Genomic DNA, 57,671 nt, shown 5'->3' on the forward strand with positions numbered 1-57,671 from the left:
GATCTTCGTCTAATACCGTTTTGGCTTTATCTAGATTAATAGACACTTTGGTCGTCGCATTCCACGGCGTATCTAAGATCCACTCAATATAGTTGCGTACGACTGATGACTCGCTGGACGCAGGTGGCATCATTTTGAGCTTTTTAAACTCTTGCTCTGCTTTTTTGCGTACATCGTCTGGTAGATCAGCATCTTCGAGACGTTGCTCTAGCTCAGCCACGTCATCTTCACCATCGAACGCACCGTCATTCATATCTGACAGCTCATTTTTGATGGCTTTCATCTTCTCGTTCAAGAAGTATTCGCGCTGATTGTCTTCCATCTGCTGACGAACCGCATCTTGAATGTCTTGTTCGATGTTTTGCTCAGCACTTTGCTTGACCAGATATTCCGTCAAAGTGTTGATGTGTGTTTTGATATCGTTTTCTTCTAAGAACGACTGCTTGATATCAAGATCCATCGACACGCGAGTTGAGATGAAATACACCAGCTCAAGCAAGTCATCAATACGCTTGGCAACGCGAGTCAGCTCACGAGCATTACGCAAACGCGCATCTGCATAGCTTTCAAACAGTGTGGTCAACGCTTGGATGGTATTTTTCTGTTGGCTCTCATCCATGCTGATATCAAGATCGGCACGCTCAAATCTTGCCATCAATAACTCGTCATGGCCCTCTATGTTGTCGACACGGGCGCGATATTGACCTTCGATCAGTACTTTAATGCAGTTCTCATCGCTATCGTGCGGCATAGTGCTGACGATGCGGCACACCGTACCGTATTGATACAAGTTGTCTTGATCAATGTCTTCGGTCAGTGAGTCTTTTTGGGCGACGACCAGTACCTTATTGCCATACTCAGCTTGTGCCAGCTCAACAGCTTTTACAGACGGTGCGCGTCCTACAAACAAGGCAATCTGCATGTGCGGATAGACGACGACATCGCGTAATGCCAGTAGTGGCAGATAGCTTTCGTCTTGATCATCGTTTGCTTTTTTGTTGTCAGTATCAGTAAGCGTACTGCCATCAAGATCAGTATCTTTGGCATCAGTCGTTGCTGCTTCTTGCGTATCAGTTGACGAGGTATCTGCCTCGTTGTTTTCTACGTCAGTTGTTGAAACGTCAACATCAATGTCGATATTGTCTTGGGTTATTTTATGTTCACTCATATATTCTTCCTCGTTCCCCAGACTTGTAAAGTCAAGTTCGTGGTTCATGTCTAGATAAATGGTGTCCACATATAAAATTGCAAGGCTTGGTGGCAAAGTCGTCTGCTTATCTTTGTTAAATAATCATTATGTGTTGATGTCTACTTGGTTCTATACGTGGGCTTTGCACCCAAAATAAGGTAAACTGGCGCGCGTCTAAAAACACGTCTAAAAAAGCACTAATACGGAAGCATTTTGGACGGCATAGCGCTATTCATCAGTTGCAATATTCATAGGTCTAAATAAGACCAAAGTACAAAAAACAAGGGGCAATACATGGCCATCAATGCGGTACTGCTGGCAGTTATCATTATGCTAGGGCTGTCACTGTCGCGAGTGCACGTAGTGCTCAGTTTATTAATCGGGGCATTGGCAGGTGGGCTATTGGCGGGTCTTGGTATCACCGATACGTTAGACGCCTTTCAAGAAGGGATTCGTAATGGCGCACAGATTGCGCTATCGTATGCTTTGCTGGGAGCTTTTGCAGTAGCGATTGCGCATTCAGGCTTGCCGCAGTCGTTGGCAGGGGCGGTGATTAGACGCATTGATGCTGCTGGTACGAGTGGCATGATTAAGTATATGCTGTTTGCAGGTCTTATCACCATGAGCTGCTTTAGCCAAAACTTAATCCCTATTCATATTGCCTTCATTCCGCTACTGGTACCGCCATTACTACTGGCGTTCAACCGTATGCACATTGATAGACGCCTGATTGCCTGTTTGATTACGTTTGGACTGGTTACCACCTATATGTTTATCCCTTATGGATTTGGTGATATTTACCTCAATCAGATTATGCTAAAAAACGTGGGTGAAGCGGGTATTGATGTTGGTAATATCTCTGTGGTGAAGGCCATGGCGATTCCTGCGCTCGGCATGCTACTTGGTCTGCTAGTCGCTGTATTCTTTAGCTACCGTAAGCCGCGCGAGTATCAGCAGATAGCGATAGACAAACAAGCGCATGATGCGGCTGTCGAAGGGGATGCCCTAAGCAAAACCGCAGCTGACGCTCAGTCACAAAGTAAGCTAAAAACGCTAGTCGCACTGGCTGCTATTGTTACTGCTTTTGTGGTGCAGCTTTATACCGACTCGCTACTGCTCGGCTCGATGTTTGGCTTTGGTGTATTTATGGCGACGGGCGTGGTGAAATGGCATGAGGCTGATGGCGTCTTTAATGACGGTATCAAGCTGATGGCGATGATTGGCTTTATTATGATTACGGCGCAGGGCTTCGCTGAAGTGATGAAAGCCACTGAGCAGATTCAGCCACTCGTTGATGGGGCGGCGTCACTGTTCGGTGGTAACAAAGCGATGGCGGCGTTTATCATGCTCCTCATTGGTCTGATTGTGACCATGGGTATCGGCTCGTCCTTCTCGACCATTCCTATTTTGGCCGCGATTTATGTGCCGCTATGTATCTCTTTGGGGTTCTCGCCACTCGCAACCGTTGCGATTATTGGTACGGCTGGTGCGCTGGGTGATGCCGGTTCGCCTGCGTCAGATTCGACATTGGGACCAACCTCTGGTCTTAATATTGATGGACAGCATGACCATATCAAAGACAGTGTAGTGCCGACATTCTTGCACTATAACATTCCGCTACTGGCATTTGGTTGGATTGCGGCGATGGTGTTGTAATAAATGATTTGAATGGTTATGTTTGATAAGAAGGGTGGGTATGGCAACTATCACGAATAGCAGCTATGCTCGCCCTTTTTCTATCTCTACTAATCGCTCAATCGATGCGTTTTCTAATAATCTTCATCAAAATCCTTAATCTCACCATTCAAACTACCCAAAAACGCATCACTGTCCGCCAGCAACGCATTTAAGCGTTCTTCACTAACGAGCCGTGCCATCTCATCAGCGCTAAAGGGTTGCTCTTGACTGTAGTAACGTTGCACCCTAGCGTCCTCATTGCCTAATGTTTGCAAATACTCATCCACACTGTCTGCACTGGAATCAGCAGCGCTAGAGTCTTTTTTATCAGACTGTTTATTGTTATCACTCATCAAAACCACCTTATGCTGCTTGGCGTAATTAAGCCATCTAACGGCACATCCCACGGCTGACGTTGTAACGCTTCAACCACCTGAAAATCATAACACCAGCCAATTTTAAGCGGTCTTGACGCCCCTGAGCGATAGCTTTTGCCAAGTGTCGTATCATAAAAACCGCCACCCATGCCCATGCGGTTGCCGTGATTATCTACCGCGACTAACGGACAGATAATAACGTCTAATTCGTGCGCCCACAGCAAACGACGATGATGATTTTGCTTCATACCCAAACGATGAATACGGGTTGGTACGTTGACGAGTTTTGAATGATAAACAGGCACAAAACGCAATCGTTTATCATCACTGCCGAGCGAACCAACTACAGGTAAATGAGGTAAATAGCCTAAGCGCCCGCACCAATCCAGCAGTGGCTGAGTGGGTAGCTCGCAAAATCCATCATAATATATTCCGATACGTGCATGTGCTGGCAAGCGCTGCTGTAACTTAGACAAATGCAAGCTTGCAGATAAAGCATATTGTCGCCGTGCAACATCCGTTAATTGACGACGCTGGCGGGTAAAGTGTCGTCTAGGTGGGTTACTTAACGCCGTTTCTTGTGAGTTAAGCGTTTTTGGCTCAGCGAGTATTGTTTCAGAGTGCATAAGTAGACTATCCAATGAGATATCAGATTGATAAAGGGCATTTTTAGACATTCGTTTTTAGGCGTTGACCGAGGCGATTTGTGAATATTCAACACGTCCTAGTCATGCTATCATAACGCCACTTTATATCGTATTCTCCTTTATGTGCAGCAGATGTTGCATTTTTTAGAGCAGTCATAAAACAACAAACCAGTAAAGAGGGTAGTTATGTCGACACAGAATCAGGCAACTCGTACCGAAAAAGACACCATGGGTAACGTAGAAGTCCCAGCTGATGCTTATTGGGGTGCGCAAACCCAGCGTAGCCGCGAAAACTTCAAAATTGGCGGCGAAACATTGCCGCGTCCGATGATTGAAGCGATGGCACTGGTCAAAAAAGCCGCTGCGATTACCAATGCAAGCCTAGAGCGTATCGAAGGCGACAAGCGTGATCTCATCGTACAAGCCGCTGATGAAATCATCAATGGTGGTCTGGTCGATCAGTTCCCACTCGTCGTATGGCAGACAGGTTCTGGCACCCAGTCAAACATGAACATGAACGAAGTACTGGCCAACCGTGCCAACGAAATCGCGGGTTCTGAGCGTGGCAGCTATACGCCAATTCACCCAAATGATCATGTCAACCATGCACAGTCTACCAACGACAGCTTCCCAACAGCGATTCGTGTGGCGGCTGCTCGTCAGATCAATAGCTTGTTGATCCCAGCGGTACAAGCACTGCGTGATACTTTGGATAAAAAAGCCAAAGAATTCGATAGCATCGTAAAAATCGGTCGTACGCATTTGCAAGACGCGACGCCATTGACCCTAGGCCAAGAGTTCAGCGGCTATGTGAGCCAACTTGACCACGCGTTAACTCGTATCGACAATGCGCTACAAGGTCTATATGAATTGCCACTAGGCGGTACTGCGGTAGGTACTGGTCTAAACGCCCATCCTGACTATGCAGTAAAATCAGCTGAGCAGCTATCAACCTTGACTGGCTTACCGTTTGTTACTTCACCAAACAAATTTGAAGCGCTAGCCGCTCGTGATGCCGAAGTATTTGCGTCAGGCGCTCTAAAAACGCTAGCAGGCAGTTTAAATAAAATCGCTAACGACGTACGTTGGTTGGCATCAGGTCCTCGTTGTGGTCTAGGTGAGTTGACGATTCCTGAAAATGAGCCAGGCTCTTCTATTATGCCGGGTAAAGTAAACCCAACACAGTCGGAAGCAATGACCATGGTTGTTGCTCAGGTCATGGGTAACGACACAACTATCAGCATGGCTGGTGCATCAGGTAACTTCGAGCTAAACGTTTATAAGCCAGTGATCGCGTTTAACTTGTTGCAGTCTATCAAACTGCTTGGTGATGCTTGCAACAGCTTCAACGAAAACTGTGCCGTTGGTATCGAGCCAGTAAAAGACAAAATTGATGACTTCTTGCACAACTCATTGATGCTAGTAACGTCATTGAACCGTCATGTTGGCTATGAAAATGCAGCAAAAATCGCTAAAACGGCGTATAAAGAAAACAAAACCTTGAAGCAAGTGGCGGTTGAGCTAGAGCTATTAACTGAAGCGCAATTTGATGAGTGGGTCATTCCTGCTGATATGGTACATCCTAAGTAAGCAGTAGACCAAATAGTGACCTGCTACGGCGTCAGACTCGCTTAATGTACGATAAGTACCATTTGCACTCGTCTTTCTGGTAGCAGCATCGTATTTGTGCCACTGAGAGCTTAGAAATCAAAAAGACCTTGTCGTGTGACAAGGTCTTTTTTTATAGTTAACGTACTGTGCATATAGCAAGCATCCTAGTTTATTTGCAAATATTTAAAGGATGTTAAGGTTTTTATTTTTAACCTCTTATTTAGAAAAATCGTCTTAAGAACAGCTTGAGCCAGCTTTTTGGCATCAAGTCTTTTTCAGTTCTATACTGTACGGCCATAAGCAATTTTTCTAACTTATTTGCCTGTATGGTTAAGTGGTACTTATTCGCAGCTTTTAGCGCAGTATCGAGCCCAACGTATGAGAGGTCGTATTTAATTTTTCTTAACCATTTGTACGCTATATTAAAAGCCTTGATACCGAACGCAGTGTTGTCAGCCAATAAACTAAATTCAAAAATTTTCTCGATAGTCATACGACCCAACCCTACGTTTTTCCAGTCGCTAAATTCTTCTAATTCTTTATCGATACAATCAACTGTTTTTGAGGCATTTTCTGATTGCTCTGTTTTAATATAAAAGTCCAATAAATCTCTATAGCAGCTAATGCTATCCCAATGTGAGTCACTGGCTGCCAGCTCCTCTTTTAGTAGTTCGATGACTTTTAAGTATTCTTTTAATTCAGTATAGGCATGCTTTAAGGTATTCTGTTTATTGACCGAGTCAGGGGTCGTCTCGTTCCATGCTTCAAGATATTTTTTGGCGAGCTCGTAGTTATCTAAATATAAATGGCGCTGATACAAAGTATATAAGTGCTCATCAGCCTCTTGTTTGGGGTAGTTACTCGATAGTTGCGTCCACCATTCTTCTAACGCACTAGCACAACTGTATTGAGAATATAATTCTTGTAAATCATCATAAATCTCTGGGAAGTTATTTTTGATGAATCTCCCTGTTTTATCTTCTAACGCATAAAACATAAACTCGTTATCGATGACAAAACTGGCATCAAAATTTGAATGCTTAGCGTTGTAGAACAAAGGGATGTCGTCTGGATTTTTAAAGCTGGCGAGCAAGTAAGCATTTAAAACAAGAGCATCACTCACACCCCATATTGAACCCTCCTGATGATTCAAAATATCTTGCGTGAATAGATATCTGACCAGCGCTTCATCCTGCGCTTGTAAGTCATATTGCAGCTCGATTAATAAGGCATAACGCGCTTTTGCCTGCTTATCATAACTGACGTCGTAACCATCATCAGACATGAACGTTGACGGTGAGTAGGCGAGCTGTTGCCACAGCGTTTTATCACGACGATATAAAGGTAGTTGCTGCATTTTTCATATTCCAGTTTAAATATGATTGAATCATAAGTCATTTTATCTATTATCAATAAAACTCATTGCTTATCAGATGTTATTTTTCGTTTGCATATATCTTGTGAGTACTCGAAATAACACCTTCTAATTTAGCTCATTCTAAACCAGAAAAAGGCCGAGCAAACCGCTCAGCCTTCTCCACATCAAACATCAAATCTCAATTAAAACTTATAAAGCAGACCAAGTGTCGTTGCCGCTTCAGTACGTGAGTCGACCATTGGGCTATCGTACTGCTCATTGGGTACATAGCTCACACTTTGATTGGCAAATCCCGCCCATTTATCACTGAAGTCATAGTTAGCACTCACGCTGACATACGGATTCAAGCTTGAGTTTGATTTATAAGCGGCAACGCCCGTTTCTGCTGACTCTTCTTCACTGACGCCATAGTAGTATTCGTTATAGTCAGCATCGTGATACTCAAAGCCAATGCTTGGATAGACGGTGAGCTTGCCTTTGCTGATTCTAGCAAGGTAGGTCAAACGACCAGAGTTACCGCCACTACGGTCCAACACATCAGTGTCAAACTGAGCACGTATACCGCCAATAGGGGTGCGGCGCAGATAGCTCAGACCAGCAGCTGCTGAGAGTTTGCGCTCATCGAGACCTTGCAAGTCACCATTGGCGTCGTCAGGATCAAAGCTATTGCCCGATGGCTGCGCATAGATAGACAGCTCATTGGTACCATCATTGACTAAGTACGCGCCAGCTTGGGCACCGCGCGCGTAGAACTTATTATTGTCATAAAAGATACCGGGCAGCACACGTACTTCCGTGCTGTCTTCTAGATCATAGGATGAGTTGACTGCCATCACATTGACCCCAACGCTCAGCTCAGCGTCTTGATCAGCAGGTAGGTTTTTGAACAGTGCGGCGTTAGAGAGGCTTGCTACGCTAAATAGCGCAGTAGCAGTCAACGCGCTAAGCATAGTGCGTGTCGAGATATGAGGTAGCGCTGCAAGTTTTGACATAATTGGGTCTCGTGAGTGAGTATAGATAACTGGGTAATAGCATCAGATAAAACGTGCTCGAAAACGTCAGTAAAAAAGCGTCAATAAAAAAGCAATAATCTAAATAAGTAGGCTATGCGTGAGAGCTATATAGCAATGATAGTTAAGTATGAGCATTTACTCAATGGATTTTAGTACTTGTAGTAACTGCTCATGAATATCTTGCCACCACCAGACAAATCCGATGCTGATCAGTAGCATCACAAGCCAAGGCAGTAGTTGCCAAATGATTGCAGGCTTTATAGGTTCTTTGGGTGGGGCTGTGGGCTGAGTAATATTATTGTGATCTGGGTGGTCAGGTGACGCGGTATGCCTAACTGTGCTGTGATTCATGTCATTGCTACGTATATCTCGCGTATTACTATTATAGCTGTCTATCTCGGAATCATATCGGTCTAGTGTAGGTTGACGGCTATCCAAACCAGCATTTTGATTGTTAAAATCAGTATCTAGGGGAGGTAAATGGGCATCATCATTGCTGTCATGACTATCCTGATTATTGAGTTGATCATTATATTGTGAATTGTACTTACTGTTGTACTGATCGCTATCTTGCTTCCCATAATGATGGGTGGTTTGATAAGGGTTAGCATTGCGCTGCTGCTGAAACGCTGCGTTTTGCAGTGCGACAGCCACTCGCTGACGATAACCAATCACAAAAGCTAAGGCAATGACCAGTCCGGTAATCGCGCCACCAATGTGACCAGCATTATCAATACCTGGTACGGCAAAACCGTAAACAAGGTTGATACCCATGATAAATACCAAGCTCTTAAGGTTCAGCACCATACCATTGACCAATATCTTAAATAGTGCCGCGATTAATAATGCCGCCCCAATACCCATAATACCGCCAGAGGCACCAGCTGATATGCCAGGTTGTCCTGTACCGTCTATAATACCCTGCCATGTGACATAGTTATTGAGCAAATTACCACCGATAGCCGCCAACAAAAACAACGCCAAAAACTTGGCTGAGCCAAACATAGGCTCGGCAATCTGTCCAAAGAAATACATGGCAAAGCCGTTAAATAGCAGATGCATGAGACCAATATGCAAAAACGCACTGCTGACCAATCGCCAGGGCTCGTCACTCATCGTAAAAGGTAGGGCGTTGGCACCCCATGAGAGCAATGCTTCAGTCGATGGGTTGTTGGCATCGACCCCTGTCACTATCTGCAAGACAAACAGCCCAATAAAGCTGGCTAATAGCAAGGTAGTGATAGGGGCTGTTTTTAATAATTGCAAAATGGTCATAAACGCGAGATATCATCAAAATATTGTATATATAGTATAAAGGGTATGCGCAAATAATGTTATGTATCCGCAAGTCATCATGGCACAAGTTTATATAGCTTTAATGGCTGATAGCTCTTAAAACTAGCTAGCTCTTAAGAAGAGACAGTTCTTAGAGATCGGAAGTTCTTAAAAATGGATAGCTCTAAAATTGACCAATTTTGAGATTCTCATAAGTGCCTTTTACCAAGATATCGTCCATTACTTTATTGATATCCGTATGACCGCAGAATGCCATTGAGATATCACATTCTTTATAGATGATCTCGAGAGCACGGCGTACACCATCTTCACCATAAGCGCCCAGTCCATAAAGGAAGGAGCGTCCGATCATTGTGCCTTTCGCACCTAATGCAATGGCTTTTAGCACATCTTGCCCAGAGCGGATACCACTGTCTAGCCAGATCTCGATATCGCTGTTTTCGGCTTGTACTGCCTGTACGATGTCTGCGAGGGCAGAGATAGAAGACAATGCACCATCCAATTGACGCCCGCCATGGTTTGAGACGACTAGGGCGTCCGCGCCACTACGAGCGGCCATGATGGCATCTTCAGGCTCCATGATACCTTTGATGATGAGCTTGCCGCCCCACATGTCTTTGATACGCGCCACATCATCCCAGCTCAAGCGTGGATCAAACTGCTCTTCTGTCCAAGCGCTCAGAGAGGACAAGTCTTCGACACCCTTAGCATGTCCCACGATGTTACCAAACGTGCGACGTTTGGTACCTAGCATATTCATACACCACTGCGGTTTGGTCATGAGATTCATGATATTGGTTAATGTGGGTTTGGGCGGTGCAGATAGCCCGTTTTTAATGTCTTTATGACGTTGTCCGAGCACTTGCAGGTCCGCTGTAAGAATCAGTGCCGAACAATTGGCTTCTTTTGCTCGCCGGATTAGATTGGCCACGTAGTCTTGATCACGCATGACATAGAGCTGAAACCAAAACGGCGCACTGGTATGACTGGCGACATCTTCGATAGAGCAAATACTCATGGTGGAGAGCGAGAAGGGCACGCCAAATTTTTCGGCGGCACGCGCAGCATGAATCTCGCCATCTGCCCACATCATACCAGTGAACCCAGTCGGAGCGATGGCAACGGGCATATTGACGGACTCGCCAATCATTTGTGTCGCTAGACTGCGATTGTCCATATCGACCAGCACCCGTTGGCGCAGCTTGATACGATCAAAGTCAGTCTCGTTACTACGATAAGTCGTCTCAGTCCATGAGCCGGAATCCACATAATCATAGAACATACGAGGTACTTTACGCTCGGCGACACGGCGTAAATCTTCGATTTCGGTTACCTTCTTTAAATCTTGCATCGTTTCTCACCACTCTATCATCGTAATACGGTGTCTTTACTATAAGACGACTGCTATCAAACAAGTAATTGCTGTAAATCCATCACCGAAAACGGATAGTTTAATCGTCTAGATGGCGTCAAAATGACGGGAATAGTTGTGGCAAAATCCATCATAAGTGCCTCATCAAAGTCTGCAATATCGACATTGTGGTAAGTGATTGGTTGTACGGCCTGAAACTGTAAGATTATTTGCTCAGCGATATCACATAAATGACAACCAGAGGTGCCCAGTAGCCACCATTTATGACTGTTTTCAGCAGTTCCAAGGCTAGGGTACTCTGCAATAACACGCGCTCGTAATATTTCTATACTATTATGTGAGTCGTTATGCGAGCTGTTGTGTGAGCTATTATGAGAATTGTTATTGTCGGACATGGTTATTCTCTTATCTTAATACTGGTTAAAAGGCGCCTACTCTTAGTACGTGCTGATAGCAAGCGCTGACAGTACCTGCTAGTAGTACGCGCTGAGCTAAAATTTAAAATACCCCAGTGATTATTACATCATAAAGAAGTGGGGTAAATAATGACAGCGATTGTGAGATTAGGTAAGATGACCTGCTATTGGTCATTATTGAAGACCAATAGCTGACTGCTAATGACTAAGAGCAAAGAGTAGATTGGTGACGATGGGCTCGTCGCTGTTTCTTGGTCATCAATAGAGCGTTCATTTATTACTTTTTTAATCACTCGGATATCGCACATGACAAGTTTTGGCACATTTATCAAACGACTGTTATTGGCAATCATGTTATTACTCGTCGCCTTTCATGTCTTGGTCGCTGGGCTGTTATTAATCTGGAAAACTCAGCCGATCAATAACAGCATGTTTATGCTGACTCATCGTCTCACGGGTGGCACGGTGACGCAGACATGGGCTGAGTATGATGCTATTGCCAAGTCTGCCAAGCAAGCGGCAATCGTGAGTGAGGACTCGACGTTCAGTCAGCACAATGGCTTTGATATAAAAGGTATCAAGGCGGCACAAAAGAAAAACGAAGAGACTGGCACGACGTCTGCTGGTGGCTCAACCATTACGCAGCAACTGGCAAAAAACCTATTTTTGACCTCGCATCGCTCCTATGTCCGTAAAGCGGAAGAGGCTGTCATCACCATCATGATTGAAACGCTATGGGATAAGCAGCGTATTATGACCGCTTATCTCAATGTGGCAGAGTTCGGCAACGGCATCTATGGTATCGACGCGGCGGCGCATCATTATTTTGATAAGTCAGCCGCCAATCTGAATCGAGATGAGTCAGCGCTACTGATTGCCATGCTCACTAACCCAAAGTATTACGAGGACAACCAAGGGGACAGACGTCTGCGCAATAAACAGGCAATTATCAAGAAGCGAATGAAAAACGCTGCATTGCCGCAAGCGTCTTAGAAGTAAATTAGGAATAAACAACCGTATTAACCGGACAGTCGTTACAGTCGTTTATATAGCAGTGTAAATCCATCGTAGGCAGAGTAAAGCAGTAAGGGTGACGAAAAATAAAAGAAATATCGGTCAAAAATACAACAACAGCTGATAATCTTTGAAAAAGCCATTGGTTAAGTCGTATTACGGGCGAGATGATTTTAGATAGACATAAGATGATGGCGTATCGATAACGCAAAAGGAGTAACAACGTGGTAGAGACAAACAACAATCAGGGTAGTGGTGATGCGAGCGAGATGATTGATGTCAATCATCACAGCGAAGATACGGGCGCAAATACAAATCAAGACATGAGTGTAAGCAGTCATCGTGAGGAACTAGCCGAAATAGAGTGGCAGCGCTCAGAAGATGGCAGCTATTCACCCAGCAGTTATATCAATCGAGATTTGTCTCTATTACAGTTCCATCTACGTGTGTTGGCACAGGCATCCAGTAGTCGCCACCCGTTGCTTGAGCGTTTGTTCTTTTTGATTATTTTTTCATCCAACCTCGATGAGTTCTTTGAGATTCGTGTCGCTGGTATCATGCAAAAGCTCAATATCGGTGATGTATCAACCAGCGCCCACGGTATGCGTCCGAGCGAAGTGCTAAACGAGATATCCATTATTACTCATGCTGCGATCAGTGAGCAGTACCGTATTCTTAATGAAGATATTTTGCCCGCACTTGCGCTCGAAGATATTCGCTATCTAAAGCGAGATGAGCTGAATGCTGAGCAGTCTGCTTGGATGAAGCGTTATTTTACTGAGCAAGTATTGCCTGTATTGACCCCCATCAGTATTGATCCTGCCCACCCATTCCCGCGCTTGGTTAATAAAAGCTTGAACTTTATCGCGACACTAGAGGGCAAAGATGCCTTTGGTCGTGATATTAACTTGGCGATTGTACCTGCACCTCGCAGTCTACCGCGTGTCATTCGTCTGCCTGATGAGCTGACTGGCGGCAAAGAACATCATGTGATGCTCTCCGCCATCATTCATGAGCATATCGGTGAGTTGTTCCCGGGTATGAGCGTGACCGGTTGTCATCAGTTCAGACTCACACGCAACGCCGATTTAGATTTGGCAGATGACGTTGAAGACATTGCCAAAGCACTAGAGGGTGAGCTTGAAAACCGCCGCTTTGGTGACAAGGTTCGTCTTGAGGTGACCACAAACTGTCCTGCCCATATTAGCGATTATTTACTCAATGAGTTTGAGTTGCATGACAATCAGCTGTACCGTGTCAATGGTCCTGTCAATCTGACGCGTTTGCTTTTTGATTTTAATCTTCCTGCACTGCGCTATCAGCCATTTACTCATGTCGTGCCAAAAGCATTCCGCCGAGAGATGGACAAGTCAGACAAGTCGACCAGTATGTTTGCTGCGCTGCGTAAGAGCGATGTGCTCGTGCATCATCCTTTTCATGCCTTCTCGCCCATTATCAACTTGCTTTGGCAAGCAGCGAGCGACCCCAAAGTGTTGGCGATTAAGCAGACACTATATCGTTCAGGTACCAATTCAGAAATTGTCAAAGCGCTAGCTGCAGCTGCTCGCAACGGCAAAGAAGTGACGGCTGTTATCGAGTTGCGTGCCCGTTTCGATGAAGCCTCTAACATTGCTGTTGCCAATTATTTGCAAGAGGCAGGGGCAGTTGTGGTCTATGGTATCGTCGGCTACAAGACTCATGCCAAACTCATGCTCATCGTACGCCGTGAGGAAGATAGAATCCGTCGCTATATACATCTAGGAACTGGTAACTATCATGCGGCTAACGCTAAAGTCTATACGGATTATGGCTTGTTCAGTGCTGACCCTGATATCTCAGAAGACGTACATAAGATTTTTCAAGAGCTAACAGGTATGGGTAAACCTGCCAATCTCAAAAAACTGCTACATGCGCCGTTTACCTTGCACGACAAACTGATGAGCTTTATCGATGATGAGATCGCTCATGCCAAAGCAGGCAAGCGCGCTCATATCATTATCAAGGCAAACGCCCTGACTGAGCGTCGTCTTATCGATAAACTATATGACGCGTCGCAGGCAGGCGTCAAAATCGAGCTGATACTACGGTCTATGTGCTGTCTACGTCCGCAAGTAAAAGGGCTGTCTGAGAACATCACCGTACGCTCTGTTATTGGTCGGTTTTTGGAGCATACCCGTATCTATTATTTCTACAATGACGGTGATGAGCGTCTGTATTGTGGTAGTGCCGACTGGATGGATCGTAACTTGTTCCATAGGGTTGAGGTCGCATTCCCGATTGAGAATAGAAAGCTGTTTAAGCAGATTTATCAGGATGGGTTGATCAATTACTTACAAGACAATGTACAAGCATGGACACTGAATGGCACAGGTGTATGGCAGCAGCGACAACCAGTGGCAGGCGAAGAGCCTCACGTCGCACAAGAGCAGTTATTGAAACTGATCAACCGTGTTGAAGAGTCTAACTAATTTGTCAAAATGCATTTAGCAGATTTCTAGCGCTTTAATTAGCTATCCAACCAAGCACTGGTGAATACTGGTGCTTGGTTTTTTTGTGCTGACCAACTGAAAAAGTTACAAACTGTCTTGTAACCTCACATTTATTCACATATTGATACGGCAGTACACTGGTGCAATACACGTTGTCCTACTTATAATTAATCTCGATTGTGACGCTATCTGATCTGTAATCGAAGACTTATTTGTTTGTACTTCATACACTTATATAGTGTCATAAAGTTTCTAAAATAATCGAACTATAAAGAACAGGGAATATATTATGAGCACTACAGACAATGACACCTCAGATATCAAAAAAGCGGTTGATCAAGTGAACAGTCAAGAAATAGAAAAGAACCTAAAAGACAGTAGTAAAACTGATGCTCCCGAGCAGCTAAGTGAAGAAGAGCAAACACCTTTTATTGATGATGCATTACGTACTGATAAATAATAGTCCATATTGGCACTCAAATTAAAATACCAAATTAGCAACTAATAAATAATAATCGTGCGAGGGAGAGACCATGACGATTCAAGGACAGAAAAATAATGAAGAAAAAGTGGTTGTGGACGACCCAGCAGCAACAGTATCAGATAACCCTAAAGACAGTTACGAAGGACGCAAGCACGAGCCAGAAATAGATGGTCCTGAACAAGACTCTCAAGAGACTGACGAAATATACGCTGACCCACGTAAAGAAGAGAACTTACCGGCGGGTGGCAAAAACGTTGCAGAGTTGAATGCTCATGATTTAAGCAGAAAAGCCGACTGATAATTGCTATAAATAGATAATCGTCGTAAATGGCATAGTAAGATCGCTATAAATGGTACATTAAAATTTTAGTGACATAAACGATAATTATAATAAGGACAAGACAATGGAAACCAGAGATCCCGCTTTAGGTAAAACTAAAATAGCAGAAACTGATACTCATGAAACACTAAATGATTCGCAAACAGTCGAGAATCATGATGAATTAGAAGAAAACGTTAGCGAAAATAAAGGCACTGATACGTTTGAAGAAGGTGTGGTAGCGTCTGAACATGTTAACAAAAATGATAATCCAGCACGTCAGCCTGATCGCCGTGATCAGCCAGGTAATGGTTTTGATGATAATATCAATGAAGAAACTGTCCGTAGTGAAGGGCCTGATAGCGATAAAATCAATAATATGAATCGCTATGCAAACATTGATAATGCCCAAACGCGCACTTTGAACCCTGATGACAAAGACTAGTTGCATTGAGAACTAGATGCACTGAGCAGAACCAAGTGAAGACAAATGGCGTCCATAACGCCATTGGCTGTATTTAACGTATCAAGAAAAACTGCACTGAGCCGAAGATATACTCGGCAACAAATAAAAATAATAGGGGATACCGATGACCAAATCACATGATGAGCATGCTACCGATGAATATAGTTTAAAAGATGCAGATGACAACAACGGTATCGTGCCAGATGACGCACTACAGAAAGTAAATCCGGCAGCAGCAGACAAGGCAGCTGGAGATCATGATCCGCACAATGTCGCTAAGAGCAATAAGCAATATGACAGCTCGCTTATGGAAGATGACAAATAGTACTCAATGTATGATAATTTCTACATTAAGCACCAATAGTAAGTACTAATAGCCAGTATCAGCTTTAGTATTAGTAAAAACAAAAAAGGCACTGCAATTGAAAGAGTCTATCACTCTAGCAATTGCAGTGCCTTTTTCTATGTCTGTTGCATATAGTGGTAAACAGACATCAGCGATAAGATATTGGTTATATAGGTATCTCTAGGCAGGCGTGCCACTATGGAAGCGTAGTTCGGCATCAGGACTGTCTATCAGCTCAGCTTCTACTTCCTTGAAAAACGCAACTCGCTCATCGATATTATCTTCTGATAACGATTGAGCCAGCACAAGGTAGTCCTCGAAATGACGGCTCTCTGACTTTAGTAAATAGCGGTAGTACTTTGCTAGGCGTTCATCATCGATAACCTCGGCCAATGCCGCAAAACGTTCGCAAGAGCGCGCCTCAATAAATGCACCAATGATCAATACATCCACCATCGCTGCTGGCTCATAAGTGCGCTTGTGCTTTAGCATACCCTTAGCATAGCGACCAGCACTCAAATATTTCCAGTCCTGACCACGCTCATTCATGATACCTAGCACTTGCTCGTAGTGCAGCATCTCTTCACGTATCAGCTGTGCCAATTTACGCTGCAAGTCATAGGAGAACTCATAACGGAATATTAAGTTCATCGCGGTACCCGCAGCCTTCTTTTCGCAGTTGGCATGATCTTGAATGATCAGTGGCAAGTTATTAAGGGCAGCATCTACCCAAGCTTGTGTGGTGCGCGCGCCCAAAAAACTATAAACAGGAGACAGATCTACTTTGATAGGGGAGCGCAGATGCGCGATATCGACACTGTCTTCCTCAATTTCGTTACAGTCCTGTGCGATAACGTCTGTTTTGGAAACATTTGCTTTAGAGATACTGTGTTCAGCTGCTTCTTGAGAGCTATCATCATGAGCTTTGCATTTGTTAATCGTATCTGACGGCATGAATGTTGAGAGTTCTGGCTGGTTTATGGTCATAGTATAAAAGAACTTTTTTATAAGTGTGGGTTTAGGACAACTGGTTGGCAAGCGTTTGCAACACGATTGATATTAGCTTCTATCTACCAGTCTATGTATTGAATGATAGAGGGTATTTGAACACTACTTTACATAATAATGGCTACTTACTATTCAGATGAAACTGAGCATTCACAAGTTTGTGTTGGGCAGCCATAGCCTCTATAGCTTGCGCTCTGTACGGTATCATTATTATACAACCTCAATATTTATCTACTAAATGAGGATTGCTTGTTTATTTTATTATTTGATAGTAGGATGATATTCTGCTTTTTAGGCATAGTGTCTTACTACTGATTGTCATTTAGTAGCGGGTAGCGAGCATTATAGCAACTGCTAATCCTGTATCAAAATATAAGATTTATACAGTCTTTCTTTATAAATGGTCGAAAATCCCTGCTACGATATTGAACATACATTATATGTTGGTATGTATGCTGATTGCTAACTTATATACATAGCCATTGGCAACATGTATTTTTCAACAGTGATCATTACAACTTAGTATTACCACACCTCACAAACAAATAAGGATAACAACATGGGCCAGTCTTCTAACGCCAATCGTATTCAAAAAGGTATTCTTGCCATCGACCAGCAGTTGTATGACTTTATTGAAAATGAAGTGCTACCAAAAGTCGGTGTCGACTCAGACAGTTACTGGTTGGGCTTTGAAAAGGTTATTAAAGAATTCACACCACGTAACAAAGCGCTGCTTGCGACTCGAGACATGATTCAAGCGCAGATTGACGAGTGGCACTTGCAAAACCCTGCTAAAGAGGGCGAGATTGATTATCCAGCTTATAAAGAATTCCTAAAAGAAATCGGTTATTTGTTACCAGAGGATGATGACTTTACGGTCGATACAAAAAACGTCGATGATGAAATTGCTCATATTGCAGGACCACAGCTAGTCGTACCAGTACGTAATGCTCGTTACGCGCTTAACGCGACCAATGCGCGTTGGGGCAGCTTATATGATGCGTTGTACGGCACCGATGTAATCAGTGACGAAAATGGTCAAGAAGCAACAGGCAGCTATAATCCTACTCGCGGTGCAGCCGTTGTTGCCTATGCTAAGGCATTCTTGGACGAACATTTCGCATTAGCATCAGGGTCGTATAACGATGTGACTGGCTTTAAGATTATCGATGGTCAGCTTGAGGTTGTACAAGGCGATAGCACTACCGCGCTACAAGACACCAGTAAATTTGTCGGTTTCGTTGGTGCAGCTGACGAGCCTACTGGCGTGCTACTAAAAAATAACGGCTTGCATGCTGAGATTCAGATTGATGCCAGTCATCCAGTCGGCAAAGATGATCCAGCAAATATTAAAGATGTGCTACTTGAGTCAGCCATGACCGCGATTCAAGATTGTGAAGACTCAGTTGCTGCTGTAGATGCAGAAGAAAAAGTTGAAGTCTATCGTAACTGGCTCGGCCTGATGAACAGCGATCTACAAGAAACCTTCGAAAAAGGTGGCAAGACACGTACTCGTAAACAAAACCCAGACCGTGAATACAATACACCAGATGGTGGCAAGCTAATCCTACCAGGTCGCTCGCTACTGTTAATCCGTAATGTTGGTCATTTGATGCAAAACCCTGCAATTTTAGTTGATTTGGGCGACGGTCAGGAGCAAGTGTTTGAGGGCCTAATGGATGGTCTAATCACGCCATTATTAACGCTTAACGACATCAAAGGCAAAAACGAGCTATCAAACTCACGTAAAGGCTCTATGTATATTGTTAAACCAAAAATGCATGGCCCTGAAGAAGTCAAGATGGCCAACGATTTGTTTGATGCGTCAGAGGACTTGCTGGGTCTAGAGCGCAATACGCTCAAAATCGGTATCATGGACGAAGAGCGCCGTATGACGGTCAACCTAAAAGAAGCCATTCGCCAAGCAAAAGAGCGCGTTATCTTCATCAATACAGGATTCCTAGATCGTACTGGTGATGAGATGCACACCAGTATGAATGCAGGTCCATTTGTACCAAAAGGTGAAATGAAATCGCAAGCATGGCAGCCAGCTTACGAGCAATGGAATGTGGATATCGGTCTAGAAACAGGTCTACAGGGACATGCTCAGATTGGTAAAGGTATGTGGGCGAAGCCTGATGAGATGAAAGAGATGATGGAGACTAAGGCGGCTCATCCTAAGTCTGGTGCCAGCACTGCTTGGGTACCATCACCAACAGGTGCTACCTTGCATAGCATCCACTATCATCAAGTCAGCGTAGCCGACGTACAAGACAACCTAAAATCACGTGAGCGCGCCAGCTTAGATGATATTTTGACTATTCCATTGGCAAAGAACACCAATTGGACTGATGAAGAGAAGCAGCAAGAGCTTGAAAACAATGCTCAAGGTATCTTGGGGTATGTGGTACGCTGGGTAAATCAGGGCGTTGGCTGCTCTAAAGTACCTGACATTAATGATGTCGGCCTAATGGAAGATCGCGCGACCTTGCGTATCTCTAGTCAACATATTGCCAATTGGTTGCATCATGGTGTCGTCAGCGAGCAGCAAGTGATGGATACCATGAAGCGCATGGCGAAAGTCGTTGATGAGCAAAATGCAGGCGATAGTGATTATCAGACAATGGCTGATAACTTTGATAGCTCTTATGCCTTCAAAGCAGCTTGTGATTTGGTATTTAAAGGTCGCGAGCAGCCTAGTGGTTATACAGAGCCACTATTGCATCAAGCACGTCTTGATCTAAAAGCAGACGCTTAAGCTTCAAATTAGATATATCAAAACCTTCTAATACCCAAAGTATAGAAGCCAATATTGCTTATTTGTGACTGTCAAATATGTCAAAAATAAGACAATAGACCTTCTATCGATGCTGATTATTTATCGATAATTAGCATGTATTACGGTTGATTTAGCCGTATTTATTAACATTGTTAGTAATGATATTAACCAATAAAAGCCCTATCTAATTGAGTAGATAGGGCTTTTTTTTGTGAGTGGCCAAAGTTTGATAGTGGTTATGTATTCGATACTGGATGTATCGAAAAAGCAAAAAAACATGTTGCAAATTATGTCAAAGTTGTTATGCTTGTATTCGAAGTATGAGTTTGGTAACGGATGTTACGCACGGAGCAATAAAAAATTAAGTTTACATGGCAGTTACGTTGTTTAATCCCAGTCATGTGAGTCATGGTTTTTTATCTTACTGTAATAGAAATTCGCCACACTTGTTTCTGACTAATCTCGGTAGCCAGTTACACATTATATCTTTGAGGATTTGTGACGATACCATTATGGGCGCCAGCTACTTATAGCTTGCTCATTACTACAATTGTAAAGTGGAGATACCCCATGAAAAAACTACTTTTAGCTACAGCAATCGCAGCCCTATCTGTATCTGCCGCACAAGCAGCACCTACCTTATATGGTAAAGCATTCGTTACTACTGACTACGTAAATGCTGAACTTGATCGTGAATCTATGGACGGCGATACTAGCATCAGTACAGATAGCGATTCAGTACAAATCAACTCAAACATCTCACGCCTTGGTTTTAAAGGTTCTGAAGCAATGACTGCTAACACTGATGTTATCTATCAGTTAGAGTATGGCATCAAGATTGATGATACTGGCGAAGACAACATCGCTTTCAAAAGCCGTGACACTTATCTTGGTCTAGTAAACAAAGACTTTGGTCAGTTCCGTTTTGGTCGTAACTACTCAGTATCTGATTACATCAACAACGTAACTGTTACTGAAGGTTACTGGGATAATATCGGTGTAAGTTCACTAAGTAGTGGTGATGTGGCTGAAGCTTTGACACTAACTGATGGCGGCCGTGTAAACAACTCTATCGTATGGATGGCTCCTAAATACAATAACCTACCATTAGAGCTAGCACTACAGTATGGCGCTGATGAGAGTTTTGTTGATGATAGCGATGATCGCAACAATGGCTATGGTGCATCATTGATGTACAACCCAGGTAACGGCTTCACTGCTGGTATCGCACTAGATGACGATATGAGTATCGATGGTGAGATCTTACGTGGTAGTGCGACTCTTGATTTGAGCAAGTATGTTGCTTATCCAGTAAAATTGGGTGCTTTATATCAGCAAGCTGATTATGATGGTTTAGACGAAGAAGACGGTTTAATCTTAAGTGCTGAAATGGGTCTTGCTAACTTTGCTCGTCCAGCAACTGTATACCTTCAGTACAACAAAACTGAAAACTTGAGTGGCCTTAACGGCAATGACTCAGACCAAGTTGTATTGGGTGGCACGTACTCTTTCAAAGACAACATGATTGCTCATGCTTATATCGGTCAAAACTCAGCTGACCTAGACAATGGTCTATTCATTGTAAGAGATGCTGAGACTGATCAAGTTGGTGACACGATTGCTGCACGTGGCGATGCTGATGTATTCGCTATCGGTGCTGGTCTAGAGTACTTATTCTAGTATCACACGTAAATAGATAGCATATAAAAACTCATCCTTCGGGGTGAGTTTTTTTTGTTCCATAATCAGTAGTGTGTTTTAAACAACAGCGTGTCTTAAATAACAGAATCCGTAAAATTAATAATAACATTTGTGTAAATTTTGGTTTTTTCACCTTACTGTAATATTTGGTTGGTAAAGTTGTGTCTAAGTAATGCTTCTAGCTCATATATATAAATGTTCTATAGGGTAGTCACCCAACCATTATATGTATCAGCCAATCTTAGCCAATTTATCACTCAAATCGTAAAGTGGAGATACCCTTTGAAAAAATTACTTTTAGCCTCGGCAATTGCAACGCTATCAGTTTCTGCCGCTCAGGCAGCGCCAACTGTCTATGGTAAAGCATTCGTGACTGCTAATTATGTCAATGCTGAACTTGACCGTCAGTCTATGGATCTACCTGGTGATACTATCAACGTCAACGAAGATAATAGTTCGGTGCAGGTCAATTCACATTCTTCACGTATAGGGTTCAAAGGGTCTGAAGCCATCACCGCCAATACTGATGTGATTTACCAACTAGAGTATGGCATTAGCATTGATGACAGCGGTAGTAGTAATATTGGCTTCAAAAGCCGTGATACTTATCTCGGTCTAAAAAACAAAAACTATGGTCAGTTCCGCTTTGGTCGTAACTACTCAGTCTCTGACTACATCAACAACGTCACCGTGAACCAAGGCTATTGGGACAACATCGGCTCAAGCTCTCTTGATGAAGGGACATTGAGCGAAGCATTGACCCTTACTGATGGTGGCCGTATCAACAATTCTATCGTATGGATTGCACCGAAATACAATGGTTTACCGCTAGAGCTATCTTTACAGTATGGTGCTGACGAATCATTTGTCTCTGACAACGATGACCGTGACAGCGGTTTTGGTGCGTCTTTGATGTTTGACCCAGGTGCTGGTTTTACAGCTGGTGTGGCTTATGACAAAGACATGTCTGTCTCAGATGGTGGCGAAATTCTTCGCGGTACTACTAGTATCGATTTGAGCAAATATATGGCTTATCCAGTGACACTAGGCGCGCTATATCAGCAAGTAGATTTTGATCAGCAAGACGAAGAAGAGAAAGGATTGGTTGTCAGTGCTGAGATGGGCCTGACCAATTTTGCACGTCCTGCCTCTATTTATCTACAGTATGACAAGACCGAAAACTTAGCGGGTCTCGATGGTAATGATTCAGACCAGATTGTACTGGGTGGCAAATATATGTTTAAAGACAACATTATTGCTCATGCCTATATCGGGCAAAACTCTGCAGATCTAGACAATGGTCTCCTAGTAGTCAGAAATTATGATGACGATACGGTTGCTGAAGTTGCTGCGCGCGGTGATGCAGATGTATTCGCTATCGGTGGCGGCTTAGAATACAAATTCTAGTATAGCTACTCTAGTATAGCTACTACGGTAAATATCGAAAAACTCATCCTTCGGGGTGGGTTTTTTTGTTGTATGGCGTTTTAATAATAGAAAAATGTTTGTTACCTATACAAAAAAATAAGAGTTTCAGACAGTTTGCATTTTTGCCCTATATTTTATGGTGTATTTTTAGTAAAATCCTTCTTTACCAATTACCGACAGAGTACTATGACCAAGTTTATATTCGTGACCGGTGGGGTAGTGTCCTCACTAGGAAAAGGTATCACCGCAGCCTCTCTTGCAGCGGTATTAGAAGCACGTGGCGTGACCGTCACGATGACCAAAATGGATCCGTATATCAACGTCGATCCAGGTACGATGAGTCCGTTCCAGCATGGTGAAGTCTTCGTTACCGAAGATGGGGCAGAGACGGATTTGGATTTGGGTTATTACGAGCGCTTTTTACGTCATTCAAAAATGAGTAAGAGTAATAACTTCACCAGTGGTCGTATTTATCAAAACGTTCTAAATAAAGAGCGCCGCGGTGAGTACTTAGGCGGTACTGTACAGGTTATCCCGCATATCACTGACGAGATTAAGAGCAAAATTCTGGCTAGTGGCGAAGGGTATGATATCGCTATCATCGAGATTGGCGGTACGGTTGGTGATATCGAATCACTTCCCTTTATGGAAGCCGTACGTCAGATGCAAGTAGAGCTGGGGCGCAATCGCGCCATGCTAATGCATCTTACTCTAGTGCCGTATATTGCTAGCGCAGGTGAAACAAAAACCAAGCCAACACAGCATTCAGTAAAAGAGCTACGCTCTATTGGTCTACAGCCTGATATCCTAATCTGTCGCTCTGATCATCATATCTCTCAAGATAACCGCCGCAAGATTGCGCTATTTACTAACGTTGAAGAGCGCGCGGTTATTATGTGTGAAGATGCACAAAGTATCTATCAAATACCGCGTACGCTACACGAGCAAGACCTAGATGATCTTATCTGTGAGCGTTTTGGTTTGGATGTGCCTGAAGCTGATTTGAGCGATTGGGACAAGGTTGTCGAAGCACAGCTAAATCCTGAAGGTACATTGACGGTAGCTATGGTTGGTAAGTATGTTGAGCTTCCGGATGCCTATAAGTCTATCAATGAAGCCTTATTGCATGCAGGTATCACTCACAAAGTAGATGTCAAGATCGACTATATCGATGCTGAGCTCTTAGAAAGTGATGAGCAGTTATTTGCCCGTCTTAATGATGCCAATGCCATCTTGGTACCAGGCGGCTTTGGCGAGCGCGGTACGATGGGTAAAATAAAAGCCATCACTTATGCTCGCGAAAACAATGTACCGTATTTAGGTATTTGTCTTGGTATGCAACTGGCTGTCATTGAATACGCCCGCAACGTACTGAGTATCGACGCTAACTCTTCTGAGTTTGATCGTAAGACAGCTGAGCCAATCATTGGGCTTATCACCGAATGGTTAGATGAGCGCGGCGAGCTACAGATTCGTAGTGATGACTCAGACCTTGGCGGTACCATGCGTCTAGGCGCACAGCAAGCAGAGCTTGTGCCTGGTAGTAAGCTTGCCCAGATATATGGCGCTAATAACATCACTGAGCGTCATCGCCATCGCTATGAGATGAATAATCGCTATATCGAGCCATTAGAGCAATCAGGAATGACGATCTCTGGTTACTCTGCAAAGCAGCATCTAGTAGAGTCTGTTGAGATTAGTGAGCATCCATGGTTTGTCGCTGTGCAGTTCCATCCTGAGTTCACCAGCTCACCACGCGGTGGTCATCCATTGTTCAATAGTTTTGTAAAAGCGGCAAAAAACCATAGCGAAGCTAAATAGTGCTTGGCACGTAGTGTAAAGCAAAATCGTTATTCTTAAAAAGACTGATCTTCGGATCGGTCTTTTTTTTGCTCAGTGTTTTTGTTAAGTTTTCTTTGCTTAATGACACGCAATGACAGTTCATAAATTTGATTGTCTAATAGCGGTCTTAAAATACTCTCTATCGATAATGGCTAATTACGCTTACATACTTTTTTTAATTGGGCTATCGGTTACAATATGGGATAAGTATATTAATAACAATATAAGAGGTAATGACTTTATGGAAAATTTATTGACAGCACAATCACACATCGCACTGAGCACGCCTACTGGCAGTACGATTAACATTGGTAACGACCAGCCTTTTGTATTGTTTGGTGGTATGAACGTCTTAGAGTCTAAAGAGCTTGCGTTCGAGATTGCAGAGCAGTATGTAGATATCTGCAAGCGTCTAGGTATCGGCTATGTGTTCAAAGCGAGCTTTGACAAAGCCAACCGCTCAAGCCTGCACTCGTACCGAGGCCCTGGACTTGAGCAAGGAATTGATTGGTTAGGTCAAATAAAAGAAAAGTTCCAAGTACCCATCATTACCGATGTGCATGAACCGCATCAGGCCGCACCAGTCTCTGAGGTCGCTGATATCATTCAGCTGCCAGCTTTTTTATCACGTCAGACGGACTTAGTCCATGCGATGGCAAAGACAGATGCGATTATCAATATCAAAAAGGCACAATTCTTGGCGCCGCATGAGATGCGCCATATCGTCAATAAGTGCTTAGAGGGTGGTAATGATAAGCTCATACTATGTGAGCGTGGTAGTGCCTTTGGTTATAATAACCTAGTCGTTGACATGCTTGGTTTTGATACCATGAAGCAGATGGATATCCCCGTATTCTTTGATGTGACGCACAGTTTGCAGCAGCCAGGTGCGCGTAGTGATAGCGCAGGTGGTCGCCGTGAGCAGATTACAACGCTTGCCCGTGCGGGTATGGCGACAGGATTGGCAGGGCTGTTTTTGGAGGCGCATCCAAATCCAGAAACTGCAAAGTGTGATGGACCCTGTGCGCTGCGTATGAGCCAACTAGAGCCGTTCTTACGCCAGCTCAAGCAAATTGATGACTTGGTAAAAGGTTTTGATGTCTTGGATACTCATTGATATCGAAATAATAGGAGGGTTGTACCATGGCAATTCAAATGGCGAAAGTCAGTATCGAAAATATAAATGATGAGCAAGGTCTAGATAGCGTAATGACAGCGCTCAAAAATATCTCAGGCGTGATCAAGATAGATCTTGATCCTGCTCATGACGTCGGCATAGTGAGCTATGATGATACGGATACCAGTATCCATGCTCTAACAGCGGCAATCAGCATGGTGGACTATGTGACGCAGCCATTCCCTATTGAGGCACCGCAGAACCCACACCATCACGACTAGTTTGTGTGCATCATTTTGCTTAAATGCACGGTTAGTCCTTGCCTGTTTAGTAATGAAATATCGTGTCAGTAATAAAGTAACAACCAAACAGTCTTGTTAGTGAAAATGATAAAGTTTATGCTTATTCAACACCACTCTGATAGTGTGTCTAAAGACCTGATAGTGTCTCTAAAGATAGGTATCGAGAATAAATAGTCGAGAGACAACGATTAGAGTCATTTTCACTATTAGCCATTTTTATTTATAAAAATAAGGAGCCTAATATGGCAGACCAAACACGTATTATTCAAATTGATGGTATGACTTGTGGCGGCTGTGTGGCAAGTGTACATGCGGCTACCGCTGACATTGACGGTTTAGATATCATCACAGTTGATTTGGCTGACAGCTTAGCCACGGTCACCTTTGATGATAGCAAAACCAGCGCAGAGACTATTGCCTCAGCTATCAGTGATGCTGGATTTGAAGCAGCAGTTGCCAACTCGTAGATCATGTTATTTCCCAAACAACCAGCTAACCTGTTATTACTAGCATGTTAGCTGGTTTTTTAATGGTGAGCATCTCTGAACTTAAAGCTGTGTTTCAGATTTCTTTAGCTTAATGCCGTTGATTGAATAACAGTGCTTTGTTTGAGTAGCTGGGTAGTAATGACTGTCTACAACGTACTGTTTGAGACTATTGTTGTATGTCTTTGCGTTATAGAAATAGACCCTAAACAGCACGTTTATAATTATTATTGCTGTGCTTGTTTTATTTGAATATTTTATTAATCCACTGATATTGTATGATGGCGCTTATGTAGTTATAGGTGCTATGACGAGTTATTTCTATGAATAAGAACGCCCATACCGCCACTAAAAAGCCTTACGATGTCGATACTGATGTGGAGTCAAACACACCGATCACGCCGCAACGTGCCCATCTACAATTAGCCATTGATGGTATGACGTGTCAGGCCTGCGCGTCACGAATTGAAAAGGTGCTTAACAAGAAACCGTCGGTCTACGAGGCGAGCGTGAGTTTTGCTGGTGAGACTGCCAATGTAGACTACGATCCGGCTGAGACGACACCTGAACAAGTGATAGAATGGGTGAACAAAACGGGATTTGTCGCCAACCTACAAGCCAGCGATAGCTTATTTGCACAGACAGATGAGGATACGGCAACTAAGTATCCATGGCGTTTAATTGGATTGTGGATTTGTCTGATACCATTTTTGGTTGGTATGGTAGGCATGCTGACAGGTATTGGCATGGCGTGGATGCCACCTATCTGGGTTCAGTTTCTCTTAGCAACGATTGTGCAGTTTGGCTTTGCGCTACCGTTCTACAAAAGTGCTTGGGCATCGATCAAAGGTGGTCTTGCCAATATGGATGTACTGGTAGTTATTGGTACTGTCACCATATGGGCGTATTCGACTTACCTTTGGCTCACGCATGGCGATGGTACTTTAAACAGTCTTTTGCAAAGTGGGCATCTGGGCGGACACGGTGCGAGTAATAGCCCAGCCGTATATTTTGAAGCAGGCGTTATGGTCATCGCTTTTGTCCGTACAGGTAAATATCTTGAGGAACGTACCAAGAAGCACAGTTTGAACAGTATTGATTTATTATTGTCATTGACACCTGATGAAGTAGAGCAGCAGCAGCCAAATGGTGAATTTCATAATATTGGGTTATCTGATGTGCAAGTAGATGACGTCCTACGTGCTAAGCAAGGCAGCCGTGTCGCTACTGACGGCACCGTGATATCCGGTAGTGGCTGGTGTGTGGAGAGTCATCTAACGGGTGAATCAGTAGCGCTCAAAAAAGAGCAGGGTGATGAGTTGCTAGCAGGTGCATTGGTAGAGAATGGCAGTTTGCTCTATCGCGTTAGTGCCAAGGGCAGTGACACAAAACTTGGTGATATGGTAAGAGCATTAAGTGATGCCCAAGGTTCAAAAGCCAACTTAGCTCGTCTTGCTGATCGAGTGACTGCAGTATTTGTTCCAATCGTGGTTGCTATTGCGTTGATTACTTTTGGAGTCACGTGGTGGCTAACAGGCATGATTGACACTGCATTGATGCATGCAGTATCGGTATTGGTCATTGCGTGCCCTTGTGCCCTGGGTCTAGCCACACCAGCGGCTATCATGGCTGGTATGGGTGTGGCTGCGCGTCATGGCGTATGGTTTAAAGATGCGCAAAGTTTAGAGGCTGCAGGCGATATTGACACAGTGGTACTTGATAAAACGGGTACATTGACCATCGGTAGACCGACTATCGTCGATCATGTCATGGTAGATCGATCGCTTGCTGTTGATGATGTGTTGCAGATCGCTGCCAGTGTCGAGGCGCATGCCAGTCATCCATTAGCGACAGCGTTAGTCAATACAGCCAAAGCCCGTCAGCTGTCACTATTCGATGTGACCGACATCAGTGTTGTAAAAGGTGCTGGCATACAGGCAAATATCGAAGGGCTTGGGCTGATAAAAATTGGTACGCCAGAGTTTGCTAACTTAACGTTACCTAAACTGATGCCAAAGGTCTGGCAAATTGCCAGTACGGTTGCAATCAGTATTAACGATAAGCCGTTAGGGGCATTCGCTCTCGCTGACGACTTAAAAGCAGATACGCCGCAGGCAATCACTGCGCTACAAGATGCGGGTATCAATGTGATTTTGATGAGTGGTGATAAGCAATCTGTCGTCGATCATGTGGCAGGACAGCTTGGCATCGACAACGCTTATGGCAAGATGAGTCCACGTGACAAGGCTAGCCAAATTGCACGGTTGCAAACTGCTGGTCATAAAGTAGCCATGGCAGGAGATGGGGTTAACGATGCGCCAGCGATGGCGACCGCTGATGCCAGCTTTGCTATGTTCGAGGGGACGGACGTGGCGCAGCACAGCGCCTCTGCACGATTGATGGGTGAGTCGCTCATGCATATCGATGCGGCGCAAAAAATCGCTCAAGCAACACTACGCAATATCAAACAGAATCTATTTTTTGCTTTTGTTTATAACTGTCTTGGTATTCCGCTTGCTGCACTTGGGTTTTTGAATCCAATGATTGCCGCCGCTGCTATGGCGATGAGCTCCATCTCTGTCTTAATGAATGCACTACGGTTGACACGTTTTCAGACAGCCGTTGAGCTTGAGCAGGTAGTACCCGTTTTCCCTACGGACAAAGACCCTTTAATAAAAACATAAGCATAAGTAAAAGTGTTGGCTTGGCTGTAGGGTTGTATGAATACAGACCGAAACATTATAGTAGATATGCTTATCTCCGATTATATTTATGACCGCAAGTCAGTGTAAGATAAGGGAAGTTTGGTAAAATATATGCTATGATGCCAAGCACTATAGCCAACCATTAACGCGCTCAAAAAACCTGTCATTACTATGTCAGTATAGTTATATGACATATAGGGTTAGGGTGTTCTTGGTGCATATGCTGTATGATATTTTGCTTTATCTTTTTTGTATTCTAGTTGCCGTTATTTATCTCACAAACTTGGCATGACCAAAGGAATTAACAGACATTATGTACGCTGAAGAAACCAACAACGTCACCGCAATTAAAGACATCCGCGCTCGTGAAATTTTAGATTCACGCGGTAACCCAACTATCGAAGCTGATGTGATCTTAGCTGATGGCACTGTCGGACGTGCTGCTGCTCCGAGTGGCGCATCAACAGGCTCACGTGAAGCGCTTGAGCTACGTGATGGCGATAATGCTCGCTATATGGGCAAAGGTGTCAAAAAAGCCGTCTCTAATGTCAATAGTCAAATTCGTAGTGCTTTGATGGACAAAAACGTGACTGAGCAGCAAGGTATCGATGATGCCATGATTGCATTAGATGGCACAGAAAACAAAGAAAGCCTAGGCGCCAATGCCATGCTAGCGGTGTCACTTGCTACTGCCAAAGCGGCAGCTAAGTCACAAAATCTACCATTACATCAGTACATTGCCAACCTGCGCAATCAGACGTCATTGACTATGCCTGTACCGATGATGAACATCTTGAACGGTGGTGAGCACGCAGACAATACGGTTGATATCCAAGAATTTATGATTGAGCCTGTAGGCTTCACTAGCTTTTCAGAAGCGCTGCGTGCTGGTACAGAGATTTTCCACAGCTTGAAATCTGTGTTGAAATCACAAGGTCTAAATACAGCAGTCGGCGATGAAGGTGGGTTTGCACCAAACTTACGTAGTAACGAAGAAGCCATTACCGTCATTATGCAGGCGATCGAGCAAGTCGGTTACAAAGCCGGTGAAGATATCCATTTGGCGCTAGATTGTGCAGCCAGTGAATTTTATAAAGATGGTCAATACGTTTTGGCAGGCGAAGGCAACAAAGCGTTTGATAGCCAAGGATTTTCAGACTACCTAGTTGGGCTGGCACGCCAGTATCCTATTATCTCTATTGAAGATGGTCTTGATGAGTCGGATTGGGATGGTTGGAAGTATTTGACTGAGCAGATCGGTGATAAAGTCCAGTTGGTTGGTGATGATTTGTTTGTGACCAATCCTGCGATCTTGCAAGAAGGTATTGATAAGCATATTGCCAATGCTATTTTGATTAAGTTTAATCAAATTGGCACCTTGTCAGAGACGCTAGATGCGATCTATATGGCGAAGAAAAATGGCTACGCTACTATTATCTCGCATCGTTCAGGTGAGACTGAAGATAGCACTATCGCAGATTTAGCAGTTGGTACGGCAGCAGGTCAGATCAAAACAGGCTCGCTATGCCGCTCAGACCGCGTTGCAAAGTACAACCAGTTGCTACGTATCGAGCAGCAAGTACGTGCAAGCTATCGTGGCCGTGAAGAGTTTATCGGTTTACGTGGTTAAGAGATTGACTGGGATTTTTGATGTGTATTGTACGTCAAAGATCCCGATATCGTAAACTGAGATGACAGTCAAAATCAGGCGGTATATAATCACTTATGTATCGCCTGATCAGCTCAAAACCCTACTATCATTCTTTCTATGTCGTTTGGCGTTATCATCTTATGAAATACTTTAGCCAATTTATACTACTTGCTTTAGCCGTTGCAGTGCTTTTGGGATTGCAATATCAGTATTGGCTGGGTGAAAATGGTCGGTTTGAACATAATAAGTTGACCACTCAAATTGAAGATCAACAGCGCATGAATGATAATCAAGTGGCAGCAAACAACCTATTACGTACCGATGTTCAAGACTTAAAAACCGGACTTGAAGCGGTAGAGGAACATGCGCGTCTAGACCTGGGACTGATTAAGCCCAATGAGACCTTCGTTCAAGTGTCTACTGCACCTACGACCCATAGCGCTTACTAGTTTGTATGAAGTACTACCGTACGTTATGACTTATCACAAAATCAGTAATTACCTTTCACCTCTTCAGCGTTCCCCTTTAAATATACTGTCATGGCCCCAACCATGAGTACACCACTATGAATAAACCCCCAAGCATTCACGCTATGATTGTCGCAGCTGGTCGCGGCAGCCGCTTTGGTGCGTCTATCGCCAAACAGTATACGACACTGCAAGATCAGACATTATTGCAGCATAGTTTGGCACGGCTCGGTCGTAGTACCTATATCGATAAGTGTCTGTTGGTTATAGCGGCAGATGATAATACAGCGCAGCAGCTAGAGTTTGCTATCCCTATATACTACGCAGTCGGCGGAGAAGAGCGCTGGCAGTCGGTAAAAGCAGGGGTTGAGTCAATCATTCAGACAGGCGCGAATGATTCAGATCTGGTACTAATTCATGACGCGGCTCGTCCTGCAGTGCCTGTTGCTGATATAGATCAAGTTATTGAAGCGGCGATGAGGGAGCCTTATGGCGCTATCTTGGCAACACCAGTAGCAGATACGTTAAAAACCTCTCATACAAAGCCGGTATCGATAGAAGAGGGCAGCAGTACAAGCCCTTATGCCAAGCGTACTATTGACCGTAGCAATATATGGCAAGCACAAACGCCGCAAGTATTTCGTTTGGGACAGCTCAGACGGGTCCTAAATTATGTATCGGAACACCAGCTCAGTATTACTGACGAAGCCAGTGCTTTTGAGCATTTAGAGTTACCGATACGTCTAGTGTCTGGTAGTCGACAAAACATAAAGCTTACGTATCCCGATGATGCGGTGTTGCTCTCAGCAATTCTGACTATTCAATCCTAACTCCATTCTCCTCAACACTATCAAGTTGCTTTTTATATAAGGCAGCTACCATTCTCGATTCACATATTCTATAAACATCAATCATTAGTTGGTGTCTTAATGCCTTCTCAAATATCAAATCATAGTAAGTAGTAAAAAGCCTATATCACGGTATATATCAGCTCGCATATATTAACTTGAAATATAATATATTGTTGTTACATGTTTTTTGTACAGAAATAAGACTATCAATCGAAAGAGGTTGCTTTGATGACTAAACTAACCTATGATGTAACTAACTTAATACAATTAATATAAAAACTTATAAAATCAATAATATATCAGACTCATTCATCACGCATAGAAGCGTTGTCTCTATATTTTTCTGAAGTTAGTATGATTGTTTTAGCGACATTTACCTAATAATAGGGAGAAGCTGATTGTCAACAATCAACGATTCGACAAATCCAGTAACGACAGATCTCTGCCGTCTTGTATATATAAGCCGGATTACCTCTACTGGTCTTTCAAGTCCTAGCACGCTTAATGACATTTCAGAGACCGCAGTTGATAGTAACCATACCAATAATATTACGGGTATCCTTTGCTACGGCAACGGTTACTTTTTCCAATGCGTAGAAGGTTCAGAACAGGCGCTAACAAACTTAAAAAATCGCTTGTTAGTAGATGATCGACACAAGGATTTAGAGATTTTAGATTTTTCGGAAATTACTGAGCGCCGATTCGGTAGCTGGTCATTACGCTCTATCACACTTGAGCGTTGGATGACCAAAGACCCTGAACTCAAAAAGCTCATGCCGTTTAAGCCCCAGACTTGGAACACTAGTGAATGGGAGAGGTTCTTAGATGTTTTGCAGTGCTATTACGAAGAACGAAGTAAAACAGGTGAAATCGATACGCCACCTGTTAAGTATAGTACTCTGGGGGTAACTTTGAGCAAAGTTGTTGGTCAGCATCAGGCGTTCTTTTTGATTCAGACGGTACTGGGTTTGATGATAGCTGCTACATTGTTGTGGCTAATGCTGTAATCGATAGACCTATATCATAGTAAGTAATATTTAGCTTAGAATATAATTGAAAAAAGCCAGCACTAGATGCTGGCTTTCTTGTTTGAATGAATCGTTTGAGCGCTAAAAATCAACATAAAAAAAGCCCCCTTCATAATAGATTATGAAGGGGGCTTTTAGTGGTACGCTTATTAGTCTAATCGAATACTAAGTATTTGTGCTAATAAGTGACGCCGAATAGTGGCGTCCCCAGGGGGATTCGAACCCCCGTTACCGCCGTGAAAGGGCGGTGTCCTAGGCCTCTAGACGATGGGGACTAGTAACAACACTTCAACTGCTTTCACCATTTATGCTGAAGTGGTGCGTATTTTAATAGCGTCGGCGCTTTCTGTCAAGCCTTTTTCTACGTCTTTTTAAAATTAAATATCTTTTTTTAATTGCACGGCGAGGATGTAGGTCTTTACGCTTTAAATGATGTCGAATCCATAAAGAAGTACAAGCGCTGATGGTCAAAGCAAGTAGCATATAACCAATGATGGTCCCCCATAGTTTCAGTTGTGGATCCATAATGAAGTCCCTCCAATTAGGTCTTAGTAGTATTGGCTACCAAGACAGTGTGAGCAACTCAAATCATCTATAGGATATAACTGTATCGCTCAAAAGCGATATTTCACTATAAGTTAATCATATCGTTCATCCTAGAATATGATACTTACTGTCATAAAAGTAATCCCGCCTGCTTATCGTGATATCAATCATATCCCTATTGATTATCAAATCAAGATGTCAAAGTCATCAAGTATTACAAATAGCACTATTACGTGTGGTTGGCAATACATGATATGTGACTTATTCACTATTATTGTCGACTGATTCTTCTTTGGCGTCTTCATTATGCATGGCATTGGCCAACATAGGGTAATGGTTGAGTATGTGGCAGAACAGCTCAGCAGTTTTTTGAGTATCATATAGTGCTGAGTGTGCGTTTTTACCATCGAATTCAAGCCCTGCTGCTTTGCAAGCACGTGCTAGCACAGTTTGACCAAATGCCAGTGCGGATAAGGTCACGGTATCAAATACCGAAAAGTTGTGAAAAGGATTGTGGTTTTTACTATTGGTACGTAATACGGCAGCGTTCAAAAATGCCAAGTCAAAATGCGCATTGTGACCAATTAAGACACACTGACGACAGTCTTCCTCACGGCGCACATCTTTTAATCCCTTGAAAATACGGCGCAAGGCAGACTTTTCGTCTTCAGCGATGGCTTTACGCATGGGATTATTAGGATCAATACCAGTAAAGGCAAGAGCGCTTGGTTCTAAATTTGCTCCTTCAAACGGCTCAACGTGAGCATTAAATGCCTCGCCCGGATAAAATACACCTTGCTCATCAAGTAGCACAGGAATACAGGCGATTTCTAGTAGCGCATCAGTCTGGGCATTAAAACCCGCTGTTTCAACATCGACGACAACAGGTAAAAATTTGCGAAAACGATCTTTTAAACGCCTAGGTGCGTGTTCGTCATCTACCTTGTCATCCGCCGCAGTATTTACAGTCACATTGAGGCTTGTGTCAGTAGGGTTTGATAACTCTTCGCTTGGCAAAGTTACTGTATTTTGGTTGGTCATATCAAGTTAAATCACTTTTATCAGTCGTACTGGTATATTGAATAAGAAATAAGCATCCTATGATATTAATAATGCCTTTAATACTAAATAATATAGTACAAAGGCATCGTTAATATCATGATGTTAATAGATCTCTTTATAAGTGCTAAAATCTGCGAGCACTATGCCTTTAGAGACCAAGGCAATGTTTCACCTGCCATAAGCGGCGTCAGAGAAGCACCATCAAAATAAGGATAGTCAGTTGGCACTTGCATAGGGGTGTCAACGAGTGTAATGGTACTCTCGTTTAGAGGTAGACCATAGAATTGCGGACCAAAACGACTGGCGAACCCCTCTAGCTTGTCTATTTTTCCCACACTATCAAAAGCAGTGGCGTATAACGGTAGGGCAGTCGCTGCACTATAGCAGCCAGCACAGCCACAAGCGGCTTCTTTTTTATCCGTTGCATGTGGCGCAGAGTCGGTGCCTAGGAAGAATTTAGGATTACCGCTGGTTGCAACATCCAGCAGCACCTTTTGATGGCTTTCACGTTTCAGAATAGGCAAGCAATAAAAGTGTGGTTTGATACCGCCAACCAACAGATGATTGCGATTGAACATCAAATGTTGCGGTGTGATAGTCGCTGCAACATGGTTGCCTTGAGACAATACAAAATCCGCAGCATCGCTGGTGGTGATATGCTCTACCACGATTTTTAGTGTGGGGAATTTGACGATGATTTGAGCCAATACTTCATCTAAGAAACGCTTTTCGCGATCAAAGATATCTACGTGGTCTTGGGTGACTTCGCCATGTATCAGTAGTGGTAAGTTGTGCTTTTCTAATGCTTCAAACACATCGACACAAGCGTTGATATTAGTGACGCCATCGGCAGAGTTGGTAGTCGCCCCAGCAGGATACAATTTGACAGCTTGCACGATACCTGACTGTGCTGCCAACTCAATATCTTGAGCTGTCGTATTATCAGTCAAATATAAAGTCATACGGGGGTCAAAAGCCGATTTTCGCTCCAGACTCAAGTCACTGGCGGCTAACTGATCCATAATACGCGCACGGTAGGCTCGCGCATCATGAGCATTTTTGACAGGTGGTACTAGATTTGGCATACAGATTACGCGGTTGAAACTACTTGCTGCATGAGGTACGGTCGTACTCAATGCTAGATCGTCACGCAAGTGAATATGCCAGTCATCTGGTTGAAGGATGGTCAATTCTCTAATCGAATCAGTCATAGTGTCAAAGCGCTCTATATCGTAAAATAAAGGAAAAAAAGGGAGTGATATTGTGTGACTATCATAACAGATTTGCTCACTTGACTAAATATAAGGCTCAGTATCTGTACATAATTTAGGGCGCGTTACTTGGTTTTTTTCATCACATAAAATATAAGTGCTGAGAGTAGGAAACGGTATGGTTTGAAAATTGAGCTAAAACCGTACGCTGTGTGGCAGTTAGACTTTTGCCTATAGTAAATATGATGTACACTGAGCGGGTAATTGTATTTCAATTTGCTTTCGATTTGATCTTAGCGCGTTTCCCAAAACTACATTCTCATAACAGGAGTTTTTCATGGCTCAACTTGATCCAAAAAATATTAATAAAATTGTATTGGCATATTCAGGTGGTCTTGATACCTCAATCATCGCCAAATGGCTGCAAGAAACCTATGATGCGGAAGTGATCACTTTTACCGCTGATATCGGACAAGGCGAAGAAGTTGAGCCAGCACGAGCCAAAGCTCAAGCGATGGGTATCAAGCATATTCATATTGAAGACTTGCGCGAAGAGTTCGCTCGTGACTATGTATTCCCTATGTTCCGTGCCAATGCCATCTATGAAGGTGAATACTTACTCGGTACGTCTATCGCCCGTCCATTGATTGCTAAGCGTTTGGTTGAGATTGCCAAAGAACACAACGCCGACGCTATCAGCCATGGTGCAACTGGTAAAGGTAATGACCAGGTTCGTTTTGAGCTAGGGGCAGTTGCTCTGTCTCCAGACGTGGTCACCATTGCACCTTGGCGTGAGTGGGACTTGTCAAGCCGTGAAAGCTTAATGAAATATGCTGAAGAGCATGATATTGCTATTGATTACGCTGGCAACAAGAAAAAATCGCCTTATTCAATGGATGCCAACCTACTTCACATCTCTTTTGAAGGTGGTATTTTAGAAGAGCCATATACCGAAGCAGAAGAAGACATGTGGCGCTGGTCTGTTAGCCCAGAAGCAGCACCTGATGAAGCACAATATTTAGAAATAGAATACGAAAAAGGTGATATTGTTGCTATCGATGGTGAGACGCTCAAGCCGTATGAAGTAATGATCAAGCTGAATGAACTGGGCGGAAAACATGGTATCGGTCGTTTAGATATCGTTGAAAACCGTTATGTCGGTATGAAATCACGTGGCTGCTATGAGACGCCAGCAGGTACGATTATGCTAAAAGCGCATCGCGGTATTGAGTCGTTAACGCTTGACCGTGAAGCTGCCCATCTAAAAGATGAGCTCATGCCACGCTATGCAAAAATTATCTATAATGGCTACTGGTTTAGCCCTGAGCGTATGATGCTACAGGCATTGATTGACAAATCACAAGAATACGTCAACGGTACTGTACGTGTAAAACTATATAAAGGTAGCGTAAGTGTCGTTGGCCGTAAGTCAAACGATTCATTATTTGACGAAAAAATCGCTACTTTCGAAGATGATGCTGGCGCTTATGATCAAAAAGATGCAGAAGGCTTTATTCGTCTAAATGGTCTACGCTTAGCTATCGAAGCTAGCCGTGGTCGCGATTTATCAAAATAGATTTGCCTGTCCTATCTATTGGCTAATTTGAATGACACACAAAAAAGAGGCTCTATTAATATAGAGCCTCTTTTTTTATTGCTAGTCACTTTTTATTGTATTACTCATGATTCTGCCTTGAGTTTTTCGAACACAAATTTGCAGAGAGTAAATACCTACTCAGCCACTACTGCAGTGTCAGAATCTTCATCATCTACCATGACAATAGCGACATCCTGCTGCTGACGCTCTTCAATGGCATCTTGCTCTAGTACTTCTTCGGTAGCCAATATGAGTCCATCAGACTTTTGCGATTGATATTTGAGAGCAGCGAGCGCACCAAGCACACCGATGACCAGTATGATGATGAGAATGACAGGGTTTTTCCAAAGCGGTGTAGATTTCTCATACTCTATGGGCTTCTCACTTGTCGTCGTCGGAGTGTTATCTTGATTACCACCGATCAAACCTAAACTTACCAAAGGCGGCTTGGGCGGGTTGGCAGGTTCAGAGTTAACACGCAGTCGATTCCGACTAAGATAGATGTCAGAGATCTTCGCCAATTGTAATAGCCAGCGTTGATGCGGTAATACAATAGCGTGCATCTCTGTAAAGACCAGCATGTCGTTATGGCGACCTTGCTGCAAATTATCACGTGAGCGACCAATGGCTTTTAAATAATTGCCAGTTGCTAACTGCATGTCCTGTACAGGCTCATAGTTTTCAGGCTTAAATCCAGTCAACTCGTACCAGTAAGTATCAAATGGCGGCGGCGTACCTGATAGTTGCTCAGCGTTTAATAGTGTGAGCTCTGCGGCGCTATCTACACTATTATCTGAGCGCTCTGTCAGCGTATCAGGCTCATTATCGATATTTTCTGTCTCAGCGGGTACTGCTTGCACCTCATCTGTACTAAATCTTGCTGCTGACAAAAACTGTGGCTGCATAGCAAACCATTTATTTCGCTCGTCATTATCAAGTTGGCTATATTCTGCCAGAATAGCCAATTCGCGCAGCACAATCACGCACAAAGAGGTAAGTAAAATCTGAACTTGTTGCGTCGTGGCACCAATTTTTTCAGCAATATGATCGCTCACTTTTATGACACGTGCATTGTCACTAAATACAGCATCTGCAGCATCGTGACGGTGATATAGTGTTGCCTTCATGGTTGCAAAATTCATAGAGTTATACTGTCGCAATTCTTTGACAGCAGCACGTCCGAAGAGCCTTTTGCTAAGTACTTGTCCTTGATGCTGCTGCTGATAGGCAAGTAGCGCACTTAGAATTGCTTGTAGGCTGGCATCCATTGCCAAGCGCGCTTGTGGCAATGAGAGCTGTGAGGCATCAGCCAATAGCGACAGCATTGGCTTGGTATCATGATATAAAAAATCATACATCGACACACGTGTCGGTGAAATAGTTGTCATAATCTGCTAGCATCAAAAAGTGTGCCCCTATCTTACGGTGCCCAATGCCTTGATACAATCCCTTAATAATAGAAATTTTTAATCATTTTACGGATTATGCTAATAGTAATCCTATTAATGACTGATCATTGGATACATTTATGACTCATAACAAAACACCTGATCAGCAGTTGGTGATCAATATTGCTGAGCAAACGTTAACGGTTTATCAGCAGCATTCTGAGACTGCACGATACACGATATCGACTGCAAAAAACGGTATCGGAAGTCAGCAGGATAGTGGATGTACGCCACTGGGTAAGCATATTATCGAAATGAAAATAGGTGGCGATGAGCCCATGAGGGCCGTGTTTGTAGGACGTGTACCAACTGGTGAAATATATGACAATGAGCTGGGTACGCGTCATCCCAACCGCGATTGGATACTGAGCCGTATCCTATGGTTAAGCGGATTGGAAGAAGGATCAAACAAAGGCAGCAACAGCCAAGGCGGCTGTGATACTTATGATCGGTACATCTATATTCATGGTACACCTGATACCGAGCCGATGGGCATACCGTTGTCACATGGTTGTGTGCGTATGCGCAATGAAGATATTGTTGAATTGTTTGAACAAGTCGAAGAGGGTATGCCGGTAACCATCGTGCCCAATTGACTGTCAGTGGATAACTTATCTTTAGATAAGAGAGTCTTATAGTCATATGGTTCTAGTTATAACCACTAATACTGAGCATTCGACGATGAGAGAGGCTACTAAACAGGAAAAATGGACGATAAAAAAGACAGCTCGTATTAAGTAAGCTGTCTTTTTTATCGTTGTTAGTATCGTCATTAGCATCAGTGCTAGATGACAACTTTACCAAAACGTAGCGCTATCTTTGAACTTAGCCAAACGTGATTCAATATAACTTGGGTCATCAGTAAGCATGGCGGCAAACCAACCTGCTCCATATAATGCGTTCGTATCTGTGGCTGATTTTAGAGCATAAAACGCATGATATTTGCTATCATCATTGCGCTGTGCTAATGCTGCTTGCGCTTTTGCCAGCCGCTTTCGCCAGCGTCTGGTCTTTTTCTTAGATTTTTTCTTACTTAGCAAGGGAATAGAAAATTCACTAACGTAGCACAGCTCTTTTAGATGATTGCACAACTTGTCTTCTGATTGACTGTCATCAATCACGTCTTCAACTATATCGTCATTGTCGTCAAGCCTGCTGAATGCCTCAATTTTTTTACTGGTTTTAATGCACTTTTTATACTGTTTAGTTAGAATCTTTGCCAACTTATCGCAGGCAAGCTGATCAGTGTGAGGCTCAATGCTTGGATCACTCATAGTAAAAGCAATCAACTCTAACAAAGTGATCTGAAAATCATTGGCTTGCAGCGTATTGATAGGTGTGATTTTTATGTCTTCGATATCTGTCGTCCAGTCAACAGCAGGTGCGCCGAGTGCCTGTAGCTCAGGCTCGATATGTGAACCAATATAAGCAAGTTGATAATAAGTGCCAAGCAAATTTGCCGTCTGTTCGAGTATCGACAGCCATTCAGGGTTAATCTCATCAGAGAAATCAGCAAATGCTTTTAGGGCAGCATGCAGGCGATCTATTCCAACTCTTAGCTGTAAAATATGCTCGTGATCAGTGCTTCCAGCGATAATAGCACTGCTATTGGGCAGTATCTGTAGTAGACAATTATGTACCACAGACCTTATGAAGGCGGGCGCGCTACTGTCTTTATCTACTTGCAACTGGCTAAGATCGGCATCAACGGCTGGACTATGGTCTTGTTCATTAATCAATAAGCCACCATTCTCAGCTTTGGTTACGGTAGATAGACACAGCTTGTAGCGTTTACACCATGTTTTTGCTGTCATAAACAAAAAATCTATATCTCCTGACACCAATTCGAACTCTATTTCTTGAATGGTTTTTCGCTGAGTCTTATCAGTCCCATGAATGATCTCTCCCTGATCATAGGCCACTTCGATACAGCTATTTATGTCGTCATCATTAGTTTCTGTCAGTAATCGCGTAGTGCGCTGTACATCAGTAACATATAACCGCGTCAGTGCTTTTTGTAGTTTTTTGAGCTTAAAGTCCGCCAGTGCAGGGGCGACCGAGGTGTCTTCATATATCGTTAAATCAGGCATCAATTCATTATCGTCAAGCATCGTTTGTACTTGCTCATTATCGAGTACAGCATTGTGTTCTAAGCGAGCAGCAATACCGTCACCAGATGCTTTGATGGTTTGGACCCAAGTATCGTTTTCTTTTCGAATGCGCAAACCAATACCTGCCTGTGCAAGCTGCTGGTCAGGCGTATCATAGTAATGTGCAGCCAGTTGCGTCACTTGGGAAGATTTAACTTTTGCTTGACGCATTAAACCTTTTAGGCGTGACTCTGGTACCAAAAACTTCAGCTCTATCTCTTGCATATTGGCTCCTAATAATTCTGACTGACGGCTCTGATTGATAGCTTTATTACTATTAGTCTACCATTCTCTGATTGTTTAAACCGCAATAAAAAACCGCCCTACGTCATGTAGGGCGGTTTTTTGATAAATACTGCTAATCTGTCAGTTATTAGAACTGGTTCATCGTGTTTTTGCCACCACCAGCTTTTAGTGCGTTATCACCAGAGAAGATTTCTTTGTGATCATCGCCAAGGTCAGAACCGGCCATTGCTTGGTGCTTAACACAAGAGATGCCTTCGCGGATTTCTTTACGCTGTACGCCAGCTGCATAAGCAAGCATACCTTCTTCACCGAAGTAACCTTTAGCAAGTTCATGAACGCTAAGAGCAGTCGTGTGGTAAGTCGGTAGCGTGATTAAGTGATGGAATACACCAGCTTCACGTGATGCATCACGTTGGAAGTTCTTAGCGGCAACATCAGCTGCTGCATCAAGCTCTGTACCATCATAATCAGCACTCATCAAGTCATCTTTGTTGTAGCTAGAGATGTCTTTACCTTCTTCTTCCCACTGTGCGATAACTTGCTTACGGAAGTTAAGCGTCCAGTTGAATGATGGGCTGTTGTTGTATACAAGCTTCGCTTTAGGCTGTTGCTCTTTAATACGGTCAACCATTGATTTGATGTGTGCAACGTCTGGCGTAGGTGTTTCGATCCATAGTAGATCAGCACCGTTTTCTAGAGCAGTTACACAGTCAAGTACAACGCGGTCGATGTTAGTTTCTTCACGGAATTGATATAGACCGTTAGGCAAACGAACTGGACGTACTAGTTTACCGTTGTGCTTAAGCAAGCTGTCGTTTTCTTTTGCATCTTCAAGAGATACTTCTTCCATTTCGATGAAGTCGATGTACTTAGAAGCAAGATCACCTGGCTCATTTGATACTGGGATTTTTTGCGTTAGTGATGCACCTTCAGAGTCAGTACGAGCAACGATAACACCATCTTCAACACCAAGCTCTAGGAATGCATAACGAATAGCGTTTAGCTTAGAGATGAAGTCTTCATGTGGTACGGTGACTTTACCCGCCTGGTGACCACATTGCTTAGCATCAGATACTTGGTTTTCAACCTGAATGGCACAAGCACCAGCTTCAATCATTTGCTTGGTCAATAGGTAAGTGGCTTCTTCATTACCGAAACCTGCATCGATATCAGCAATGATTGGCACTACATGTGAATCAAAGTTTTCGATTTTTTCTAGGATGGCTGAAGTATCTTGACCCGCTTCTTCAGCAGCGTTTAACTCACGGAAGTAGTCGTTCAATACTTTAGCATCAGCTTGACGTAAAAACGTGTAGATCTCTTCGATTAGCTTAGGTACTGATGTTTTTTCGTGCATAGATTGGTCAGGTAGAGGACCAAACTCAGAACGTAGGGCAGCTACCATCCAACCTGAAAGGTAGATGTAAGTTTTAGAGGTTGTACCGAAATATTTTTTCTTAGCATACATGGTTTGCTGTGCAACAAAGCCATGCCATGCACCTAAAGACTGCGTGTACTGAGATGTATCATTGTCATAATCTTCCATGTCTTGACGCATGATTTTTGCAGTATATTTTGCGATATCCAAGCCCGTTTTAAAACGGTTTTGTGACATCATACGTGCAGCATCAACTTCGCTAATGTTCTGCCAGTTGCCGTGCTTTTGCTTCAATTCACGTACTAAGTCGATCGCTGATTTATATGCAGTTGACATCTATAGTCTCCTTGGTGGGGTGTAAAAAATAAGTTAATTATTAAAGTAATAAAAACATGTATTACTAGGATTCTTATTAAACTAACAAAGCTATATGTAGAATTTGGGTCATTACTAATCTGTCTAAGTTCTATTTACCCTAAACAAACCGATGCATTAATACAAGGGGATTGCTAAACTCAGCAGTTGAAAATAATGACTATCTTATAGGTGATAATTCGTTTATCGCTAAGGCATATAAGTATTTAATGGGCAGCGATGTCATAATGGGTAACAAGAGATGTTACAATAATACAGTCGCTTGGTAATGTTTCACTGCCAATAAAAACCATTAATATGCTACTTAGTTATTGAGTTGCTATTGAGTTTTTTTGGCCTGCACTCAGCTCATAAGACTCAACTTGATTATTTTTTTCGCAAATCCTTTATGGAACTTACTATAACTGTCTTACCAAGATTTATCTAATTTATGATAGTTATCTTTAGTATTTTTATAGGTTATAATGCATGTATAACAGTATGTTGCGATAGGTAAATTGGGTTATAACTAGCGATTGGTATAGCAAGGTCAATCAAAAATTATAAGACTGATGCTGTTATAAACCGCAATCTGTCATCACAGCATTAACTATTACAGCACTAGCCATTACAGCATTGAGAATACCAAACTTGCAGTAGTACTTATTCAAAAGCCAAGAGAAATAGATATGAATTTGCAGCGGGTTGATTTAAATTTATTAGTCCATTTAGATGTGTTGCTACGAGAAAAAAACGTCACTCGCGCAGCAGAGCAGCTTGGTATTACCCAGCCTGCCATGAGTAATATTTTGCGGCGTTTACGCAAGTTATTTAATGATCCGCTACTGGTGCGCTCATCTGAAGGTATGACACCGACTGAGCGCGCCCTTGAGCTACAGCCGCGTATTCGGGAGATACTCGCTGACTTGACTCAAGTCCTAGAGCCGCGTACTGAGTTCCGTCCTTATAGTACGTCACGTGTGTTTCGTATCATGACCTCAGACTATGCCGAAGCGACCTTGGTACCCAAGCTCGTAAAAGCGCTACGCTCTGAGGCCCCCAATGTTATTTTGGACTTTTTGACCCCATCAGATGTCTCTTATCGTGACATGGAGCAGGGGCGTGTTGATTTGGCAATCAACCGTTTTAATGAGATACCGCAAAGCTTTCATCAGGTGCTGGTATGGCGTGATACGTTTAGTTGTCTGTTATCTTCTGAGAGTCCTTATGCCAACCGTTTTAATCTAAAAAATTATCTAAAAGCGCAGCATGTCTGGGTATCTAAGACAGGTATGGGTGTGGGCTTTGGGGTCAATCCAGAAAAATCAGGTGGACTTGGCTCAATCGATCAGGCCTTGCAGCGCCTTGGGCAAAAACGCCAAATTAGTGTGTTTACTCGTCATTATCAGATGCCAGCCATGCTTGCAGCAAACAAAGATTTGATAGCAACATTGCCCACCCGTGTGGCGAGAATGCAAGCTAACAACGACAGCATTATGATGGAAGAGCCACCGTTTTTTATTCCTGAATTTGAGCTGACGATGGCTTGGTCACCACTGCTGCAGCATCACCCAGCGCATCGATGGTTACGTCAGCTCATCATGCATGTAGCACGCCAAGTGGTAGCTGAAGAAGAAAACCCACCACAGGAAATACCTGTTATCAACCATTTGTTTTAAAGACTCGATTGTTCTATATAGACCAGCCACTAGGCTGGTCTTTTTGTTTAGAGCTGCTATAAAGTCTTTTCTAATATTTAGCCATTCTTAATAAGACGGTCACACTCTTAACATCTTCAACACACTTTACAATATATTGTAAAACTCTTCGCTGCCCACACTTGGTAATATGTCTGCAGATAGAGGACGAGTGATTAACGAACGCCGCTATCGATGTAATAACAAATAATTAAAAATCAAAAGTAGCACTGCTACTAAATACAGAATAACCAAGCAGATAAAACTATACAAACACATAAAATCAAATAACAAGGACAATAATATGTCAGATATTACTACTGTAAACCCAGCCACTGGTGAAGACATAAAAAACTACGACTACATGAGCAATGAAGAAGTCAACAAAATCGTTGACGCTTCCCACAATGCATTTTTAGAATGGCGTAATGTCAGCCATGAAGAGCGCGGCCGTATTATCAAGACTATCGGCGACAAGCTGATGGAGTATAAGGAAGAGCTGTCTGAGCTCATGACCGAAGAGCGCGGTAAGCTATATAGCCAAAGCGTACAAGAGCTAGGTCTATGCAAAGCGATTTGCGACTACACAGCTGAAAACGGTGTCGCTTCTTTAGCTGATGATGTACGTGATATCGAAGGTATGAAAAAAGGTCTTGTGACCTATCAACCGATTGGTATCATCTATGGTATGCAGCCTTGGAACTTCCCAGCGTATCAGGTGTTCCGCTATACGATTGCTAACCTAATGGCTGGTAACAGTGTATTGCTAAAACATGCTTCTAACGTCACTGGCTCAGGTTTATTGATTGAAAAGATTCTTCATGAATCAGAATTACCGAATGATTTATTCCGCACTATCTTGATTGATCATGATCAATCAGAAGAGCTAATCGGAAACGATAAAGTACGCGGTGTGACGCTAACTGGTAGTGACGATGCTGGCCGTATCGTTGGACAACAAGCAGCCAAAGCAATCAAAAAAGCCGTATTAGAGCTCGGTTCTAACGATGCATTCATCGTTTTAGAAGATGCAGACATAGATACTGCTGTTGAGACTTGTACCCAAGCCCGTTTGATCAATAACGGTGAAACTTGCGTCGCAGCGAAGCGTTTTATTGTAGTCGACAGCGTGTATGATGAATTTCGCAAACGTATCGTAGAGAAGTTCGAAGGCACCAAATCTGGTGATCCAATGGATGACAGTTCAGACATCGGTCCATTAGCACGTGCAGACTTGCGAGATCAGCTGCATGAGCAAGTAGAACAAAGTGTAGCCAAAGGTGCTACGATTGCTGTTGGTGGTAAAGTACCAGAAGGTAAAGGTAGCTTTTATCCAGCAACTATCTTAGAAAATGTCGAGAAAGGTCAGCCTGCCTATGACGATGAATTGTTTGGTCCTGTAGCCTCGCTTATCCGTGCAAAAGACGAAGATGATGCAATGCGAATTGCTAACGACAGTCGCTACGGTCTAGGTGGTGCGATATTCTCAAAAGACGAAGAAAAAGCAGTGCGTTTGGCCCGTGAGCAATTCGATACAGGTATGGTCTACGTCAATGGCTATGGCTTAGCAAATCCTGCACTACCATTTGGTGGTGTGAAAGACTCAGGCTATGGTCGTGAGCATGGTGGATTTGGTATCAAAGAGTTTGTAAACATTAAAGCAGTTCACGTATTCTAAAACTTAAAATACTATATAAGCATAATAGATGACTATTTATGATTTAGTTTGTAAATGGTCATCAAAAAAAGCCCAGTGACTCATAATGAGTGACTGGGCTTTTCGTTATGTAATGCAAAAGTAATAGCTCAAGTAATTGATATTATTATATATCAATGCACCAACATTCTTATTCGTCAATGAGTAATTGCAATGGTAGGGTTGGTAAATATTGCTTAGCTTGTGATGAAGTATTATTTACTTCAAGGGATAATACATTCTTTGCCAGTAGTAATATCGTCCACGGTAACAGCTGATGCTCTAGCTTCTGTACCCGTGACTGTAAACGCTCCGCTGTATCATTGATACTGACATTCAATACCGCTTGCGTCAGCACTTGACCTGCATCCAGCTCGGCTGTCACTTTGTGAATGCTACATCCATGACGACGATCACCCGCTTGTATGACTCGTTTGTGAGTATCTAAACCCTTGTAAACCGGCAGTAGAGAAGGATGAAGATTAATCATAGGCACTGGTACATTATCGATAAATGAACCGCTCAATACCCGCATAAATCCAGCCAAAACAATCAGATCTGGTTGCCATGCGACAAGCTGCTCATTGGCATGGGCTTCAAAGGTCTTGATGCCCATGCGTTTGCCACTCGCAACGTGCGACAAAACAGCAATTGGAATGTTGGCATCTTTAGCACGTGTCAATGCATAAGCATCGTCACGATTACTAATGACGCCGACAATTTCTATCGGTAGCGCACCTGCTTGCATAGCATCTATCAGCACTTGTAGATTACTACCACTCCCTGATACCAAAACAGCAATACGTAATGGCTTGATAGGCTGGCTTGTCTGATCAATAGACATTAACGGTATACCACCGCATCCGCTTGGTCATCAGTGCTACGTTTGATCATTTCACCCAATTGCCAAGCGTTTTCGCCAGCGTCAGTCAATGTCTTGATAGCTGCTTCTGCTTTGTTTTTAGGAACCACGATGACAAAACCAACGCCGCAGTTGAATGTGCGGTACATTTCACTTTGCGCGATATTACCTTGGGTCTGTAGCCAAGTGAACAGCTCTGAGAACTGCCAGCTGTTTGTGTCAATGCTAGCCGCTAGGTCATCAGGCAATACGCGTGGTAAGTTATCTGTTAAGCCGCCACCTGTGATATGCGACATTGCATGAAGCGCTGAGCTACCAAGGGTATCTTGTAGCGCCTTGATGGCTTTTACATAGATACGAGTAGGCGCCATGAGAGCGTCTTGAATAGGCTGACCATCTAGTTGCTCATCACTGTTGGTCACGTCAACACCGCTGACTTCGATAACTTTTCGTACTAGTGAGTAGCCGTTTGAGTGTGCGCCACTTGAAGCAAGTGCAATCAGTACATCGCCTTCTGCGACATTTTCACCGGTGACAACTTCGGCTTCTTCAACCACGCCCACACAAAATCCAGCGAGATCATAGTCATCATCTTGATACATGCCTGGCATTTCAGCAGTTTCACCACCGATGAGCGCACAGTTAGCTAGTTTGCAACCATCACCAATACCAGTCACGACAGTCGCCGCAACATCGACATCCAGCTTGCCAGTTGCATAATAATCTAAAAAGAACAATGGCTCTGCACCGCAAACCAATAGATCATTGACACACATCGCAACCAAATCAATGCCGATAGTGTCATGACGGTTGAGTTGTAATGCTAGTTTTAGTTTGGTGCCCACACCATCAGTGCCAGAAACTAATAGTGGCGAGGTATAACCTGTTGGGATACGGCATAACGCACCAAAACCGCCAAGTCCACCCACGACTTCAGGACGAGTAGTGGCTTTTGCAACGGACTTGATACGCTGAACCAAAGCATCACCTGCATCGATATCAACGCCGGCGTCTTTGTAGCTTAAAGAAGGCTTGTCACTCATAGTCATCTCACAGTTGGGGGTAGATAATTGGGATTGAAAAGTAAGGGAGTCAATCACGCTAAAATCAGCGCTATAAAGTTTAAAGGTAAAGTTTACAAACAGTGGGCGCATTATACCCAAAAATAGACCGCACTCGCAAAGCAACTTACCGATATTTGGCTAAGTTTTGCATTAAGTGGCAAATAAGTTGCTAAGAAACAAAAAATGACTGATTCTTCGTTGGAGTCTGCGATAATAGAACGCTAAATTTATTGCTAATGATTGTCTAAATGATGATTTAAGTATCATTAGCATGTCAGTCGATGAGTACCAAAGAATACACGGTTATATCAAAGTAAGTTTGTTAAAGATGCTCGTCGATTACATACCGAGTTCTTCGACCAAAAAGTACCTAATCATTTAATAAATCGCTGTTGTCTCACGCTTTGTCACTATCTCAAACCCGCTTAACCATACGCTTAACCATAGGAATATTCAGTATGATGAATCAGTCAATAGATCCCTTTTTTCGACGTTTATTCATTGTCGTGGCTCTGGTGGTGGCTGTATTCCTTTTATATCTAATGCTGCCTGTGATTGTGCCATTCATCTTTGCCTTTATGCTCGCTTATTTATTTAATCCTTTAGTAAAGCGGCTATCGAGGTATCTTAAGCGGTGGGTCGCCATTATCATTGTCTACTCGACGATCACGTTGGGAATGGCGCTATTATTATGGTGGTTGATACCGACATTATGGAATCAGCTGCAAGCGGCTTGGGATTATCTGCCTAAGATATTTAATTGGTACAACCAAGTTGTGCGAGAGTGGTTCAATAGCAATACTCGTGTTCAGTTGCCTCAATTAGAGTCTAAAGAGTTCTCCGATACATTGGTCGACTATATGCAGACGAATTATAAGTTTGCTGATGCCAGTACCATGATGAGTCAAATTTTAACGTCAAGTATGAACTTCATTAACAATGCAGGGCTTATTGTGTTGGTGCCGATTTTGACCTTTTATTTCCTGTTTAATTGGGATCAGCGTTTGCATACATGGAAGATGGCAATACCAGGACCTTATTGCAAACAAGTCATTGGTATCGCAAAAGAATGTGATCAAGCATTGATGGCTTTTATCAAAGGTCAGTTGTTGGTGATGGTACTACTGGGTGCTATTTATGCGATACAGTTGCAGCTCATCGGTTTGGAGCTTGGGCTTATTATCGGTATGGTGGCCGGTATCGCTAGTTTCGTGCCTTACTTGGGTTTTGGTATCGGGTTTATCGCTGCTATCATTGCCTGCTTATTTCAGTTTGGGCTCAACTGGACATATTTGTCATTGGTTGTTGGTGCATTTTTGGTTGGACAAGCCGCAGAAGGTTATATTCTGCAGCCATTGCTATTAGGTGATAAGATTGGACTATCACCATTATGGGTCATATTTGCGGTATTAGCAGGGGCAAGTTTATTGGGTTTTGTCGGTATGTTGATTGCCTTACCCGTGTCTGCTGTTCTCAACGTATTGTTCCGCCATTTATATGCCCATTATCGTACGACTGACTTTTATAGAGGTCGCAAGCAGCTGGCGTTGTTTGAAAAGAAGTAAATACTATAACTTTGGATGTTCTGGATAAATAGGATGTAAATGCTCACAACGTTATAATGGAGCAGTAATCGAAAAGGCTGAGTAGGTAAAAGACTTGTCAGTCATTTTACAAATATGTTATATATAGGCGCAGTGTTGATAGTATCAGTCGCTACGATAATCGTTTCATAAAGATTGAATTTCATCAGTGGCTTTTTCATCACTAGGTTTTTAGTCATTGAATTGACCTACCAAAAAACTATATTTATCACATACATTTATACCGGATGGCGCTGATAGCACTTAATGTAGTGTTAAAGCCGTTTATCCTTTTTCTATTGTACTTTTATATTGCGCTACGCAACACGAGTTGATGATTCATGGCAGAAGCACAGCTAAGTCTCAATCTGGACATTAAGCATGATGCAAGTCTCAGCGACTTTGCCGGTCCTGGTTGGATGTCTATTATTGATGCAGTACGGCAGTTACATGTCGGCCTGATTGGTCAGCTATATCTGTTTGGTAGCCCTGCCACAGGTAAGTCTCATCTGCTTTCTGCTATTTGCGAATCGTTTATTGAGATGGACAAGTCAGCAATCTGCTTGTCGCTTAATGAGTTGATCCATACCGATGTCCATGTACTATCTTCTTTAGAAAACTTTGATCTTATTGCTATCGATGATTTAGAAGTGCTTGAGCAAAGTAGTCAATGGCAAGAGGCTTTGTTTCATCTGATCAATCGTAGCCGCGAGGGGCAGCGTCAGCTGTTGTTTGCTGCCAATAAACCTGCTGATGATTTACCCTTTCAATTAAGGGATTTGTTGACGCGTCTGGCACAAGCGCCTACCTTCAAAGTCCCTACTGGGCATGATTTGGCAGACAGGCAAGCGTTGCTACAGTCTATCTTGCGTCGACGCGGTTGGCAGTTTGATGATCGAATCATTGATTATTTATTGACAGAAGGTCCACACCGGATTGGTGCGATGATGGACGTGCTCAACTACATTCAGCCAATGTTCTCTAATCTTGGGCGTAGCAATATATCAAAAGCAGTGATAAGTGATGCGCTCAAAACGATCGATGAGCAGACGCTTGCAGCAGAGCTTGCTGATATCGCTCAAGAGACACAAGTAGATAACGAGACAACGGATCAAGATCAACATACGATGCCGCTTGATTTTTAGTATTTATAATTTTGGTAGTCAGAATTTTAGCAGTCAGAACACGAATAACCGTAAGAATACGAATTGTTTATCCAACATGCTTTTACTATTAATGGAACGCCTTATGAAATCGAATATTTCTTTGCTAAAAAAATTAACTATTGGGTCGTTATTGGTAGGTGCCACTTCGGTCTCTATGACGTCACAGGCAGCAGTGACAGTATTGGTTGATGACAATATCAAAGTCACTGCCATTAATGGACAGGAAATCAAACAGAGTGCGTTTCAGCCACTAACGAAGACATTTACACTCCAGCCAGGTCAACACGCAATCACGGCCAAATACGACCGCTTGTATAACTTACCTCGTGATGAGCATGACTACTTACGTTCAGGTAATGTTAGTGTGACCGCACAACTGGCTGATAACCAAACGTATCGTTTGACCATGCCTAATCAGCCAGAAGACTATGAGGCAGCCAAAGATTATGCCGATCAGCCAACGCTTGCTATACAGCAAAATAATACGGTTATTGCCAGCCAACAAGGTATGGTTGGCAACAAAGGTGGCTTGTTCTCAGGACTTGGTAAGGCAATAGGTGGTGTGTTCGGCGGTGCAGGCGATGCTGAGCTACAGAACCAGCGCGCGATTGCATCATTGGATCAGCCAGCAGTTACGAATACAAGTCCAGCAGCGATGCCTAAAGGCAACGTCAATACGACGACTGCTGTCCAGCAAAGTGCAAATGTAAGTACGTCTACCAATACGTTAGATTCATTCATGCAAATTTGGCTACAAGCAACGCCTGCTGAGCGTGAAAAAATGCGTCAATGGATGCAAAAATAGCTCTCTTCTTTTATAATTTTGACAATAAAAAAGCACCCTACGAGGTGCTTTTTTGTTGTTTAGATTTTGGTAGTCATTTAGTAAGGGTTAATCATTACTAACCCAAAAATGCATTATACATCCATACCAGTTTTTCTTGCTCTTGTACGTAGGCATCTACAAGGTCAGCTGTACCTTGGTCATCGCTTTCTGCTGCTAGAGAAGACACTTGGCGCTGTTCAGTGATTAGGGCTTGTAGACCATTTACTACGCCTTTTACACAAGTTGTGCCATCTTTAACGTTTTTGTCTTCACTGATGCTAGTATGCTGAGAAAAATCGCTATAAGCGTGAAGTGGTGTGCCGCCTAATGTTAGGATGCGCTCAGCAATTTCATCAATCTGTAGTTGTAAAGCAGTATATAGCTCTTCAAATTGAGGATGCAGCGTAAAAAAGTGCTCACCTTTTACGTTCCAGTGGTAGCCACGTACGTTCAAGTAAAATACGTGGTATGTTGATAGCAGGTTATTTAGTTGTGCAATAACTTCGCTCATGTCTGCTTTTTCTAAGCCGATCTGGTTAGTAGCATTGTTAGAATTACTCATAGTATTATCCTTATAATGTGAGTGTTGTGATACGTAATAAAGAAGAGTTTTGGTAGCTTAAATCAATAGAGATCAGTTTGGTAGAAAAAGTGGTTCAATTCTACTGATCACTGTTCATACCAGCTATTTCTCTACGTCTGTCTTCTTTTGATGCTTATAATAATAGCAAACTATCATTAATAAGTTAAATTTAATAAATGCAATTTTACGATTGGTTTTATAAAAGTAAAATCAAATTTCTCTATCGTTCTCCTAAACGATAGAGAATCCTAATTACAGCTATGCTGGTGGCTGCAAGTTTTCAGGGTTCAATCCTTTCACAGGAACCACTTCTTGTAGATGTTGACGAACAGTGTCGATTGGAAATTTCTGCGCTTGCAAGCGTTTCGGTACGATTTGGCTGCCTTGTTGACCTTTCAACTCAAACATCATAAAGATATAGTCGTCAGTCTCATCCCAGCTTTTGATAGCAGTCCAAGGAATAACGGCTTGTTGAGTTGCGCCTGCACGCATCTGCATACCGCGCATTTGTGAGTTTTTCATCATATCAGGTTGGTTGCTTGGCATTGCCATAACTAAACCATGCTTTTGTACACCTAGCTTCATCTGACGCATCTCATCTGGCATTTCTTGATCGGCGACTTGTTTTTCAAACTCTCTTTTTACATACCATTTAAAACCCAACGTACGAGCCAATAGATAAATCACTACACCAACGAGCATTAACCAAAATATAATGGTTGAGTAGCCGGTCACAAAGATGAGTCCTGCAATGGCAAGTATCACAACCACTGCCATAATGATCCATTCTTTGGTCTTAAAGCTTGATAAACCAAAAGAAGGGCTGGCACTGGCAAACAGTTCATACTGTGCTTGGTGAAATTCCGCCTCAGTCAGATTTAAGGCGACAGGTTGGAGCGTGTAAGGGTACAGGGCCATAAAGGTTTCTCAAATACTTGTGTTAAAAGTGTTGGGTTTGTATCGCCAAAGCCGAGCTATGATGCGCCACTTGGCTGGAGGCGAATAAAGGTATGCGCTTATCTTACCGAAAAGTACTCTTAAATGAAACATATAAGCAAGGCTGTTCGCTGATAGGGGTGATATTAATGATTTTATAAGGGTGAGCGAGGGGCGTTTAGGTCGGTCAAACCTTTGAATATGATCCTGAGATAAATGCAACCTGCTAACCATAACGGAAATGGTCGCTCAAAAATAAACCTACAGCCGCCAAAAATGACCAAAACATGGTCAAATCTGCTGGGTCTTGGTATTATAGCGGCTATAAGATATGTTGGTACAAGACATAACGCCATAGCCCGTTGTCACAAAGACAGTGATAGCGAGACGTTGGGCGACTATTATATTAATAAACCTTTTATTCACCTTTAGTGTTACAGGCAACTACTATGATTGATCCGAAACTCTTACGCGGCGATTTGAGCGACCTACAGCAGCAGCTAGCCACCCGTGGTTATGAGCTTGATATGGCGTTCTGGCAGACGATTGAAAACGAGCGTAAGTCGCTACAAGTTAAAACTGAAGAGTTGCAATCGCGCCGTAACGCTGGTGCTAAGCAAGTAGGTGCTCTAAAAAAATCAGGCGAAGATGCCAGTGAGCTATTGGCTGAGATGCAAAGCGTTAGCGGTGAGATCAAAGCTGCGGAAGACGAGCTACGTACGCTACAAGAGCGCATCACTCAAGCAGCGCTACAGATTCCAAATATTCCGGCGGCAGATGTGCCAGTGGGTACGTCAGAAGACGATAACGTAGAAGTGCGTCAGTGGGGCACGCCGCGTACGTTTGATTTTGAGATTCAAGACCATACGCATATTGGTGAGACGCTTGGTATGCTGGATTTTGAAGCAGCGACTAAGTTGACTGGTAGCCGTTTCAACGTGCTTAAAGGGAAGCTCGCACAATTGCATCGTGCACTAATCCAATTTATGCTCAACACCCATACGATGAAGTACGGCTATCTTGAGACCTATGTGCCTTATATCGTCAATAGCGACAGTCTAAAAGGTACGGGTCAGTTGCCAAAATTTGAAGATGACTTGTTTAAGCTGAGCAATCACACGAATAACGATGAAATGGATTTTTATCTCATTCCAACCGCTGAAGTGCCAATGACCAACTTGGTGCGCGGCGAGCGTTTGGATATCAAAGAGCTGCCGCTAAAATTCACCGCGCATACGCCATGTTTCCGCAGTGAAGCTGGCTCGCACGGGCGTGATACTCGCGGCTTGATTCGTCAGCATCAGTTTGAAAAAGTTGAAATGGTCAATGTTGGCACCGCAGAGCAATCTGATGACCTATTAGAAGCGATGACAGGGCAGGCCGAATATATCTTGCAGCAGCTTGAGTTGCCATACCGCACGGTACAACTCTGTACCGGCGATATGGGCTTTGCCGCACAAAAGACCTATGACATCGAAGTATGGTTGCCAAGCCAAGATACCTATCGTGAAATCTCTAGCTGCTCTAACTGTGGGGATTTCCAAGCGCGCCGTATGGGTACCCGTGTCAAAGATGGCAAGCAAACCAGCCTTGCGCATACCCTAAACGGTTCAGGTCTAGCAGTTGGTCGTACGCTGCTCGCCGTCATGGAAAATCATCAAAATGCGGATGGCAGCATTACGATTCCAGAAGTATTGCGTCCGTTTATGGGCGGTGCTGAGACTATTTCAGTTTAATAAACTGACTATAAATAATGAGCTGCTTGATACTTAGGTCACTCGCAGCTTGTTATTCATAACTTAAATCAAAGTCCGTCATTGCTCATCGTTTAACAAAACTGATGTGAGTCATTGCTAAATATAAACGGTCTTGTTACCGCATTTTTGGCTAGGCTCATAGCAAATATGTTAAAATTGCATTTTTATTTTATAGCCTATCCGTTGAGGACGCCTGTCGCGTTTTTGATAGATTATCCTCTGAGTAAATTCTCCTCTTATCTTTATACTACTGATTCGAATATTAGGACACTCTATGCCAGCTCCAATTAGCGAACGTAAACTAGCCAATGCCATCCGTGTACTGTCGTTTGACGCGGTTCAAAAAGCCAACTCTGGACATCCGGGTGCGCCAATGGGTATGGCTGATATTGCCGAAGTTTTGTGGCGCAAATTTTTGAAGCACAATCCAGCAGATCCTAATTGGCACAACCGTGATCGCTTTGTACTGTCAAACGGTCATGGCTCAATGCTCATTTATTCATTGCTACATTTATCAGGTTATGATGTGAGCGTTGATGACCTAAAAGGTTTCCGTCAGTTGCATTCAAAAACCCCAGGTCATCCTGAACTTGGTTACACGCCTGGCGTAGAGACGACGACTGGTCCATTAGGACAAGGTATTGCCAATGCCGTTGGTTTTGCAATCGCAGAAAAGACGCTAGCCGCACAGTTCAACCGTGACGGTCATAACGTCGTCGATCATCATACTTATGCGTTCTTGGGCGATGGTTGCTTGATGGAAGGTATCAGTCATGAAGTATGCTCGCTGGCTGGCACGTTGGCGCTTGGCAAATTGGTATTCTTCTATGATGACAATGGCATCTCTATCGACGGTAATGTCGAAGGCTGGTTCACTGACGATACCGAAGCTCGTTTTGAGTCATACGGCTGGCAAGTGATCAAAGTCGATGGCCATGATACTGATGCAATCACGCAAGCAACTGAGCAAGCGATTGCAGAGACTACTAAGCCAAGTCTAATTATTTGTAAAACCACAATTGGTGCTGGTAGCCCGAACAAACAAGGTCTAGCGGCTAGTCATGGTGCTCCACTTGGTGATGACGAAATCGCCTTGACCCGTGATGCGCTATCTTGGAAACATGCACCATTTGAATTAGATGACGAAATCTATGAAGCATGGGATGCTAAAGCCAAAGGCGACGTCCAGCAAAAGAACTGGGATACGGACTTTGAAGCATACAAAAAAGCCTATCCAGAGCTTGCAGCAGAACTATCACGCCGCTTAAATGGTGAGTTGCCTGCTGACTTTGCTAGCCAAGCGCAAGCCTATATTCAGCAAACGCAAGAAGCGGGCGGTGATGTTGCTAGTCGTAAAGCCAGTCAAAATGCTATCAACAGTTTGCAGCCGTTATTGCCAGAATTGCTAGGCGGTTCAGCGGATCTAGCTGGCTCGAACCTTACGCTATTCAAAGGCGCGAAAGGCATCGAGAAAGATGCTGATGGCAACTACATCTATTACGGCGTGCGCGAGTTCGGTATGACTGCGATTGCCAATGGTATTGCACTGCATGGCGGCTTTATCCCTTACGTAGCGACTTTCCTCATGTTTATGGAATATGCACGTAACGCGGTACGCATGGGCGCACTCATGAAGCAGCGCGTCATCCATGTCTATACGCATGATTCTATCGGTCTGGGTGAAGACGGCCCAACGCATCAGCCAGTTGAGCAATTGACTAGCCTACGTACCACGCCAAACCTACGTACATGGCGTCCGTGTGATGCGACTGAATCTGCAAGCGCTTGGGTAGAAGCAATCAAATCAGAAAACAACCCATCAGCATTGATCTTTAGCCGTCAAAGCTTGCCACATCAAGTACGTGATAGCGATCAAGTAGCGAACATCACCAAAGGCGGTTATGTACTGGCAAAAGAGCAAGGCGAGCTACAAGCTATCATCATCGCTACTGGTTCAGAAGTTGGCCTAGCGATGGAAGCGTATGAGGCGTTGAGCGCAAATGGCGTTGGTGTCCGTGTAGTGTCTATGCCATGTGCTGAGATTTTCGTTG

At 43.3% G+C, this 57,671-nt stretch carries 48 protein-coding genes and 1 tRNA gene (2 of these 49 cut by a window edge); 29 read left to right on the forward strand and 20 right to left on the reverse strand.

The window, feature by feature from the left end:
• Positions 1-1,168, reverse strand: partial view of an endopeptidase La gene (lon, locus tag AC5JPO_RS11850; protein WP_443525944.1) — the beginning only. The gene continues 1,442 nt to the left of window position 1, outside the view; the window shows 1,168 of its 2,610 coding nt (coding positions 1-1,168); it begins with the start codon at positions 1,166-1,168; its stop codon lies off the left edge, out of view.
• A 315-nt stretch (positions 1,169-1,483) separates the two neighbouring features.
• Between lon and AC5JPO_RS11855 the strand changes: the two genes are divergently transcribed.
• The gene (locus AC5JPO_RS11855) at positions 1,484-2,845 is read left to right on the forward strand and encodes a Na+/H+ antiporter family protein (protein WP_443525946.1); all 1,362 of its coding nucleotides are present in this window, start codon (positions 1,484-1,486) and stop codon (positions 2,843-2,845) included.
• Positions 2,846-2,958: 113 nt separating this feature from the next.
• On the opposite strand, the gene AC5JPO_RS11860 is transcribed toward AC5JPO_RS11855, so the two are convergent.
• Positions 2,959-3,219: a hypothetical protein gene (locus AC5JPO_RS11860; protein WP_443525948.1), complete on the reverse strand. Its 261-nt coding sequence runs from the start codon at positions 3,217-3,219 to the stop codon at positions 2,959-2,961.
• Positions 3,219-3,869 carry a 5-formyltetrahydrofolate cyclo-ligase gene (locus AC5JPO_RS11865; protein WP_443525949.1) on the reverse strand — a complete coding sequence of 217 codons (651 nt, stop codon included), beginning with the start codon at positions 3,867-3,869 and terminating at the stop codon, positions 3,219-3,221. The genes AC5JPO_RS11860 and AC5JPO_RS11865 overlap by 1 nt, the downstream gene beginning before the upstream one ends.
• 207 nt (positions 3,870-4,076) lie before the next feature.
• On the opposite strand from AC5JPO_RS11865, the gene fumC reads away from it, so the two are divergent.
• On the forward strand, positions 4,077-5,480 hold the full coding sequence (fumC, locus tag AC5JPO_RS11870; protein ID WP_443525951.1) for a class II fumarate hydratase: 1,404 nt from the start codon (positions 4,077-4,079) through the stop codon (positions 5,478-5,480).
• A gap of 241 nt (positions 5,481-5,721) precedes the next feature.
• Here fumC and AC5JPO_RS11875 read toward each other — a convergent pair whose 3' ends face one another.
• The 5 genes from AC5JPO_RS11875 to AC5JPO_RS11895 form a co-directional block, all read right to left on the reverse strand.
• Complete coding sequence (locus tag AC5JPO_RS11875) at positions 5,722-6,858, reverse strand: hypothetical protein (protein WP_443525952.1); 1,137 nt, start codon at positions 6,856-6,858, stop codon at positions 5,722-5,724.
• A 203-nt stretch (positions 6,859-7,061) separates the two neighbouring features.
• Positions 7,062-7,871 carry a MipA/OmpV family protein gene (locus AC5JPO_RS11880; RefSeq protein WP_443525954.1) on the reverse strand — a complete coding sequence of 270 codons (810 nt, stop codon included), beginning with the start codon at positions 7,869-7,871 and terminating at the stop codon, positions 7,062-7,064.
• Positions 7,872-8,027: 156 nt separating this feature from the next.
• Positions 8,028-9,167 carry a rhomboid family intramembrane serine protease gene (locus tag AC5JPO_RS11885; RefSeq protein WP_443525955.1) on the reverse strand — a complete coding sequence of 380 codons (1,140 nt, stop codon included), beginning with the start codon at positions 9,165-9,167 and terminating at the stop codon, positions 8,028-8,030.
• Between the two features lie 184 nt (positions 9,168-9,351).
• Positions 9,352-10,539 (reverse strand): alpha-hydroxy acid oxidase, encoded by a 1,188-nt coding sequence (locus AC5JPO_RS11890; RefSeq protein ID WP_443525957.1) that lies wholly within the window; start codon positions 10,537-10,539, stop codon positions 9,352-9,354.
• 56 nt (positions 10,540-10,595) lie between these two features.
• A complete protein-coding gene (locus tag AC5JPO_RS11895) occupies positions 10,596-10,955 on the reverse strand; it encodes a glutaredoxin family protein (RefSeq protein WP_443525959.1) in 360 nt (119 codons plus the stop codon).
• A gap of 327 nt (positions 10,956-11,282) precedes the next feature.
• Here AC5JPO_RS11895 and mtgA point away from each other — a divergent pair, with 327 nt between their 5' ends.
• From mtgA to AC5JPO_RS11925, 6 genes are all read left to right on the forward strand, one after another.
• Positions 11,283-11,969, forward strand: a complete 687-nt coding sequence (mtgA, locus tag AC5JPO_RS11900; RefSeq protein ID WP_443525961.1) for a monofunctional biosynthetic peptidoglycan transglycosylase — start codon at positions 11,283-11,285, stop codon at positions 11,967-11,969.
• Between the two features lie 344 nt (positions 11,970-12,313).
• Positions 12,314-14,458, forward strand: a complete 2,145-nt coding sequence (gene ppk1, locus AC5JPO_RS11905) for a polyphosphate kinase 1 (RefSeq protein ID WP_443526059.1) — start codon at positions 12,314-12,316, stop codon at positions 14,456-14,458.
• Between the two features lie 310 nt (positions 14,459-14,768).
• A complete protein-coding gene (locus tag AC5JPO_RS11910) occupies positions 14,769-14,939 on the forward strand; it encodes a hypothetical protein (RefSeq protein ID WP_319051273.1) in 171 nt (56 codons plus the stop codon).
• A 73-nt stretch (positions 14,940-15,012) separates the two neighbouring features.
• Positions 15,013-15,261 carry a hypothetical protein gene (locus tag AC5JPO_RS11915; protein WP_443525963.1) on the forward strand — a complete coding sequence of 83 codons (249 nt, stop codon included), beginning with the start codon at positions 15,013-15,015 and terminating at the stop codon, positions 15,259-15,261.
• Between the two features lie 106 nt (positions 15,262-15,367).
• Positions 15,368-15,727: a hypothetical protein gene (locus tag AC5JPO_RS11920; protein ID WP_443525965.1), complete on the forward strand. Its 360-nt coding sequence runs from the start codon at positions 15,368-15,370 to the stop codon at positions 15,725-15,727.
• Positions 15,728-15,872: 145 nt separating this feature from the next.
• Positions 15,873-16,073, forward strand: a complete 201-nt coding sequence (locus tag AC5JPO_RS11925) for a hypothetical protein (protein ID WP_443525966.1) — start codon at positions 15,873-15,875, stop codon at positions 16,071-16,073.
• A 201-nt stretch (positions 16,074-16,274) separates the two neighbouring features.
• Here the strand turns inward: AC5JPO_RS11925 and AC5JPO_RS11930 are convergent, their stop codons facing one another.
• Positions 16,275-17,081, reverse strand: coding sequence for a MiaE family protein (locus AC5JPO_RS11930; protein ID WP_443525968.1), 807 nt, complete (start codon positions 17,079-17,081; stop codon positions 16,275-16,277).
• 580 nt (positions 17,082-17,661) lie between these two features.
• Here AC5JPO_RS11930 and AC5JPO_RS11935 point away from each other — a divergent pair.
• The 12 genes from AC5JPO_RS11935 to AC5JPO_RS11990 all read left to right on the forward strand — a co-directional run bounded on the left by AC5JPO_RS11935 (position 17,662) and on the right by AC5JPO_RS11990 (position 33,437).
• A complete protein-coding gene (locus AC5JPO_RS11935) occupies positions 17,662-19,860 on the forward strand; it encodes a malate synthase G (RefSeq protein ID WP_443525970.1) in 2,199 nt (732 codons plus the stop codon).
• 591 nt (positions 19,861-20,451) lie between these two features.
• Positions 20,452-21,561, forward strand: a complete 1,110-nt coding sequence (locus AC5JPO_RS11940; protein WP_443525972.1) for a porin — start codon at positions 20,452-20,454, stop codon at positions 21,559-21,561.
• 303 nt (positions 21,562-21,864) lie between these two features.
• Positions 21,865-22,989, forward strand: coding sequence for a porin (locus AC5JPO_RS11945; protein WP_443525973.1), 1,125 nt, complete (start codon positions 21,865-21,867; stop codon positions 22,987-22,989).
• Between the two features lie 207 nt (positions 22,990-23,196).
• A complete protein-coding gene (gene pyrG, locus AC5JPO_RS11950) occupies positions 23,197-24,831 on the forward strand; it encodes a CTP synthase (protein WP_443525975.1) in 1,635 nt (544 codons plus the stop codon).
• A gap of 262 nt (positions 24,832-25,093) precedes the next feature.
• Positions 25,094-25,969, forward strand: a complete 876-nt coding sequence (gene kdsA / locus AC5JPO_RS11955) for a 3-deoxy-8-phosphooctulonate synthase (RefSeq protein WP_443525977.1) — start codon at positions 25,094-25,096, stop codon at positions 25,967-25,969.
• Positions 25,970-25,995: 26 nt separating this feature from the next.
• The gene (locus tag AC5JPO_RS11960) at positions 25,996-26,250 is read left to right on the forward strand and encodes a hypothetical protein (protein ID WP_443525978.1); all 255 of its coding nucleotides are present in this window, start codon (positions 25,996-25,998) and stop codon (positions 26,248-26,250) included.
• Between the two features lie 263 nt (positions 26,251-26,513).
• Entirely contained in the window at positions 26,514-26,738 is a 225-nt protein-coding gene (locus tag AC5JPO_RS11965) for a heavy-metal-associated domain-containing protein (RefSeq protein ID WP_443525980.1), read from the forward strand.
• A 341-nt stretch (positions 26,739-27,079) separates the two neighbouring features.
• A complete protein-coding gene (locus tag AC5JPO_RS11970; RefSeq protein ID WP_443525981.1) occupies positions 27,080-29,440 on the forward strand; it encodes a heavy metal translocating P-type ATPase in 2,361 nt (786 codons plus the stop codon).
• Positions 29,441-29,774: 334 nt separating this feature from the next.
• Complete coding sequence (eno, locus tag AC5JPO_RS11975; protein WP_443525983.1) at positions 29,775-31,091, forward strand: phosphopyruvate hydratase; 1,317 nt, start codon at positions 29,775-29,777, stop codon at positions 31,089-31,091.
• Positions 31,092-31,252: 161 nt separating this feature from the next.
• On the forward strand, positions 31,253-31,561 hold the full coding sequence (locus AC5JPO_RS11980; protein WP_319051264.1) for a septum formation initiator family protein: 309 nt from the start codon (positions 31,253-31,255) through the stop codon (positions 31,559-31,561).
• 116 nt (positions 31,562-31,677) lie between these two features.
• The gene (gene ispD / locus AC5JPO_RS11985) at positions 31,678-32,409 is read left to right on the forward strand and encodes a 2-C-methyl-D-erythritol 4-phosphate cytidylyltransferase (RefSeq protein WP_443525985.1); all 732 of its coding nucleotides are present in this window, start codon (positions 31,678-31,680) and stop codon (positions 32,407-32,409) included.
• Positions 32,410-32,828: 419 nt separating this feature from the next.
• The gene (locus tag AC5JPO_RS11990) at positions 32,829-33,437 is read left to right on the forward strand and encodes a BLUF domain-containing protein (RefSeq protein WP_443525987.1); all 609 of its coding nucleotides are present in this window, start codon (positions 32,829-32,831) and stop codon (positions 33,435-33,437) included.
• A gap of 220 nt (positions 33,438-33,657) precedes the next feature.
• Here the strand turns inward: AC5JPO_RS11990 and AC5JPO_RS11995 are convergent.
• The 4 genes from AC5JPO_RS11995 to pyrC form a co-directional block, all read right to left on the reverse strand.
• Positions 33,658-33,733, reverse strand: a tRNA-Glu gene (locus AC5JPO_RS11995).
• 52 nt (positions 33,734-33,785) lie between these two features.
• Positions 33,786-33,983, reverse strand: coding sequence for a hypothetical protein (locus AC5JPO_RS12000; RefSeq protein ID WP_319051261.1), 198 nt, complete (start codon positions 33,981-33,983; stop codon positions 33,786-33,788).
• Positions 33,984-34,265: 282 nt separating this feature from the next.
• Positions 34,266-35,045, reverse strand: a complete 780-nt coding sequence (rnt, locus tag AC5JPO_RS12005) for a ribonuclease T (RefSeq protein ID WP_493853935.1) — start codon at positions 35,043-35,045, stop codon at positions 34,266-34,268.
• 161 nt (positions 35,046-35,206) lie between these two features.
• A complete protein-coding gene (gene pyrC / locus AC5JPO_RS12010) occupies positions 35,207-36,277 on the reverse strand; it encodes a dihydroorotase (RefSeq protein WP_493853936.1) in 1,071 nt (356 codons plus the stop codon).
• A 337-nt stretch (positions 36,278-36,614) separates the two neighbouring features.
• On the opposite strand from pyrC, the gene AC5JPO_RS12015 reads away from it, so the two are divergent.
• Positions 36,615-37,853 (forward strand): argininosuccinate synthase, encoded by a 1,239-nt coding sequence (locus AC5JPO_RS12015; protein ID WP_493852222.1) that lies wholly within the window; start codon positions 36,615-36,617, stop codon positions 37,851-37,853.
• Positions 37,854-38,008: 155 nt separating this feature from the next.
• Here the strand turns inward: AC5JPO_RS12015 and AC5JPO_RS12020 are convergent, their stop codons facing one another.
• Positions 38,009-39,262: a hypothetical protein gene (locus tag AC5JPO_RS12020; RefSeq protein WP_493853937.1), complete on the reverse strand. Its 1,254-nt coding sequence runs from the start codon at positions 39,260-39,262 to the stop codon at positions 38,009-38,011.
• Between the two features lie 140 nt (positions 39,263-39,402).
• On the opposite strand from AC5JPO_RS12020, the gene AC5JPO_RS12025 reads away from it, so the two are divergent.
• The gene (locus AC5JPO_RS12025) at positions 39,403-39,918 is read left to right on the forward strand and encodes a L,D-transpeptidase family protein (protein ID WP_493853938.1); all 516 of its coding nucleotides are present in this window, start codon (positions 39,403-39,405) and stop codon (positions 39,916-39,918) included.
• A gap of 201 nt (positions 39,919-40,119) precedes the next feature.
• On the opposite strand, the gene AC5JPO_RS12030 is transcribed toward AC5JPO_RS12025, so the two are convergent.
• Together AC5JPO_RS12030 and AC5JPO_RS12035 are read right to left on the reverse strand one after the other, a co-directional pair.
• Positions 40,120-41,697: a CYTH and CHAD domain-containing protein gene (locus AC5JPO_RS12030; RefSeq protein ID WP_493853939.1), complete on the reverse strand. Its 1,578-nt coding sequence runs from the start codon at positions 41,695-41,697 to the stop codon at positions 40,120-40,122.
• A 148-nt stretch (positions 41,698-41,845) separates the two neighbouring features.
• Entirely contained in the window at positions 41,846-43,432 is a 1,587-nt protein-coding gene (locus tag AC5JPO_RS12035) for an isocitrate lyase (RefSeq protein WP_319051255.1), read from the reverse strand.
• Between the two features lie 707 nt (positions 43,433-44,139).
• Between AC5JPO_RS12035 and AC5JPO_RS12040 the strand changes: the two genes are divergently transcribed.
• Together AC5JPO_RS12040 and AC5JPO_RS12045 are read left to right on the forward strand one after the other, a co-directional pair.
• Positions 44,140-45,129 (forward strand): LysR family transcriptional regulator, encoded by a 990-nt coding sequence (locus AC5JPO_RS12040; protein ID WP_058025743.1) that lies wholly within the window; start codon positions 44,140-44,142, stop codon positions 45,127-45,129.
• Positions 45,130-45,451: 322 nt separating this feature from the next.
• Entirely contained in the window at positions 45,452-46,825 is a 1,374-nt protein-coding gene (locus AC5JPO_RS12045; RefSeq protein ID WP_493853940.1) for an NAD-dependent succinate-semialdehyde dehydrogenase, read from the forward strand.
• Between the two features lie 169 nt (positions 46,826-46,994).
• On the opposite strand, the gene purN is transcribed toward AC5JPO_RS12045, so the two are convergent.
• Both purN and purM read right to left on the reverse strand, forming a co-directional pair.
• Positions 46,995-47,687 (reverse strand): phosphoribosylglycinamide formyltransferase, encoded by a 693-nt coding sequence (gene purN / locus AC5JPO_RS12050; protein ID WP_493853941.1) that lies wholly within the window; start codon positions 47,685-47,687, stop codon positions 46,995-46,997.
• Positions 47,687-48,748, reverse strand: coding sequence for a phosphoribosylformylglycinamidine cyclo-ligase (gene purM, locus AC5JPO_RS12055; RefSeq protein WP_493853942.1), 1,062 nt, complete (start codon positions 48,746-48,748; stop codon positions 47,687-47,689). The genes purN and purM overlap by 1 nt, the downstream gene beginning before the upstream one ends.
• Before the next feature lie 479 nt (positions 48,749-49,227).
• Here purM and AC5JPO_RS12060 point away from each other — a divergent pair, with 479 nt between their 5' ends.
• The 3 genes from AC5JPO_RS12060 to AC5JPO_RS12070 all read left to right on the forward strand — a co-directional run bounded on the left by AC5JPO_RS12060 (position 49,228) and on the right by AC5JPO_RS12070 (position 52,323).
• Positions 49,228-50,334, forward strand: a complete 1,107-nt coding sequence (locus AC5JPO_RS12060; RefSeq protein ID WP_493853943.1) for an AI-2E family transporter — start codon at positions 49,228-49,230, stop codon at positions 50,332-50,334.
• Between the two features lie 359 nt (positions 50,335-50,693).
• Entirely contained in the window at positions 50,694-51,497 is an 804-nt protein-coding gene (hda, locus tag AC5JPO_RS12065) for a DnaA regulatory inactivator Hda (protein ID WP_319051250.1), read from the forward strand.
• A gap of 103 nt (positions 51,498-51,600) precedes the next feature.
• Positions 51,601-52,323: a DUF2057 family protein gene (locus tag AC5JPO_RS12070; protein WP_493853944.1), complete on the forward strand. Its 723-nt coding sequence runs from the start codon at positions 51,601-51,603 to the stop codon at positions 52,321-52,323.
• Positions 52,324-52,420: 97 nt separating this feature from the next.
• On the opposite strand, the gene AC5JPO_RS12075 is transcribed toward AC5JPO_RS12070, so the two are convergent.
• Together AC5JPO_RS12075 and AC5JPO_RS12080 are read right to left on the reverse strand one after the other, a co-directional pair.
• On the reverse strand, positions 52,421-52,906 hold the full coding sequence (locus AC5JPO_RS12075) for a Dps family protein (protein WP_319051248.1): 486 nt from the start codon (positions 52,904-52,906) through the stop codon (positions 52,421-52,423).
• 279 nt (positions 52,907-53,185) lie between these two features.
• Positions 53,186-53,845: a YcxB family protein gene (locus AC5JPO_RS12080; RefSeq protein WP_319051247.1), complete on the reverse strand. Its 660-nt coding sequence runs from the start codon at positions 53,843-53,845 to the stop codon at positions 53,186-53,188.
• A gap of 467 nt (positions 53,846-54,312) precedes the next feature.
• On the opposite strand from AC5JPO_RS12080, the gene serS reads away from it, so the two are divergent.
• Positions 54,313-55,599 carry a serine--tRNA ligase gene (serS, locus tag AC5JPO_RS12085; RefSeq protein WP_493853945.1) on the forward strand — a complete coding sequence of 429 codons (1,287 nt, stop codon included), beginning with the start codon at positions 54,313-54,315 and terminating at the stop codon, positions 55,597-55,599.
• A gap of 295 nt (positions 55,600-55,894) precedes the next feature.
• Positions 55,895-57,671 carry the 5' portion of a transketolase gene (gene tkt / locus AC5JPO_RS12090; protein WP_493853946.1) on the forward strand. 221 nt of this gene lie beyond the right edge of the window, so only the first 1,777 of its 1,998 coding nucleotides appear in the window; its start codon is at positions 55,895-55,897; its stop codon lies off the right edge, out of view.

The organism is Psychrobacter sp. H25 (assembly GCF_059076335.1).

What these genes read in the sequence shown, in the direction of transcription:
- AC5JPO_RS11855 (WP_443525946.1), top strand. Translation starts at nt 1,484, where the DNA reads ATGGCCATCAATGCGGTACTGCTGGCAGTTATCATTATGCTAGGGCTG.
- AC5JPO_RS11860 (WP_443525948.1), bottom strand. Translation starts at nt 3,219, where the DNA reads ATGAGTGATAACAATAAACAGTCTGATAAAAAAGACTCTAGCGCTGCT.
- AC5JPO_RS11865 (WP_443525949.1), bottom strand. Translation starts at nt 3,869, where the DNA reads ATGCACTCTGAAACAATACTCGCTGAGCCAAAAACGCTTAACTCACAA.
- fumC (WP_443525951.1), top strand. Translation starts at nt 4,077, where the DNA reads ATGTCGACACAGAATCAGGCAACTCGTACCGAAAAAGACACCATGGGT.
- AC5JPO_RS11875 (WP_443525952.1), bottom strand. Translation starts at nt 6,858, where the DNA reads ATGCAGCAACTACCTTTATATCGTCGTGATAAAACGCTGTGGCAACAG.
- AC5JPO_RS11880 (WP_443525954.1), bottom strand. Translation starts at nt 7,871, where the DNA reads ATGTCAAAACTTGCAGCGCTACCTCATATCTCGACACGCACTATGCTT.
- AC5JPO_RS11885 (WP_443525955.1), bottom strand. Translation starts at nt 9,167, where the DNA reads ATGACCATTTTGCAATTATTAAAAACAGCCCCTATCACTACCTTGCTA.
- AC5JPO_RS11890 (WP_443525957.1), bottom strand. Translation starts at nt 10,539, where the DNA reads ATGCAAGATTTAAAGAAGGTAACCGAAATCGAAGATTTACGCCGTGTC.
- AC5JPO_RS11895 (WP_443525959.1), bottom strand. Translation starts at nt 10,955, where the DNA reads ATGTCCGACAATAACAATTCTCATAATAGCTCACACAACAGCTCGCAT.
- mtgA (WP_443525961.1), top strand. Translation starts at nt 11,283, where the DNA reads ATGACAAGTTTTGGCACATTTATCAAACGACTGTTATTGGCAATCATG.
- ppk1 (WP_443526059.1), top strand. Translation starts at nt 12,314, where the DNA reads ATGAGTGTAAGCAGTCATCGTGAGGAACTAGCCGAAATAGAGTGGCAG.
- AC5JPO_RS11910 (WP_319051273.1), top strand. Translation starts at nt 14,769, where the DNA reads ATGAGCACTACAGACAATGACACCTCAGATATCAAAAAAGCGGTTGAT.
- AC5JPO_RS11915 (WP_443525963.1), top strand. Translation starts at nt 15,013, where the DNA reads ATGACGATTCAAGGACAGAAAAATAATGAAGAAAAAGTGGTTGTGGAC.
- AC5JPO_RS11920 (WP_443525965.1), top strand. Translation starts at nt 15,368, where the DNA reads ATGGAAACCAGAGATCCCGCTTTAGGTAAAACTAAAATAGCAGAAACT.
- AC5JPO_RS11925 (WP_443525966.1), top strand. Translation starts at nt 15,873, where the DNA reads ATGACCAAATCACATGATGAGCATGCTACCGATGAATATAGTTTAAAA.
- AC5JPO_RS11930 (WP_443525968.1), bottom strand. Translation starts at nt 17,081, where the DNA reads ATGACCATAAACCAGCCAGAACTCTCAACATTCATGCCGTCAGATACG.
- AC5JPO_RS11935 (WP_443525970.1), top strand. Translation starts at nt 17,662, where the DNA reads ATGGGCCAGTCTTCTAACGCCAATCGTATTCAAAAAGGTATTCTTGCC.
- AC5JPO_RS11940 (WP_443525972.1), top strand. Translation starts at nt 20,452, where the DNA reads ATGAAAAAACTACTTTTAGCTACAGCAATCGCAGCCCTATCTGTATCT.
- pyrG (WP_443525975.1), top strand. Translation starts at nt 23,197, where the DNA reads ATGACCAAGTTTATATTCGTGACCGGTGGGGTAGTGTCCTCACTAGGA.
- kdsA (WP_443525977.1), top strand. Translation starts at nt 25,094, where the DNA reads ATGGAAAATTTATTGACAGCACAATCACACATCGCACTGAGCACGCCT.
- AC5JPO_RS11960 (WP_443525978.1), top strand. Translation starts at nt 25,996, where the DNA reads ATGGCAATTCAAATGGCGAAAGTCAGTATCGAAAATATAAATGATGAG.
- AC5JPO_RS11965 (WP_443525980.1), top strand. Translation starts at nt 26,514, where the DNA reads ATGGCAGACCAAACACGTATTATTCAAATTGATGGTATGACTTGTGGC.
- AC5JPO_RS11970 (WP_443525981.1), top strand. Translation starts at nt 27,080, where the DNA reads ATGAATAAGAACGCCCATACCGCCACTAAAAAGCCTTACGATGTCGAT.
- eno (WP_443525983.1), top strand. Translation starts at nt 29,775, where the DNA reads ATGTACGCTGAAGAAACCAACAACGTCACCGCAATTAAAGACATCCGC.
- AC5JPO_RS11980 (WP_319051264.1), top strand. Translation starts at nt 31,253, where the DNA reads ATGAAATACTTTAGCCAATTTATACTACTTGCTTTAGCCGTTGCAGTG.
- ispD (WP_443525985.1), top strand. Translation starts at nt 31,678, where the DNA reads ATGAATAAACCCCCAAGCATTCACGCTATGATTGTCGCAGCTGGTCGC.
- AC5JPO_RS12000 (WP_319051261.1), bottom strand. Translation starts at nt 33,983, where the DNA reads ATGGATCCACAACTGAAACTATGGGGGACCATCATTGGTTATATGCTA.
- rnt (WP_493853935.1), bottom strand. Translation starts at nt 35,045, where the DNA reads ATGACCAACCAAAATACAGTAACTTTGCCAAGCGAAGAGTTATCAAAC.
- pyrC (WP_493853936.1), bottom strand. Translation starts at nt 36,277, where the DNA reads ATGACTGATTCGATTAGAGAATTGACCATCCTTCAACCAGATGACTGG.
- AC5JPO_RS12015 (WP_493852222.1), top strand. Translation starts at nt 36,615, where the DNA reads ATGGCTCAACTTGATCCAAAAAATATTAATAAAATTGTATTGGCATAT.
- AC5JPO_RS12020 (WP_493853937.1), bottom strand. Translation starts at nt 39,262, where the DNA reads ATGACAACTATTTCACCGACACGTGTGTCGATGTATGATTTTTTATAT.
- AC5JPO_RS12025 (WP_493853938.1), top strand. Translation starts at nt 39,403, where the DNA reads ATGACTCATAACAAAACACCTGATCAGCAGTTGGTGATCAATATTGCT.
- AC5JPO_RS12030 (WP_493853939.1), bottom strand. Translation starts at nt 41,697, where the DNA reads ATGCAAGAGATAGAGCTGAAGTTTTTGGTACCAGAGTCACGCCTAAAA.
- AC5JPO_RS12035 (WP_319051255.1), bottom strand. Translation starts at nt 43,432, where the DNA reads ATGTCAACTGCATATAAATCAGCGATCGACTTAGTACGTGAATTGAAG.
- AC5JPO_RS12040 (WP_058025743.1), top strand. Translation starts at nt 44,140, where the DNA reads ATGAATTTGCAGCGGGTTGATTTAAATTTATTAGTCCATTTAGATGTG.
- AC5JPO_RS12045 (WP_493853940.1), top strand. Translation starts at nt 45,452, where the DNA reads ATGTCAGATATTACTACTGTAAACCCAGCCACTGGTGAAGACATAAAA.
- purN (WP_493853941.1), bottom strand. Translation starts at nt 47,687, where the DNA reads ATGTCTATTGATCAGACAAGCCAGCCTATCAAGCCATTACGTATTGCT.
- purM (WP_493853942.1), bottom strand. Translation starts at nt 48,748, where the DNA reads ATGAGTGACAAGCCTTCTTTAAGCTACAAAGACGCCGGCGTTGATATC.
- AC5JPO_RS12060 (WP_493853943.1), top strand. Translation starts at nt 49,228, where the DNA reads ATGATGAATCAGTCAATAGATCCCTTTTTTCGACGTTTATTCATTGTC.
- hda (WP_319051250.1), top strand. Translation starts at nt 50,694, where the DNA reads ATGGCAGAAGCACAGCTAAGTCTCAATCTGGACATTAAGCATGATGCA.
- AC5JPO_RS12070 (WP_493853944.1), top strand. Translation starts at nt 51,601, where the DNA reads ATGAAATCGAATATTTCTTTGCTAAAAAAATTAACTATTGGGTCGTTA.
- AC5JPO_RS12075 (WP_319051248.1), bottom strand. Translation starts at nt 52,906, where the DNA reads ATGAGTAATTCTAACAATGCTACTAACCAGATCGGCTTAGAAAAAGCA.
- AC5JPO_RS12080 (WP_319051247.1), bottom strand. Translation starts at nt 53,845, where the DNA reads ATGGCCCTGTACCCTTACACGCTCCAACCTGTCGCCTTAAATCTGACT.
- serS (WP_493853945.1), top strand. Translation starts at nt 54,313, where the DNA reads ATGATTGATCCGAAACTCTTACGCGGCGATTTGAGCGACCTACAGCAG.